The sequence below is a fragment of the Curvibacter sp. GW821-FHT01G03 genome (genome assembly GCF_059422285.1).
In genome coordinates this window covers 112397-170067 of sequence record NZ_JBWKWP010000001.1, presented here as the reverse complement: position 1 = coordinate 170067, position 57671 = coordinate 112397, and the positions used below count along the sequence as shown (strand labels likewise).

At 66.8% G+C, this 57671-nt stretch carries 48 protein-coding genes (2 of these 48 running past the window's edge); 11 read left to right on the top strand and 37 right to left on the bottom strand.

The window, feature by feature from the left end; all coding sequences use genetic code 11:
* From AC07VS_RS00765 to AC07VS_RS00700, 14 genes are all read right to left on the bottom strand, one after another.
* Nucleotides 1-544 carry the 5' portion of a transposase gene (locus AC07VS_RS00765; RefSeq protein ID WP_494749965.1) on the bottom strand. The gene continues 170 nt to the left of window position 1, outside the view, so 544 of the gene's 714 nt are visible here — the first part of the coding sequence; it begins with the start codon at nt 542-544; its stop codon lies beyond the left edge, outside the window.
* Nucleotides 545-563: 19 nt separating this feature from the next.
* The gene (locus AC07VS_RS00760; RefSeq protein WP_492347298.1) at nt 564-1466 is read right to left on the bottom strand and encodes a class I SAM-dependent methyltransferase; all 903 of its coding nucleotides are present in this window, start codon (nt 1464-1466) and stop codon (nt 564-566) included.
* On the bottom strand, nt 1463-2035 hold the full coding sequence (locus AC07VS_RS00755; RefSeq protein ID WP_494749964.1) for a DUF1415 domain-containing protein: 573 nt from the start codon (nt 2033-2035) through the stop codon (nt 1463-1465). The genes AC07VS_RS00760 and AC07VS_RS00755 overlap by 4 nt, the downstream gene beginning before the upstream one ends.
* Entirely contained in the window at nt 2032-2679 is a 648-nt protein-coding gene (locus AC07VS_RS00750; protein WP_494749963.1) for a hypothetical protein, read from the bottom strand. Before AC07VS_RS00750 ends, AC07VS_RS00755 begins: the two co-directional genes overlap by 4 nt.
* A gap of 70 nt (nt 2680-2749) precedes the next feature.
* Complete coding sequence (locus AC07VS_RS00745; RefSeq protein WP_494749962.1) at nt 2750-3946, bottom strand: MFS transporter; 1197 nt, start codon at nt 3944-3946, stop codon at nt 2750-2752.
* Complete coding sequence (locus tag AC07VS_RS00740; RefSeq protein ID WP_494749961.1) at nt 3943-5142, bottom strand: deoxyguanosinetriphosphate triphosphohydrolase; 1200 nt, start codon at nt 5140-5142, stop codon at nt 3943-3945. The genes AC07VS_RS00745 and AC07VS_RS00740 overlap by 4 nt, the downstream gene beginning before the upstream one ends.
* 3 nt (nt 5143-5145) lie before the next feature.
* Entirely contained in the window at nt 5146-6264 is a 1119-nt protein-coding gene (aroB, locus tag AC07VS_RS00735) for a 3-dehydroquinate synthase (RefSeq protein ID WP_494749960.1), read from the bottom strand.
* Nucleotides 6265-6384: 120 nt separating this feature from the next.
* Nucleotides 6385-6924: a shikimate kinase gene (locus AC07VS_RS00730; protein ID WP_492347304.1), complete on the bottom strand. Its 540-nt coding sequence runs from the start codon at nt 6922-6924 to the stop codon at nt 6385-6387.
* A gap of 114 nt (nt 6925-7038) precedes the next feature.
* Nucleotides 7039-9060, bottom strand: a complete 2022-nt coding sequence (locus tag AC07VS_RS00725) for an Ig-like domain-containing protein (RefSeq protein WP_494749959.1) — start codon at nt 9058-9060, stop codon at nt 7039-7041.
* Nucleotides 9061-9075: 15 nt separating this feature from the next.
* On the bottom strand, nt 9076-11235 hold the full coding sequence (locus AC07VS_RS00720) for a type IV pilus secretin PilQ (RefSeq protein ID WP_492347306.1): 2160 nt from the start codon (nt 11233-11235) through the stop codon (nt 9076-9078).
* Nucleotides 11232-11777, bottom strand: a complete 546-nt coding sequence (locus AC07VS_RS00715) for a pilus assembly protein PilP (RefSeq protein WP_494749958.1) — start codon at nt 11775-11777, stop codon at nt 11232-11234. Before AC07VS_RS00715 ends, AC07VS_RS00720 begins: the two co-directional genes overlap by 4 nt.
* Nucleotides 11774-12436, bottom strand: coding sequence for a type IV pilus inner membrane component PilO (locus tag AC07VS_RS00710; protein WP_492347308.1), 663 nt, complete (start codon nt 12434-12436; stop codon nt 11774-11776). The genes AC07VS_RS00715 and AC07VS_RS00710 overlap by 4 nt, the downstream gene beginning before the upstream one ends.
* Before the next feature lie 8 nt (nt 12437-12444).
* Nucleotides 12445-13044 (bottom strand): PilN domain-containing protein, encoded by a 600-nt coding sequence (locus AC07VS_RS00705; protein WP_494749957.1) that lies wholly within the window; start codon nt 13042-13044, stop codon nt 12445-12447.
* The gene (locus AC07VS_RS00700) at nt 13041-14120 is read right to left on the bottom strand and encodes a pilus assembly protein PilM (protein WP_494749956.1); all 1080 of its coding nucleotides are present in this window, start codon (nt 14118-14120) and stop codon (nt 13041-13043) included. Before AC07VS_RS00700 ends, AC07VS_RS00705 begins: the two co-directional genes overlap by 4 nt.
* A 241-nt stretch (nt 14121-14361) precedes the next feature.
* Between AC07VS_RS00700 and AC07VS_RS00695 the strand changes: the two genes are divergently transcribed.
* Nucleotides 14362-16770 carry a penicillin-binding protein 1A gene (locus tag AC07VS_RS00695; protein WP_494749955.1) on the top strand — a complete coding sequence of 803 codons (2409 nt, stop codon included), beginning with the start codon at nt 14362-14364 and terminating at the stop codon, nt 16768-16770.
* Nucleotides 16771-16833: 63 nt separating this feature from the next.
* Here AC07VS_RS00695 and cyaY read toward each other — a convergent pair whose 3' ends face one another.
* A complete protein-coding gene (gene cyaY / locus AC07VS_RS00690; protein WP_492347312.1) occupies nt 16834-17166 on the bottom strand; it encodes an iron donor protein CyaY in 333 nt (110 codons plus the stop codon).
* A 12-nt stretch (nt 17167-17178) separates the two neighbouring features.
* On the opposite strand from cyaY, the gene lptM reads away from it, so the two are divergent.
* From lptM to AC07VS_RS00675, 3 genes are all read left to right on the top strand, one after another.
* Complete coding sequence (gene lptM / locus AC07VS_RS00685) at nt 17179-17412, top strand: LPS translocon maturation chaperone LptM (RefSeq protein ID WP_494749954.1); 234 nt, start codon at nt 17179-17181, stop codon at nt 17410-17412.
* Nucleotides 17409-18695 (top strand): diaminopimelate decarboxylase, encoded by a 1287-nt coding sequence (gene lysA, locus AC07VS_RS00680; protein ID WP_494749953.1) that lies wholly within the window; start codon nt 17409-17411, stop codon nt 18693-18695. The genes lptM and lysA overlap by 4 nt, the downstream gene beginning before the upstream one ends.
* A gap of 98 nt (nt 18696-18793) precedes the next feature.
* Nucleotides 18794-19621, top strand: coding sequence for an oxygen-binding di-iron domain-containing protein (locus tag AC07VS_RS00675; RefSeq protein ID WP_027478407.1), 828 nt, complete (start codon nt 18794-18796; stop codon nt 19619-19621).
* Here the strand turns inward: AC07VS_RS00675 and msrQ are convergent, their stop codons facing one another.
* From msrQ to AC07VS_RS00650, 5 genes are all read right to left on the bottom strand, one after another.
* Entirely contained in the window at nt 19622-20248 is a 627-nt protein-coding gene (gene msrQ / locus AC07VS_RS00670) for a protein-methionine-sulfoxide reductase heme-binding subunit MsrQ (RefSeq protein WP_494750091.1), read from the bottom strand.
* 86 nt (nt 20249-20334) lie between these two features.
* On the bottom strand, nt 20335-21339 hold the full coding sequence (gene msrP, locus AC07VS_RS00665; protein WP_494749952.1) for a protein-methionine-sulfoxide reductase catalytic subunit MsrP: 1005 nt from the start codon (nt 21337-21339) through the stop codon (nt 20335-20337).
* Between the two features lie 76 nt (nt 21340-21415).
* Nucleotides 21416-22762: a c-type cytochrome biogenesis protein CcsB gene (ccsB, locus tag AC07VS_RS00660; RefSeq protein WP_492347316.1), complete on the bottom strand. Its 1347-nt coding sequence runs from the start codon at nt 22760-22762 to the stop codon at nt 21416-21418.
* 17 nt (nt 22763-22779) lie between these two features.
* The gene (locus tag AC07VS_RS00655; protein ID WP_492347317.1) at nt 22780-24978 is read right to left on the bottom strand and encodes a cytochrome c biogenesis protein ResB; all 2199 of its coding nucleotides are present in this window, start codon (nt 24976-24978) and stop codon (nt 22780-22782) included.
* A gap of 106 nt (nt 24979-25084) precedes the next feature.
* Nucleotides 25085-25714, bottom strand: a complete 630-nt coding sequence (locus AC07VS_RS00650) for a c-type cytochrome (RefSeq protein ID WP_492347318.1) — start codon at nt 25712-25714, stop codon at nt 25085-25087.
* A 74-nt stretch (nt 25715-25788) separates the two neighbouring features.
* Between AC07VS_RS00650 and yihA the strand changes: the two genes are divergently transcribed.
* Nucleotides 25789-26544, top strand: a complete 756-nt coding sequence (gene yihA / locus AC07VS_RS00645) for a ribosome biogenesis GTP-binding protein YihA/YsxC (protein ID WP_492347319.1) — start codon at nt 25789-25791, stop codon at nt 26542-26544.
* A 48-nt stretch (nt 26545-26592) separates the two neighbouring features.
* The gene (locus tag AC07VS_RS00640; RefSeq protein WP_494656604.1) at nt 26593-27510 is read left to right on the top strand and encodes an alpha/beta fold hydrolase; all 918 of its coding nucleotides are present in this window, start codon (nt 26593-26595) and stop codon (nt 27508-27510) included.
* On the opposite strand, the gene AC07VS_RS00635 is transcribed toward AC07VS_RS00640, so the two are convergent.
* Nucleotides 27501-28370, bottom strand: coding sequence for an LpxL/LpxP family acyltransferase (locus tag AC07VS_RS00635; RefSeq protein WP_492347321.1), 870 nt, complete (start codon nt 28368-28370; stop codon nt 27501-27503). The two genes, AC07VS_RS00640 and AC07VS_RS00635, sit on opposite strands and share 10 nt — an antisense overlap.
* 2 nt (nt 28371-28372) lie before the next feature.
* On the bottom strand, nt 28373-29203 hold the full coding sequence (locus AC07VS_RS00630; RefSeq protein ID WP_492347322.1) for a lysophospholipid acyltransferase family protein: 831 nt from the start codon (nt 29201-29203) through the stop codon (nt 28373-28375).
* Between the two features lie 138 nt (nt 29204-29341).
* On the opposite strand from AC07VS_RS00630, the gene metK reads away from it, so the two are divergent.
* Nucleotides 29342-30523 carry a methionine adenosyltransferase gene (metK, locus tag AC07VS_RS00625; protein ID WP_019576176.1) on the top strand — a complete coding sequence of 394 codons (1182 nt, stop codon included), beginning with the start codon at nt 29342-29344 and terminating at the stop codon, nt 30521-30523.
* 626 nt (nt 30524-31149) lie between these two features.
* Nucleotides 31150-32781: a glycosyltransferase family 39 protein gene (locus AC07VS_RS00620; RefSeq protein ID WP_494656603.1), complete on the top strand. Its 1632-nt coding sequence runs from the start codon at nt 31150-31152 to the stop codon at nt 32779-32781.
* Here the strand turns inward: AC07VS_RS00620 and asd are convergent.
* Nucleotides 32757-33668, bottom strand: a complete 912-nt coding sequence (asd, locus tag AC07VS_RS00615; RefSeq protein ID WP_494656602.1) for an archaetidylserine decarboxylase — start codon at nt 33666-33668, stop codon at nt 32757-32759. The genes AC07VS_RS00620 and asd overlap by 25 nt on opposite strands.
* Before the next feature lie 72 nt (nt 33669-33740).
* On the opposite strand from asd, the gene AC07VS_RS00610 reads away from it, so the two are divergent.
* The gene (locus AC07VS_RS00610; protein WP_494749951.1) at nt 33741-35393 is read left to right on the top strand and encodes an aminotransferase class III-fold pyridoxal phosphate-dependent enzyme; all 1653 of its coding nucleotides are present in this window, start codon (nt 33741-33743) and stop codon (nt 35391-35393) included.
* Nucleotides 35394-35426: 33 nt separating this feature from the next.
* Here AC07VS_RS00610 and AC07VS_RS00605 read toward each other — a convergent pair whose 3' ends face one another.
* Entirely contained in the window at nt 35427-36038 is a 612-nt protein-coding gene (locus AC07VS_RS00605) for a hypothetical protein (protein WP_492347326.1), read from the bottom strand.
* Between the two features lie 173 nt (nt 36039-36211).
* Here AC07VS_RS00605 and AC07VS_RS00600 point away from each other — a divergent pair, with 173 nt between their 5' ends.
* Complete coding sequence (locus tag AC07VS_RS00600; RefSeq protein ID WP_492347327.1) at nt 36212-37465, top strand: glycosyltransferase family 4 protein; 1254 nt, start codon at nt 36212-36214, stop codon at nt 37463-37465.
* A 29-nt stretch (nt 37466-37494) separates the two neighbouring features.
* Here the strand turns inward: AC07VS_RS00600 and lplT are convergent, their stop codons facing one another.
* Nucleotides 37495-38745 carry a lysophospholipid transporter LplT gene (gene lplT / locus AC07VS_RS00595; RefSeq protein WP_494749950.1) on the bottom strand — a complete coding sequence of 417 codons (1251 nt, stop codon included), beginning with the start codon at nt 38743-38745 and terminating at the stop codon, nt 37495-37497.
* A 286-nt stretch (nt 38746-39031) separates the two neighbouring features.
* Between lplT and AC07VS_RS00590 the strand changes: the two genes are divergently transcribed.
* Nucleotides 39032-41344, top strand: coding sequence for a putative bifunctional diguanylate cyclase/phosphodiesterase (locus tag AC07VS_RS00590; protein ID WP_492347329.1), 2313 nt, complete (start codon nt 39032-39034; stop codon nt 41342-41344).
* A gap of 6 nt (nt 41345-41350) precedes the next feature.
* Here AC07VS_RS00590 and recD read toward each other — a convergent pair whose 3' ends face one another.
* From recD to madL, 12 genes are all read right to left on the bottom strand, one after another.
* Entirely contained in the window at nt 41351-43189 is a 1839-nt protein-coding gene (gene recD / locus AC07VS_RS00585) for an exodeoxyribonuclease V subunit alpha (RefSeq protein WP_494749949.1), read from the bottom strand.
* The gene (gene recB / locus AC07VS_RS00580) at nt 43186-46812 is read right to left on the bottom strand and encodes an exodeoxyribonuclease V subunit beta (RefSeq protein ID WP_494749948.1); all 3627 of its coding nucleotides are present in this window, start codon (nt 46810-46812) and stop codon (nt 43186-43188) included. The genes recD and recB overlap by 4 nt, the downstream gene beginning before the upstream one ends.
* Nucleotides 46809-50267 carry an exodeoxyribonuclease V subunit gamma gene (recC, locus tag AC07VS_RS00575; protein WP_494749947.1) on the bottom strand — a complete coding sequence of 1153 codons (3459 nt, stop codon included), beginning with the start codon at nt 50265-50267 and terminating at the stop codon, nt 46809-46811. The genes recB and recC overlap by 4 nt, the downstream gene beginning before the upstream one ends.
* A gap of 105 nt (nt 50268-50372) precedes the next feature.
* Nucleotides 50373-51284: an ACP S-malonyltransferase gene (locus tag AC07VS_RS00570; RefSeq protein ID WP_494749946.1), complete on the bottom strand. Its 912-nt coding sequence runs from the start codon at nt 51282-51284 to the stop codon at nt 50373-50375.
* Nucleotides 51281-52204: a triphosphoribosyl-dephospho-CoA synthase MdcB gene (mdcB, locus tag AC07VS_RS00565; RefSeq protein ID WP_494749945.1), complete on the bottom strand. Its 924-nt coding sequence runs from the start codon at nt 52202-52204 to the stop codon at nt 51281-51283. Before mdcB ends, AC07VS_RS00570 begins: the two co-directional genes overlap by 4 nt.
* A 4-nt stretch (nt 52205-52208) precedes the next feature.
* Nucleotides 52209-52889 carry a malonate decarboxylase holo-[acyl-carrier-protein] synthase gene (mdcG, locus tag AC07VS_RS00560; RefSeq protein WP_494749944.1) on the bottom strand — a complete coding sequence of 227 codons (681 nt, stop codon included), beginning with the start codon at nt 52887-52889 and terminating at the stop codon, nt 52209-52211.
* A 19-nt stretch (nt 52890-52908) separates the two neighbouring features.
* The gene (mdcE, locus tag AC07VS_RS00555; RefSeq protein ID WP_494656594.1) at nt 52909-53607 is read right to left on the bottom strand and encodes a biotin-independent malonate decarboxylase subunit gamma; all 699 of its coding nucleotides are present in this window, start codon (nt 53605-53607) and stop codon (nt 52909-52911) included.
* Nucleotides 53604-54512 carry a biotin-independent malonate decarboxylase subunit beta gene (locus AC07VS_RS00550; protein ID WP_494656593.1) on the bottom strand — a complete coding sequence of 303 codons (909 nt, stop codon included), beginning with the start codon at nt 54510-54512 and terminating at the stop codon, nt 53604-53606. The genes mdcE and AC07VS_RS00550 overlap by 4 nt, the downstream gene beginning before the upstream one ends.
* The gene (gene mdcC / locus AC07VS_RS00545; protein ID WP_494656592.1) at nt 54509-54865 is read right to left on the bottom strand and encodes a malonate decarboxylase acyl carrier protein; all 357 of its coding nucleotides are present in this window, start codon (nt 54863-54865) and stop codon (nt 54509-54511) included. Before mdcC ends, AC07VS_RS00550 begins: the two co-directional genes overlap by 4 nt.
* Before the next feature lie 31 nt (nt 54866-54896).
* Nucleotides 54897-56567 carry a malonate decarboxylase subunit alpha gene (gene mdcA, locus AC07VS_RS00540; protein ID WP_492347339.1) on the bottom strand — a complete coding sequence of 557 codons (1671 nt, stop codon included), beginning with the start codon at nt 56565-56567 and terminating at the stop codon, nt 54897-54899.
* Between the two features lie 9 nt (nt 56568-56576).
* Nucleotides 56577-57341 (bottom strand): malonate transporter subunit MadM, encoded by a 765-nt coding sequence (madM, locus tag AC07VS_RS00535; RefSeq protein ID WP_492347340.1) that lies wholly within the window; start codon nt 57339-57341, stop codon nt 56577-56579.
* Nucleotides 57342-57345: 4 nt separating this feature from the next.
* Nucleotides 57346-57671, bottom strand: the 3' portion of a protein-coding gene (gene madL, locus AC07VS_RS00530; RefSeq protein WP_494749943.1) for a malonate transporter subunit MadL. It continues 88 nt past the right edge of the window; 326 of the gene's 414 nt are visible here — the last part of the coding sequence; its start codon lies beyond the right edge, outside the window; its stop codon occupies nt 57346-57348.

The window sequence follows — 57671 nt, the reverse complement described above, 5'->3', positions numbered from 1 at the left end:
CCCCCTCGGCGACCTTGGCGGCGTAGGCCGCTTCTCGCGCGAAGGGCGTGTTGCCCAATTGCCAGTAAACCGGGTGGGCCACCAGGCGGCGATCGGACTGCCGCCCAATGTGGTGCGGGTGGCTGGACCATTCGTAGGCCTGGGGCTCGGCCACCAGCCCTTCGCGCACCGGCATGGTGTCCATGCCCACCATGCAGGGGATCAGGTAGCGCTCGGGCTGCAGCACGGTGGACCGGTAGCGACCCTCCCAAAGGGTGCCGCTGCGGCCGTGGCGCAGGTTGAACTGACGGGTGTATTTGCGCCCCACCGCCTGCATGAAGCGCGACAGGCTGTCGGCCGTGGTCGGGGTGAGCAGCAACTGCACGCTCTGCGGCAACAGCACCCAGGCATGCAAAGCCACCCCACACTCGGCGGCATAGGCGCTGAGGGCCTCCAGCCACTCCCGCCGATCCACATCGTCGACAAACACCGCCTGTCCGTTGTTGCCGCGCAGCAGCACGTGATGGGGCAGGCCCGGGATGGACAGGCGAGGCAGACGGGCCATGGAGGGACGCTTGCGACCCTCAGGCCGGCAAGGGGTAGCGGCTGTCTTGCAAGGACTGCAGGCCGAACTCGGCCAGCAAGGCCTGCAGGCGCTCGGCGGCGCTGCGCTTCTTCTGGCCGGTGTAGCGGGCCAGGATCAGCTCGTTCTTCATGCTGTGCTCCCAGCCCACCAGTTCGGTGACCGTGACTTGGTAGCCACAGGCTTCCAGGTACAGGCAGCGCAACACATTGGTGATCTGGCTGCCCATTTCTCGGGTGTGCAGGGGATGGCGCCACAGTTCAGCCAGCGGGGTGCGCGACAGCGTCAAGGCCTTGCTCTCGCGCAGGCAACTGGCCACCTCGGCCTGGCAACAGGGCACCAGAACCATGAAACGGGCCTTCTTTTGCAAGCCGAAGGCAATGGCGTCGTCGGTGGCCGTGTCGCAGGCATGCAGGGCCGTGACCACATCGATCTGCTCAGGCAGGCGCTGGTCGGTGGTGGCCTCGGCCACCGTGGTATTGACGAAAGCCATGCGATCAAAACCCAGGCGCTGCGCCAGGGCCTGCGAACGCTGCACCAACTCGGCACGGGTTTCCACACCATAGATGTGCCCTCGCCCCAGCGCCTTGAAGTACAGGTCGTAGATGATGAAGCCCAGGTAGGACTTTCCGGCACCGTGGTCGGCCAGCGAAGGGCCCTGCTCGGATGGCGGCAACTCCTGGAGCAGCTTCTCGATGAATTGGAACAGGTGGTAGACCTGCTTGAGCTTGCGGCGCGAATCCTGGTTGAGGCGCCCCTCGCGGGTGAGGATGTGCAGCTCCTTGAGCAGCTCGATTGACTGCCCTGGCTTGAGTTCGGCCGCCAACGCGGCATCGGCGTCCACCGCTTGTTTGCCGCCCTTTTTCGGGCGGGAGGTGTGAGCGCTTGCGGTTTTCTGGGTCATGGGGTGTTCGGGCTCGCGCCCACATTCAGGGCGGCCCAGCCGTCATGGCCGAGTTTTTCCAGGGTTTCAATGTTGCGTTCGTAAATCATCTCTGCCTCGGGGAAAACAGCCACCGCCCGATCAATGCTGGATTCACGCAGCAGGTGCAGCGTGGGGTAAGGGCCGCGATTGGTGCAGTTGCTGATGTCATCGACCTGGGTGCCCGCAAACTGGAATTGTGGATGGAAGCTGGCCACCTGCAAGATGCCATCCAGTTCCAGTGACGCCAGCACGTCGTCGGCCTGGGCGCAGAAATCATTGAAATCCAAAAAATCGGCCAGTGCATCGGGCATGACCAGCAAGGTGGTGTCGCGCTGCTCGGGATCAGACTCGGCCAAAGCCTGCAACTCCGTGGCCAGCGTGGCCAGCAAGGCCTCCGCATCGGCATTGAAGTCGACCACGTAGTGCACCTGGTTTTTCACGTGCACCGACTTGGCAAAAGGGCACAGGTTCAGGCCGATGACGGCCTGCTCCAGCCAGCGCCGGGTGTCCGCCACCACCTGATCATGGCGGGTTTCAAGGGAATTCATAAAAAGGCTCCAGCCTGGCCGACGATGAGGCGGGCCAGTTCGTCCAGGAGGACACTGTTGATGCGCTGCACCGGGTGGCGCACCTGCGCCACCTCGAAGCCGCGCAGGTTGGCGGTGCGGAAATGGATCTCGCCCGCCTCGTGATCGGCCGTGGCGCGCACGCTGCCAAAGGCCTGGGTCTGGTAGTCAAAACGAAGCGCCAACAGGCTGCTCTTCTCGGGATGGCGCACCTCATGACGTTCGTGCCGCACCTGCCCCACCGACAGTCGACTCGTGACGCGCTCCAGATCCGGCGGAAAGTTGACGCTGACCGAGGTGGCCAGGGGCTTGCCCTCGCGCGGGTTGATGACCCAGCCCAGGGCCACGTGGTCATAGACCTCGCGGTTCATCCAGAACTTCTTGCGCGCATCAGAGCGAAAATCCACCAGACACATCTCAGGCCAGGCCTGGCGGTTGTCCAGCGACAGCGTGGGGCCCGGCGGCACGATCACATTGAGTTGCCGCGCCAATTCGTTGAAATAGCGCCAGACGGTCTCGCAGGCCTGCTCGGTCTGCGCAATGCGGCCGGCCAGGTCCTGCTGCTGGGTGCTGCGCTGGCTTTGCAGGGCATGGGCCTGGGATTTGAGCTGATCGAGAAAACTCACCGGTTCACCGTGATGGGGCAGAGCCGCCCATTTTAGGGGGCCCGCCCGCCCGCAGGTGGCAAACCCGAGTTCAGCGCCGTGGCTGCAGACGGCTCAGCCCGTGGGCGAGTGCGATGCCCGCCAAGGAACACAGCCCGGTGATCACCCAGGTCCATTGCCAGCCGCCCACCCGGGCGGCCAACAGCCCCACCAGCGGCGGCGAAAGGAACTGCCCCAGCGAAGAGCATTGCTGCATCCAGCCCACGGTGGTAGAGATCGTGTCTTCATCGGGTGCATGGCGCACCGCTTGCGCAAACAAGGTGCCGGGAATGAGGCCACCCACCATGGAAAAGAACAGCACGGCCCCCATGCGCACCGGCAGCCCCACAGGCCAGACATCCTGAAACGCCAGCCAGGCGCCCAACCCCATCACCGCGTAACCACCGCTGAGCAGACGCGACGGCGCTACGCCCCGGGCCTGCAAGGGCCCTGACGCCAGGTTACCGAGCATGTTGACCGCCGCCAGACCTGCTGTGACCCAGGCCACCGCCGCCAGCGACCACCCGGCCTGCTGCACGATGGAAGGCAGAAAACCGATCACTGCCAGCCATTGGCCCGAATACACCGCGAAAGCCCCCGCCACCAGCCAGGGGCCGGTGCCCGTCCAGGTGCGGCGAAGGCGCGCGGCCAGCGCCGCCCCTTGCAGACCGACGCCCCCCGCCGGGTCTGGCGGGACCACCGCCGCCACCCACAAGGCCATCGCACCGGTGCAGGCGGAGGCGAGCCACCACCAGGATGCCCAGCCCCAGGCGGGGATCAGCGCCGGCCCCAGCAGCAGGGCCACGCTGGTGGCCAGGGGCATGTAAGTCCCCCACACCCCCAGCATCAGCGGCATGCGTGATGGCAGCACCAGCCGCCGCACCAAGGCAGCAGCCGGCATGGTCGCCATCAGAAAACCCAGACCCTCCAGGGCGCGCAAGGCCAGCAAGGCCTCAAAGCCCGAGCCCGCCGGCCCTCCAGCGCTGGACAGCGTGAGCAGCCACAGGCCGGTGAGCATGCAGCGCCGCAAACCCCAGCCGTCAGCCAGAACGCCCATCACGGCCCCCAGCAGCATGCCCGCCCCCTGGACGGTGGACAGCAACCAGCCCGCCTGGGCCAGGGAAAGGCCGAGCGATTCACGCAGCGTCGGCAATGCAGGGGCCAACTTGGCGACGTGCAGGGCCGCCGCCACCCCAGCCAAGATGACCACCCCCGCAGGCCCGGGCAAGCGAGGCCAGGGCGCTTTCATGAAAGCAGGCGCTGGCCGGTCAGCCGTTCGTGCTCGCGCAGGGCAAATCGGTCGGTCATGCCGGCAATGAAATCCGCCACGGCCCGCGGCACATCAGGGCGGCGGGCAAAGCGTTCGCGCATCTCAGCCGGGCGGGCCAGGTAGAGATCGAAAAGTTCATGGACCACCTGGCGGGCGCGGCCCGTGGTCTCCATCACATTGGGATGGCGGTACAGGTTCTTGAACAGAAACTGCTTGAGCTGGGTGGATTCGGCCCGCATGCCGGGCGTGAAGCCCAACAAGGGCGGGAGGTGCCGGACCTCGTCAACACTGCCTGGTCCGCTTTGGGCCAAGGCCGCGCGGGTGGCGTCGATCACGTCATACACCTGCTGGCTCAACATGCGTCGGATCGACTCATAGAGCAGGCGCCGGCCCGCCCCCGGTTCAGCCAGGGCCGGAAACTCGTCCAACGTTTGCAGCCGAAAGCGCTCAAACAAGGGCACCGCCTGCAATTGATCCAGCGTGATCAGGCCCGAGCGCACGCCGTCGTCGATGTCGTGGGCGTTGTAAGCGATTTCATCGGCGAGATTGCACAACTGCGCCTCCAGACTGGGCTGGGTTCGCTCCAGAAAGCGCTGCCCCACCCCACCGGGTTCGCGTTGTTCGAGCTTGCGCGCATGGGCGGCAGAACAGTGCTTGAGAATGCCCTCACGGGTTTCAAAGCTCAGGTTCAGGCCGTTGTAGCGTGGGTACCGCTCCTCCAGCTCATCCACCACGCGCAGGCTCTGCAGGTTGTGCTCAAAGCCTGCATCGGCGTCCGGCTGCCTGTGGGCGCGCACACACTCGTCCAGCGCATCCTGGCCGGCGTGGCCAAAGGGGGTGTGCCCCAGGTCATGGGCCAGGGCAATGGCCTCCACCAGGTCTTCGTTCAGGCCCAGCGAACGCGCCACCGAGCGGCCCAACTGTGCCACCTCCAGCGAGTGCGTCATGCGGGTGCGAAACAGGTCGCCTTCATGATTCAGAAACACCTGGGTCTTGTAGACCAGGCGGCGAAACGCCGTGGAGTGGACGATGCGGTCGCGGTCGCGCTGAAACTCGGAGCGCGTGGGGGCCGGCACCTCGGGGTACAGGCGCCCCCGGCTCTGGCTGGGGTGGCAGGCAAACGGTGCCAGGGCCTGCTCCCCAGGCGCTGGCAGGCTCAGGGGCAGCGCCGACATGGCTCAGGCCACCCCGCAACTGGCGTCAATCACCTCACGCACCAGCGTGTCGGGCGCGCCGCGCACCGTGGCCCGGCCCGGGCCGTCGATCAGCACGAACTTGATCTCGCCGGCTTCGGCCTTCTTGTCGACCCGCATCAGGGACAGGTAACGGCCGGCGTTGTCGGCGGCATCGAGCACCGGTGCCACCACCGGCAGACCGGCCGCGGCAATCAAGGCGGTCAGGCGGGCCACCCAGGCCTCATCCACCAGGCCCAGGCGCTGCGACAGCCGCGCAGCCATGACCATGCCGCAGCCCACGGCCTCGCCATGCAGCCATTCACCATAGCCCAGACCGGCCTCGATGGCATGGCCAAAGGTGTGACCGAAGTTGAGGATGGCGCGCAGGCCCGACTCTCGCTCGTCGACGCCCACGACATGGGCCTTGATCTCACAACTGCGACGCACGGCATGGGCCAGCAAATCGACCTCGCGACGGCGCAGGCCTGGCATGTGGGTTTCGATCCAGTCCAGGAACGCGGTGTCGGCAATCGGGCCGTATTTGATGATCTCAGCCAGACCGGCGCTGAGCTCCCGCTCAGGCAGGGTGGCCAGGGTGCCAAGGTCACAAATCACCCGCTGCGGCTGATAGAACGCCCCGATCATGTTCTTGCCCTGCGGGTGGTTGATGGCGGTCTTGCCACCCACCGATGAATCGACCTGCGCAAGCAAGGTGGTCGGCACCTGAACAAAGGGCACACCGCGCATGTAGGCGGCAGCAGCAAAGCCGGTCATGTCGCCCACCACGCCGCCGCCCAAGGCATAGACCACGGTTTTGCGGTCACAGCCGTGGCCCAGCAGGGCGTCGAAGATCAGGTTCAGGGTTTCCCAGGTCTTGAAGGCCTCGCCATCGGGCAACACCACCTCATGCAGATGGGCATGGCGCCCCGCCAGGGCCTGCTTCAAGGGGGCCAGGTACAGCGGTGCCACGGTGGTGTTGGTGACAATCAGTGCCGCGCTGCTGGCCGGCAAGCCTTCATAGGCAGCGGACTGGCCCAGCAAGCCGGAGCCGATCAGGATGTCGTAGCTGCGATCGCCCAGTTCAATCGAAATGCGGGCGGCAGGTGCGGGCTGAGACGTCATCGGAATCCATCCAGAAATAATCGGTGAGAAAGCAACAATCAAGCGTTGGGGAAGGCGCGTCCAGCCTGCAAGCTGCAGCTTCAGCGCCCGCGCAGGCGCTGGGTCCAGCGCCGCCGACCCTCAGAGTTTAGGCGCTGAGGCCGAAACCCCGGGGGTCGCGAGGTCGAGCTGCATCGAAATCATGTTGACCAAGGCCGCCACGCTGGGTCGGCCGGTCTCGACCACAAAGCCGGCGGCTTCGCGGTAAAGCGGGTCGCGCTCGGCATACAACTCCTTGAGCTTGCGCAAGGGATCAGCCACCTGCAGCAGCGGCCGGGTGGTGTCGTGGCGCAGGCGCCGGTAGATGTCTTCCGGGCTGGCCCGCAGGTAGATCACACAAGGGGCGGCGCGCAGCAACTCGCGATTGGCCGGGCGCAGCACGATGCCGCCACCGGTGGACACCACGCCATGTTCATGCGCAATGCATTCAGCCAGCGCCTGCTGCTCGCGCTCACGAAAGGCCGCCTCGCCCTGAGCTTCAAAGTATTCGCGGATCGAACAACCCAGCCGAGCCTCCAGCAAATGATCCGTGTCGAAAAAGGACACCCCCAGCCGCCGCGCCAGTTGGCGCCCGACAGTTGATTTGCCGGAGCCCGGCATGCCGATCAGGACACAAAGCATGAGTTTCGAGGTGGACCTGGGCCTGCATCAGGGCAAGCCGCAAAAATGAAAACGCCTGGCAACCGAGGTTGCCAGGCGGTTGGATGCGCTGAGTTTAGTGGTTTGGGACCAACATCAGAACTTGTAAGTAGCGCTGGTAACCGATCCCGCGGGTGTGGTCACCGTGAAAGTGAGCGAGCAAGAGGTGGCAGGATCAGAGAACGACACCACCACACTGACCGGAGAAATCGAATCCGGCGTTTTGGTTCTGGACATGAAGACCTTCGGCGTCGTCGTCACGGTGGAGGGGCAGGATATCGAATTTGAAAGCACGCTATTGCTGGGCATGGCGTTGTTCAAATCATCCGAGACCAAAATTGTGATGCCGGACGCAGAAGCATTGGAGGCTGTCAATGTGGCATAGGAACTAGCCCAGTTCATCGTCACGCCCAAACGAACTCGAATAGAGCTTGTCCATGCGTTGTCGCAGGTGTTTGGAATCATGTACGGAATCACAGTGGAATTGGTCACCGCGCAGGCGACCGTTCCAATGGTTCCTCCCGCAATAGGTTGGTCTGCCGTCGCGCTGTAGGCCGAGGCCTTGGCGTCCTTGGGCAGGTATGCCTGACCTTCGTCATAGAACGGCTCCCCAAGGTCGTATTGATTGTTGCCATTCACATCGACGAAGTCTTCCTCGCCATCAAGGTAGGCCAGTACCGTGAACCAGCCATTGGCGGGACGAGCGGCTGCGGATGTCCAAACCGCAGTGCACTGTGATGCGCTGTTGACAATCGCAACAGTACAGGTGCCGGAAATCTGGCCATGAGAGGCGATCAAATTCACCACCGTGCCGGCAGGAATCGGGTTACCCATTCGATCAGACAAAAGCACGGTTATCGTGGCCTGAACTCCCTGAATGATCGAGGAGCCACCGGGAGAAGCCTCCACACTGAGAGGCAAGGAAGCAATCGACGAGCGCAATTGCGTTGGCCGACCATTGGTCACGGCCAAACCCACCGATGTTGCAGTGAGGCTGGTGTTGGATGCGGAAGTCGCTGTGACCAACACGGGGGTCGGCAAAGTGCCTGATGCAATGTTCACCGATACCAACCCATTTTGGTCCGTCGTCAACGTCTGAACACCCGTCGTGCTGACCCCATTGACAATGAAGGTCACGCCAGCACTGATGGATTGGGCATTCAAGCTCAAATTGACTGACTGGCCCGACACCCCCACGCCCTGGCCATTGGCCAGCTTAAAGACCACCGTCGACAGCTTGGTGCCTGTGCTCGCATTGGTGACCACGATCGAGGTGGGTGTCGCCGACACGAACGAGAGTGAAGCAGCCACGCTGGTGGAGGTGACCTGGTAGGACACACCAGGCGAAGAGTAAGACGTGCCGTTCACCGATGCAGAGGCCTGGACACTGCCCGCCCCGGTCAAGGTCAGCGGCACGATCTGTACCGTGGCCACACCATTGGCATCAGTCAGCGCGCTGGTCGGTGAAATGGTGGCCAAGGTACTGTCCGTGGTGAAGGACACCACGAGATTGGAAATGGGTGCACTGGTCGCGTCCAGCACCGTTACCTTGGCCTTGTAGCTGGAACCCGTCAGAAATGTGCGGGGCGTTGACAACGCCACGCCCGAAGAATCCGTCAGAGCCAAAGACAAGGTTGGCGTTCCCGTCGCCGCCGATGGGGTGACCTGGTAGGAGGCAGCCGTGCCAGTGATGGTGGTCGCTGTCGTGGCGCCTGACGCGGTGTAAGACATCGAAGCCCCCACCGAACCAGCCCCGGCCACGGACAGAGGCGTCATCTTCACACTGGCCACACCTGTCGAATCCGTCAGCGCGGTAGGCGCAGCCAGGGTCACCAGGGTGCTGTCAGTGGTAAAGGTGATCACCTGATTGGCAATCGGGTTGCCCGAAGCGTCGAGTGCCTTGGCCTGAGCCAGGTAGAACAGCCCAGCCTTGAGTGTGTGCGGTGTGGCCAGAGCCGCGCCCGACGAATCCGCGAGCGTGACCACCAGGGTGGCCTTGGTCGTTGAACCCGACGACCCGCTGCTAGAGGTGCCCGCACTGCCGCCGCCGCCACCGCAAGCGGCCAGCAAGAACGCTGCCAGCAGCACGAATAGATATTTCACATATTTCACAAACATACCTCCATCCCCGAATCAACGGTTGGTCGCACGATCCGACACCATCTTCGGGGTGATGAACACCAGCATTTCCTGCTTGTTGACCGACTTGGTCTTGGTCTTGAAAAGATTGCCCATCACCGGGATGTCCCCGAGGACGGGCACCTTGGCCTCACTGTCTGACTCCGTCAGTTCAAAAATCCCGCCAATGACCACGGTGCCGCCATTCTCGACCAGCACCTGGGTCTTGATGTGCTTGGTGTTGATGGCAATACCCTGAGCCGTCGTTTCGCCCTTGCTGTCCTTGTTGATGTCCAGCTCGAGAATGATGTTGCCTTCGGGCGTGATCTGAGGGGTCACTTCGAGCTTCAGGTTGGCCTTGCGGAAGGCCACCGAAGTGGCACCGCTGGACGTGGCCTGTTGATAGGGGAATTCCGTACCTTGCTCGATCAGCGCCTTGGTCTGGTCCGCCGTGATGACGCGCGGGCTGGACACCACCTTGCCCTTGCCGTCCGCCTCCAGGGCCGAGATTTCCAGGTTCAGGAAGCGGTTGGCGGCCGAGTTGAAGATCGACAAGGCAAACGAAGAGGCCGTGTAGCCTCCCTGCCCGGTGGCCGGCAAGTTCACAAAACTGGTGTTGGTCGTGGTCATGACGTTTGAACTTTCCGTGGTGGTGGACGACACCGCGTCATAGGACCCCCCGACGGCCACCCGATTGCCGTTGCCGATCGAATACCCCGCATCGCCACCGCGCACGCCGCGCAAGTCACTGCCGCCCAGGCGCACGCCCAGGGAGCGACCGAAGGTATCCGACGCCTCGACGATGCGTGCCTCAATCAGGACCTGCCGCACCGGGATGTCGAGCTTGGTCAGCAACTCCTGCACCTCATTGAGCTTCTTGGCGGTGTCGGTCACAAACAGTTGGTTGGTACGAGGCTCGGCAATCACACTGCCGCGCTCGGACAGAAAACGAGTCACCCCCCCCACAGCGCCGCTTCCCACCCCCACCCCGACAGCCGCACCCCGCAATTGCAAGACCATGTCGGTGGCTCGGGCGTAGTTGAGCTGGAACGACTGTGTGCGAAGCGGCTCCAGCCGTTCGATGGCCTGCAAGGCCTCCAGGTCTTTCTTGGTGCGGGCATCCAGCTCATCGCGCGGGGCGATCCAAAGCACGTTGCCAGCCTTGCGCATGCCCAGGCCCTTGGAGTCCATGATGATCTGCAAGGCTTGGTCCCAGGGCACATCCTTGAGACGCAGGGTGAGGTTGCCCGAGACGGTGTCGGAAGTGACGATGTTGAAGTTGGTGAAGTCCGCAATCACCTGCAGCAGCGACCGGACATCGATGCTCTGGAAGTTCAGAGACAGCTTCTCGCCCGAATAGGTCGGCCCCTGCAGCAGCTTGCTGGTGTCGACCTTCTTGAGACGCACCTCGACCACGAACTGATCGTCGCTCTGATAGGCCGAATGCTCCCAGTCACCCTTGGGCTCGATCAGCACACGCACACGGTCACCCACCTGGGTGGAGGTGATCAACTGGACTGGCGTGCCGAAGTCTGACACGTCAATGCGCCGACGCAGGCCTTCCGGCAGCGAGGACTTCTGGAACTCGACCACCAGGCTCTGGCCTTGCACCTTGAGGTCCACACCCGTCTGGTTGTTCGGCAGACTGACGACCACGCGACCGGCACTGTCGTTGCCACGGCGGAAGTCAATGTCCTTGAGTGGCAACACATCGTCGTTGTGCGACTCGGCAAAGGACGACGAGACCGTGGTGCCGGTGTTGGCACTGGCCACCACCGGCTCGAAGGTCACCAAAACCGACTTGCCCACCACCTGGGTGCTGTAGGCCTGGTAGCGCTTCAGATTCAACACCATGCGGGTGCGATCAGAGGCCTGGATCACATTGACGGACTTGACGTTGCCCTGCGTGAACTCGACCACGTTTTTCTGCAATGCACTCCCGACCACGGGCAGGTCGAGTGCGACGCGGGCCGGCGACTGGATGCCAAACCCGTTCAGCCGGAAATTCACGGCTTCAGAGAAATCGAAGCGGACCACTTCGGCACCAGAATGGGACGAGACCGAGATGGCTTTCAGTGTCTGAGTCTCCTGGGCCCTCAGACCGCTGACCGAAACCATCAGGCCCAGCGAGAAAATCAGCCGCAGCGCCAACTTTATAAAGTGATTCATTTTCATTTTCCCCGCTCCTGCAATTGCAGAGAGGCCGGTCGCTCGATCCAATCACCCGAGGAGTCCTGGACCACCTCGCGCAATTGGACTTCGGTCTCGGTGATTTTCATGATTCGGCCAAAATTCTGCCCCAGATAATTGCCGACCTTGACCTGGTACAAGAGGTTGTCGATGCGCAGCAGCGCCACGGGAACACCCCCTTTTTGCATGCTGCCCACCATGGCCATCGAATCCAGCGGCATCATTTCCAGCGCCTCTTTGCGCCTGGCCATTTCCGGCGCAATGATGGCCATATTGCCCGGCGAAGCGGACTCACGCTTCAACGCCTGGGTGAGTTTCTGGACATTGAAGGGGTCCATGGCATCTGCCCCCTGGTATTCCTGGGGAATGAACTTCTTCGGCTCGGAAATCGGCACCACCTTGGGCCGACTCTGGGCCCTCTGCTCAGCCATCCAGGTGCTGATCTCCGACTCGTTGGAGCTGCACGCCGCCAAGGTCGCCGTGGCCACCACAAGCAAAGGCCAGAGGGATTGCAGTGACCTGTTCATTTGCCCCCCTTGGCTTGGCGCTGGCTCGCCACTTCATCCGGATCAAGGTATCGGAAGGTCCGGGCCGTGGCATCCATCACCAGCGCCCCATCCTTGCCCGGGCTCAGTGTCAGATTGTTCAGGGTCACAATGCGGGACAGATGGGCCACATCGGAAGCGAAAAACCCGATGTCGTGGTATTTGCCGGTGACACGGATCGAGATCGGCAACTCGGCGTAATACTCTTTCACCGCCATCTGACCGGGGCGAAACAGTTCGAACTGCAGACTGCGCCCCAAACCAGCCTGATTGATGTCCGACAGCAAGGCCGACATTTCCGCCTTGCCTGGCAATTGCTTTTCCAATTGATTCACATATTGCAGAACCTGCTCGCGCTGCTTTTTCAGTGCGTCCAAATTCACCGCCTTGGTCAGCTTGGCACTGAAATCCGTCTTGAGCTTCTCTTCGGTCAGCACTTCCTGTTCCAGCTCAGCCTGGAAATCGGTGAGCCAGGCGAACCAGGCCACGATGACCACCGCAGCAGCGGCGCACACAAAGGTCAGATAGCGCGGAAACGCCGGCCAGGCCGAGGGGTCTTTGGGATCGAGATCGGAAAATTGGGATTTGGCCTGCTCGAACAGAGCCGGCAAGTCAATTGAGAATTTGGTGTTGATCGCCATCGTGAGACTCACTTCTTCGCAGCTGCTTCAGCAGCCTTCTCGACTTCCGAGGCGCGCAGCAATTGGAATCTCATGCCGAAATTGGCCACCCGACGTTGATCCCGAGCGCTCAGGTTCACGGTACCAGCCTGAATTTCAAGCAATTCAGGGCGGGCAAACCATGGCGAGCCCGAAGTGAAGTTCTTCAGCACTTCAGACACGCGCTGATTGGACTGGGCCACCCCTTGAATCAGAATGGTCTGCCCCTCTTGCCGCATGCTGGTCACATACACCCCGTCAGGCAATTGTTTGACCAACTCATTCATGAGGTAGGTCTGCGCATTGCGATCGGACTGCAGGTCTTCCACCGCTTTCTGACGCGCCTTCAGTGCAGCAATCTCGGCCTCGATGTTCGAGATCTCCTTGATCTGCACTTCAAGGGACTTGATCTCGGCCTTCAGGGTCTCGTTGCGCTCGCGCTGGTCGGTCAGGCTGGACTGGTACACCAAGTACACCAAAGCCACAACCAGGGCCCCGAGCATCATGGACCCCACCACGGCCACTTTGAAGGCCTCTTTGCGCTTGAGGCGAGCCTCTTCGCGATGGGGTAGCAGGTTGATCAGGATCATGTCAGAAACCTCCGCATGGCCAAGCCACACGCGGTGAGGTAGGCGGGCGCCTCACGAGCCATCTTTTTCATCCGCACCGAGTCCTGAACCTGCATGCCTTCGAAAGGATTCACCACACTGCAGGCAAACGAGGTCTGTTGCGTGACCGCCTCAGCCAGGCCCGGCAGGGCCGCGGAACCGCCGGCCAGCATGATGTGATCCACGCGGTTGAACGGTGTGCTCGTGAAGAAGAACTGAAGCGCCCGACCGATTTCCTGTGCCACGCTCTCGACAAATGGCCGCAGCACCGAAGAGGCGTAATCGTCAGGCAACTCACCAGAGCGCTTCTTCGATTCCGCCTCCTCAGGGGAAAAGCCATATTGGCGCACGATCAACTGGGTCAACTGGGCACCGCCAAAAGCCTGATCACGCTCGTAGAGAACCTCGCCATCCTTGAGCACCTGCAGGCTGGTGGTCATCGAGCCCACCTCGAACAGGGCCACCATGAGCCCGGCGCCGTGGCCGGGCAACTGCTCGATCAAGCGCCCTGCAGCAAGGCGGGAGGCAAAAGACTCGACATCCAGCACCATCGGCTTGAGTCCAGCGGCCTCGGCCAGGCCCTGGCGATCCTGCACCTTTTCCTTGCGCGAAGCCGCAATCAAGACGTCCACGTCGCCCTGCGAGCTGAGGCTGGGGCCGATGACACAGAAATCGAGGCTGACCTCCTCAAGCGAGAAGGGGATGTATTGATTGGCTTCGGATTCGACCTGGACTTCCAGCTCCTGATCCGAAAGGCCGCCTGGAAGAACAATGCGCTTGGTGATGACGGCCGAAGCGGGCAGCGCCATGGCCACATTCTTGGTGCGACTGCCGCAACGCTTGACCAGGCGTTTGACGGCATCAGCCACTTCATCGAACTTCTCGATGTTGCCGTCGATGATCCAGCCTTTCTCCAGCGGCTCCATCATGCAGCGCTCGAGAACATACCCTCCGGACTTTTCGCGACCCAGCTCGACCAGCTTGACGCTGGACGAACTGATATCAATGCCGAGCAGGGGCGCCACCTGCCGGCCAAACAATGATCCTAAAGAGATCAAGATGGTCCCCCGTAACACGCCCGGACGGACGCTTCTACTTCACACTTTGCTTGAATGCTATCAGCAAGGGTGTTGTCAGACCAAGGAATTCCACCCGGCAGCGTTCACCTCTCGTTGTCAAAAGCAGACGATTTGTGACTATTTTGCAATAAGTTACGGAACTCGCCGAGGTGGCAAGTCAAGGCAAGCCCTCCTGCGGATGCCCAATTTCTATAATTCGCAATTCACTTTGCATTCAACCATGGCACGCTCCACCCCCAAGAACCCTCAGGAGTCCCCTCGCACCAGCTCGCCAGGGAGAACTCACTGGGCGGTGCGGGCGCTGCTGTGGCTGGCCGGGCTGGCCCTGGCCGGTTTGCTGAGCGTGCTGATGCTGGTGGCCGTGGCACTGGCAGTGGCCTACCCCAACCTGCCCGACATCACCGACCTGTCCGACTACCAGCCCAAGCTCCCCTTGCGGGTCTACTCGGCTGACGGCGCGCTGCTTGGCGAGTTTGGCGAGGAACGCCGCAACCTGACGCCTATCAAGGACATCCCCAAGGTCATGAAAGACGCCGTGCTGGCGGTTGAAGACGCCCGTTTCTACCAGCACGGTGGCGTCGACTACATCGGCATGTTCCGCGCCGGACTGGCCAACCTGGGGCGCGTCAAAAGCCAGGGGGCCTCGACCATCACGATGCAAGTGGCGCGCAACGTCTACCTGTCCTCCGAGAAGACCTTCACCCGCAAGATCTACGAGATTCTGCTGACCTTCAAGCTTGAGCACATGCTGAGCAAGGACCAGATCCTCGAGATCTACATGAACCAGATCTTTCTGGGCAACCGTGCCTACGGCTTCTCGGCAGCGGCCGACACCTATTTCGGCAAGCCCCTGAAGGACATTTCAGTGGCCGAGGCCGCCATGCTGGCCGGACTGCCCAAGGCCCCTTCGGCCTACAACCCGATCAGCAACCCCAAGCGGGCCCGCATCCGCCAGCAATACATCATTGATCGCATGGAGGAAAACGGCTTCATCACCAAGGCCCAGGCCGATGAGGCCCGCAACGAGTCCTTGCGCATCAAATTCGGCCCCGACAGCTCACGCATCCATGCCGAATACGTGGCCGAAACGGTGCGCCAGCTGGTGCTCACCCAATACGGATCCGAGGCCTACACCCGGGGCCTGAACGTCTACACCTCGATCAATGCCGCAGACCAGGACACGGCCTACCGCGCGCTGCGCAAGGGCATCATGGACTACGAACGCCGCCAGGTGTACCGAGGCCCCGAGCGTTTCATCAACTTGCCCACCAACCCCAGGGAGCAGGACGAGGCCATCGATGACGCCTTCTCCGACCACCCCGACAACGGCGACGTGATGGCCGCGGTGGTGCTGGAAGCCGGCCCCAAGAAGATCATCGCCGTGCGCCCCAATGGCGACAGCGTCGAGATCACCGGCGACGGCCTGAAACCAGCCCAATCCGGCCTTTCCGACAAGGCGCCGCCCAACATCCGACTGCGTCGCGGCGCGGTGATCCGCGTCGTGAAAACCCCCAAAGACAGCTGGGAGATCACCCAGTTGCCCGAGGTGGAGGGCGCTTTTGTCGCGGTGGACCCCCGCAGCGGAGCCATCAAGGCCCTGGTCGGCGGCTTCGACTTCGACAAGAACAAGTTCAACCACGTGACCCAGGCCTGGCGCCAGCCCGGCTCCAGCTTCAAGCCCTTCATCTACTCGGCCGCACTCGAAAAAGGCTTCGGCCCGGCCACCGTGGTCAACGATGCGCCCCTGTTCTTTGATGCCGGCACCACCGGTGGGCAACCTTGGGAGCCGAAGAATTACGACGGCACCTTCGAAGGCCCCATGACCTTGCGTCGCGGCCTGGCCAAGTCCAAGAACATGATTTCGATCCGGGTGCTGCAATCGATCGGCGCGCGCTACGCCCAGGACTGGATCACCCACTTCGGCTTCGAAGCCGAAAAGCACCCCCCCTACCTGACCATGGCGCTCGGCGCAGGCTCGGTCACACCCATGCAGATGGTGATGGCTTACTCGGTGTTCGCCAATGGTGGCTACCGGCTCAACCCCTGGGTGATCGATCACATCACCGACCAGAAAGGCAAGCTGCTGGTCCAGAGCAAGGCCCCCGCTCTGGACGAAAACCCCCGCGCCATCTCGCCGCGCAATGCCTTCATGATGGACAGCCTGCTGCAGGAAGTGGCCCGCTCAGGCACGGCCGCCAAGGCCCAGGCCGCGCTCAAGCGGCCTGATATTTATGGCAAGACCGGCACCACCAACGACTCCATGGACGCCTGGTTTGCGGGGTTTCAACCCACGCTGGCGGCCGTGACCTGGATTGGCTATGACACCCCGCGCAAGCTGGGTGACCGCGAAACCGGGGGGGGCCTGAGTCTGCCCGTGTGGATCACCTTCATGGAGCGCGCACTCAAGGGCGTGCCGGTGTCCGAGCCCAGTGCCCCGGAGGGCGTGGTCAATGTCGGCGGTGAATGGTATTTTGAGGAATTTGCCCGCGGCAACAGCGTGAGCACCCTGGGACTGGACGACAAGGGCGGCAGCGCCGGGGTGGCCCCCCCTGCAGCGGCCACCAGCGGAGCCCATGCGCCCGCCCCCGCAGACGAGCGCTCGCGCATCCTGGATCTTTTCCGGAACTGAGGCCCTCTTCCGCGGAGCTGGAACCGCCCCTTTCCGGGCGTTCCGGGCGGTTCCCGAGCGACGTCAGGGCGCAGCAAACAGCAGGCTCAGGCCCGACTGGACGGTGGCGTCCTGGGTCAGTTGCTCAAAGAATGAGCTCGCGCCCTTGGTGTCGCGCCACTGTCCATCCAGCCAACGGTAGTGATAGCCCCCGCTGCGCGTGGCCAGCCACACCTCGTGCAAGGGCTTTTGCAGGTTGATCACGATCTGGCTCCGGTTGGGGAAGGCCAGGGTGATCATGCCGCCGCTGCGCTGGGCGTCGATATCGGCATCGGTGTCGTCATTGAGGGCGTCACAGCGCAGTTCCACCGCCTTGAGCAGGGTTTCGGCACGGTCCATGAATTCAAGGTCGGTCATTACAATTCGCTGATGTTGAGTCGAATCCAAATTCTAGTCAGGCTGATTGCCCTTGTCGCTGCGGGTGCCTTGTTCGGCTGCGGCCAACGCGGGCCGCTGTACCTGCCGCAAGACCCGGCCGCAGCCCAGCGTGCCACCTTGCCTCAGGTGCTGACCCCCGACTCGTTGCGGTCCCAGACGGATCGCAAGCCGTCCGACGACGCCCCTCCAGCCACCCCCCTCACGCCTTCCACCACCACACCATGACCCAAGCCCCGTTGCCCGGCCAGCCCCATATCTCTTATCGCGACCAGGTCCTGACCATCGAAGGCGTGGCCAGCCCCGAGCTCGCTCAACGCTTCGGCACCCCGCTGTTCGTCTACTCCAAGGCCTCCATGCTGGCCGCACTGGCCGCCTACCAGCGCGGTTTTGCCGGCCGCAAGGCCCAGATCTGCTACGCCATGAAGGCCAACTCTTCACTGGCCATCCTGCAGGTCTTCGCCCAGGCCGGGTGCGGCTTCGACATCGTCTCGGGCGGCGAACTGGCCCGCGTGCAGGCCGCCGGCGCCGATGTGTCCAAGGTGATCTTCTCGGGCGTCGGCAAAACCCGCGCCGAAATGCGCCAGGCCCTGCAGGCCGGCATCGGCTGCTTCAACGTCGAAAGCGAAGCCGAACTCGAGGTGCTGAATGCGGTGGCACTCGAACTCGGTACCACGGCCCCGGTCAGCATCCGCGTCAACCCCAACGTCGATGCCAAGACCCACCCCTACATCTCCACCGGCCTGAAGGGCAACAAGTTCGGCGTGGCACACGACGGGGCCCTGGCCACCTACCAGCGTGCTGCCAGCCTGCCCGGCCTGAAGGTGGTCGGCATCGACTGCCACATTGGCTCGCAAATCACCCAGGTCGACCCCTATCTGGATGCCATGGACCGCGTGCTCGATCTGGTCGAAGCGATCGAACAGGCTGGCATCCCCATCCACCACATCGACTTCGGTGGCGGCCTGGGCATCAACTACAACGGTGACACGCCCCCCGAAGCCGACGCCTTGTGGGCGCAGTTGCTGGCCAAGCTCGATGCACGTGGCTTTGGCCAGCGCCAACTGATGATCGAGCCCGGCCGATCGCTGGTGGGCAATGCCGGCCTGTGCCTGACCGAAGTGCTCTACCTGAAGCCCGGCGAGCAGAAGAACTTCTGCATCGTTGACGCAGCCATGAACGATCTGCCCCGTCCGGCCATGTATGAGGCCTACCACGCCATCGTGCCAGCGCAGGCCGACAGCAGCCGCCCCACCACCCCCTACGACGTGGTCGGCCCGGTGTGCGAAAGCGGCGACTGGCTGGGCCGGGACCGCGCATTGGCGGTCGACCAGGGCGACCTGCTGGCCGTGCTGTCAACCGGGGCTTACTGCATGAGCATGTCGAGCAACTACAACAGCCGCGGCCGCCTGGCCGAAGTGCTGGTGGACGGCCAGCAGGCCCATCTGATCCGCCGCCGCGAGACCGCAGCAGACACGTTTGCCCTGGAAAACCTGCTCCCCAACGGCTGATTGGTGCGGATCAACGGCATTGATGTGCATCAAGTCACAGAAATGCCATTTCCGTACAGTGCAGGCTCCGGCCGTGTCGATGGCCGCAGGGAGTAAGCATGCCTTTGGAACTTTACCGCGACGCTGATCACGCCTGCCTGATGTTCACCGACCTCATCGAGGAAGGCGGCCAGGCGGTGCAGGCGAACCAGTTCCTGATCGTGGACGACGGCACGGGCGCCATCATCGACCCGGGTGGCAACCTCGCCTTCAATGAGCTGTTCCTGGGCATGTCCAAGCATTTTCCGCCCAGCAAGCTCAGCTACCTGCTGGCCTCGCACGCTGACCCTGACATCATCGCCTCGCTGGACCGCTGGATGACCTCCACCCGCGCCAAGCTGGTGATCTCACGCATCTGGGAGCGTTTCGCCCCCCACTTTGCCAAGGTCGGCAAGACCGAAGACCGCGTGATCGGCGTGCCCGATGGCGGCGGCAAGCTGCGCATCGGGCGTCATGAGATGTGGCTGCTGCCCGCGCACTTCATGCATTCCGAGGGCAATTTCCAGTTCTACGATCCGGTCAGCCGCATCCTGTTCACTGGCGATCTGGGCGTGTCACTGACCACCGGCCAGCAGGCCCAGAAGTTCGTCACCGACCTGACGGACCACATCCCGCTGATGGAGGGGTTTCACCGCCGCTACATGGTCTCCAACAAGATCCTGCGACTGTGGGTTCGCATGGCGCGCCAACTCGACATCAGCATGCTGGTGCCCCAGCATGGCGCCCCCATCGTGGGCCAGGTGGCCATCAACCAGTTCTTTGACTGGCTGGAAAACCTGATGTGCGGCATCGACCTGTTTGACGACCGCGCCTACCAGTTGCCCACGCTGCAGATCGACCCGCTGCGGGGCGCCCAGCCGGCCCTGCGCGCGGTCGGTGGCCATTGATCAGGCGCGGGACTCGCCAGCGCCTCTGCGCCTCTTGCGCCAGGCCTGCTGCAGGCGCCAGCCCAGCAGTACCGAGATCACCGCCGCGTAGACCGCCACCTCGGCAAAGTTGTGCTTGCCGGCCCGCATCCAGAAGAAATGCAGCAGGCCCAGCAGCACCACGGCGTACACCGCTCGGTGCAGCGCCTGCCAACGCCGCCCCCCCATCGCCTTGATGGCTGCATTGAACGAACTCAAAGCCAGGGGCAACATCAGCACGCAAGCCGTGAAACCCACCAGAATGAAGGGTCGCTTGAGGATGTCTCGCCCGATGTCACCCCACTCCAGCCCCATGTCGAATAGGCTGTAGCAAGCCAGGTGCACCAAGGCATAAGAAAAGGCGAACAGGCCCAGCAAACGTCTAAAACGGGCCAAGGCCGGCAGCCGCCCGATCACCCGCAGGGGTGTCACCGCCAACACCCCGCACAACAGGCGAAGGGTCCAGTCACCCGTGGTACGGATCAGGGCCTCAGCCGGATTGGCCCCCAGGCCCTCGGTGACCGTCAGCCCCACCAGCCAGGCCAGGGGAAGCAACAGCAACACCCAGGCCACGGGCTTGGCCCAGGGTGAGAGCAAGGCCGCCGACAGGCGTGATCGCACACCGACTGGCCCGGCCGTGCGGCCAATGGAAGGCGAAGAAGCAGAAGAAGCAGAACGCATTGGGGGGCTGGCGCTCAGTAGAACTTCTTCAGGTCCATGCCGGCATACAGGGATGCCACCTGGGCCTCGTAGCCATTGAACTTCAGGGTTTTGCGCTTTTTGGCGAACAAGCCGTCCTCGCCGATGCGGCGCTCGGTGGCCTGACTCCAGCGCGGGTGATCCACCTCGGGATTCACATTGGAATAAAAGCCGTACTCGTTGGCCGCCGCCTTGTTCCAGGCGGTGCCCGGCTCCTTGTCGGTGAAGCGGATGCGCACCAGGCTCTTGGCGCTTTTGAAGCCATATTTCCAGGGCACCACCAGGCGCACCGGGGCTCCGTTCTGCTTGGGCAGCACCTCACCATACATGCCGAACGACAGCAGGGTCAGCGGGTGCATGGCCTCGTCCATGCGCAAGCCCTCGACATAGGGCCAGTCGAGGATGCGCGAGCCCACGAAAGGCATGGTCTTGGGGTCGGCCAAGGTGTGGAATTCCACGTACTTGGCACTGCCCAGGGGCTCCACGCGGCGAATCAACTCGGCCAGCGAATAGCCCACCCACGGAATCACCATCGACCAGCCTTCCACGCAGCGCAGGCGGTAGATGCGCTCTTCCTGGGCGCTGAGCTTGATCAGGTCTTCCAGGTTGATCGGCCCGGGCTTCTTCACCAGACCGTCGATCTCGACCCGCCAGGGCGAGGTCACCAGGGTGTGCGCGTTGCGCGCCGGGTCGGCCTTGTCGGTGCCGAACTCGTAGTAGTTGTTGTAGCCGCTGGCGTCCTTGTAATCGGTCACCTTGTCCATCGTCAGGGCACCTGCCACAGCCGACTTGCCGGCCGCCAGCGCCGGCAGCTTGCCCGGACGGGCATAGGGTGCCGCCTGGGCCAAGGCGTCACGGGCGGCCCAACTGCCCAACGCCGTGCCGGCCCCGGTCAGGGCCAACTGCCGCAGCCACTGGCGGCGACCGGCATACACGGAAGCGGGGGTGATTTCGCTGGCGACCGGGTGTTGGAAACCGTCGTCGCGCGTCTGGATCAGCATGGAAGCTCCTTGAAGTTATGCGTTGGTCGGAGTACGACCCGCATTCTTTCAAGGATTCGCGAAATTCACCGAAAGTTCACAATGTCCCGTAACTGTGTAGGCCACTGAGGAACATGTTGACACCCAGGAAGGCGAAGGTGGTCACCACCAGCCCGCCCAAGGCCCACCAGGCGGACAGCGTGCCGCGCAGCCCCTTCATGAGCCGCATGTGCAGCCAGGCCGCATAGTTCAGCCAGACGATCAAGGCCCAGGTCTCCTTGGGGTCCCAGCTCCAGTACCCGCCCCAGGCTTCGGCCGCCCACAAGGCCCCCAGCACGGTGGCGATGGTGAAGAACGCGAAACCCACGGCAATCGCCTTGTACATCACGTCATCCAGCACTTCCAGCGGCGGCAGGCGGCGCGCAATTCGCTCGCGGGCCAGCAATATGCCCGCCACCACCAGGGCCGAGATCGCAAAGTACACCACCCAATAGCTGCCCCCAGCCTCGTTGGTGCTGCGACGGAACACCATGGGCTCGAAGCACAGCACGATCCCCAGCAACCACAGCGGGGTGAGCTTGTACCAGCGCTTTTCGCCCGCCTGCTGCTTGATCAGGTAGGCGAAAGCCACCATGGCCGAGAGCGCAAACGTGCCATAGCCAATGAAGTTGGCCGGTACATGGAGCTTCATCCACCAGCTTTTCAGGGCCGGCACCAGGGGTTGGATCTCGTGCGCCTCGCGCACCACCGTGTACCACAGCAGAAAACCCACGGCCGCGCTCACCACCAGCATCACGAAAGCGCCCAGGGCACGGGTCTTGTACTGCGCCTCGAAATAGAGGTAGAACACCGTGGTGATCCAGCAAAACAGCACGAACACCTCGTACAGGTTGCTGACCGGGATGTGCCCGATGTCGGCCCCCAGCAGGTAGCTCTCAAACCAGCGCACCATGGTGCCCGTCAGGGCCATCACCACCGAGGCCCAGGCCAGGCGCGAGCCCGTCAGCTCCATGGTGGCCCCGTGCTGGCCACCGATCAGCCCCAGCCAATAGAAGATGGTGCTCATGAACACCAGCATGCTCATCCACAGGATGGCCGACTGGCTTGACAGGAAATACTTGAGCCAGAACACCGTGTCCGCCCGCGCCAGCGTGGGCGCCTCACCCGAAGCGTGGTAGGACGAGATGGCCAGCAGGCTGAGGCCTGCCACGCCCACCATCAAAACCGCCAGCGGGCGCCAGAACCAGCCCAGCCAGATCGCAGCCGGCACGGCGGCGATCAGGATGCCGGTTTCATAGACGTCCATGGCCTGCCCATACAGGGACAGGGTGGCGCCCCCGGCGGCCAGCACCAAGGCGGCAAACAGCCAATCCAGCCAGGACCGGCGTGAAAAAAACCCTTCGCTGAGGGTGATGCTCGTCGTCGGACGGGTCGCGGTGTTCATGGGGTCGACTCCGGTGTTCAGTTCGGGGCCACAGGGCCGTCGGCCGCGTCGGGGGACGCGGGCGCCAGGCTCAGCAGCTTGATTTTCAGGTGCTCGAATTCGCGGTCGCCATCCATGGTCTTGCGATTGCTGGACAGGGCCATCGTGGCTCGGGTGCCGGTGGACTCGGGGCGGACCCAGATCCAGACGCGGCGTTCGCGCACGTACAGCATGGCAAAGACACCCAGGATCAGCAAGGCACACCCCAGATAGACCACCGTCTTGCCAGGGGCACGCGCCACCTGGAACACGCTGGCCTGCACCTGGGTGAAGTCCTTCAGCACAAAGGTCAGCGGCACCGGATAGGCCTGCACATCGCTGAGCGACAACACGGCCTGAGTCATGAAGGCCTGGGTCTTGGCTTCATTGGGCCAGGGCTTCAGCCCGGCCTGCTCGCGGCTCAGTTGCTCCAGTTGGAACAGCACCCCGTTCAGGATCCGGATCAGCACCTCGCCCGCACGCGGGCGCTCGGCCTCAGGCACATTGGCCTCGATGAAATCGGCCACCGCCTGCAATCCACCGGTGGGGCGATCCGAGCCTTTGGCCGCCGCCGGATTGCCGGCGAACAGGTCCAGCGCCCGCCCGGCCGAGGCCTGCAACTGGCGCGCCAACTCCGGTTTGCTGGAATCAATGGCCAAGGCCACGTAGCGGGCCACAGCCTGTTCGCGCAGCTTGGGCTGGCCAAGGGCCTTGCGAAGGCGCAGAAAACTGTCCATGCCGCCCTGATCGTCCACAGGCACCCGCAGGTAGCGGAACGGTTCGGCCGGTGTTTCACGCATGCCCAGCAACATCACCGGCGCCCCGCCGTCCTCCATGTCCACCGGCAGCATGTAGTTGTGGAACTCTCGGGCCTGGCCGGCCGCATCGCGCAGCTTGTAGGTGATGCTGGGGCCCACGTTGCGCAACTCCTTCTTGGTCATCACCTTGTTGGCCGCCCCCAGACGGGCCTCGACCGAGTCGCGCAGATCGACCTTGCGCACATCCACGCCCGACCCCGAGGGTCCGCCCTGGCCGGCGAAATTTTCCACGTTGATCACACGCAGCGCACTGAACTCCAGGTTGAACTTTTCTCCGGTGTGGCTGCGGGTCAGACCGGTGCTGCCACCAATCACCCCGTCGACCTCGAAACGGGCACCATCCGAATCGAGCGGCAAGGCTTGCAAGCGCACCTTGGAGCCGCCATCGTCAAAGCTGGACTGGTAGATCTCGACACCGTGGTAGTTGACGGGGTGGTTCACCTCCACCCGCGCTTCGGTCAGCGCGCCGGTGGCCTTGTCGTGGATCACGATCTCGCTGGCAAACAGCTTGGGCATGCCGGTGGAGTAGTGCTCGACAACGAACTTCTTGAGCTCCACCGCAAACGGCAACTCCTGCAGCAACACACCGTCGGACTGATTGAGGATGGCCGTGCTCGACTGCGTGCCCTCGGCCACCATCAGGTTGCCGCGGAAGGTGGGGTTGTTCTCGCTCAGCCGGTGGCGGGCCGGCACATCGGCAATCAAGCCGGCACCAGCGTAAGGCACCTTGCCGTTGAACCACATCTGTGCACGCACCATCAGGTCGCCGTCCAGCAAACCGCCCAGGCAGATCAGCACGATGGCCGAATGGGCGGCGATGTAACCCAGCTTGTTGGCGGCCCCCGCCTTGGCCGCCACCATCCAGCCCGTACCCGGGCCGGCAGCGGTGTCACGTTGCTGAAGCCGAACTTTCCAGCCGCCCTGCACCAAGCCCTCGCCCAGGCGCCGGGCCACCCCCTCGGGGGCTTCGGAGAAGTCAGCCTCGGCATGCTGCCCGAAGGCGCGCAGGCTCTGTTCGCGGATGTTTTCCTTGAAAGTCTTCAGGTCGACCAGGATCTTGGGCGTGTTGCGGGCAATGCACAGCGAGGTGCTGACCACCAGGAAGCCCAGGATCAACAAAAACCACCAGGCGCTGTAAACCGAATAAAGGTGCAGTTCCCCAAACAATTGGGCCCAGAAGGGGCCGAACTGGTTCACATAGTTGACCGCCGGCTGGTTCTGTTGCAACACGGTGCCAATCACCGACGCGATGCAGATGACGGTCAGCAGCGAGATGGCAAAGCGCATCGACGACAGCAGGTCCACCAGCACCTTGAGGCGCTCGGGGCTGCCGCGCTGGGGCTGTGCCTGCGGGCCGGGTTCAGCAAGGGGAAGAGACATGGTGTCGCCAGGGCCTGATACAAACAAAAAGGGCGGGCCGCAGATGAGGCCCGCCCTGCTGAGGGAGAGAAAATGGCCTGAAGTTCAAAGAACTTCAGGCCGAAGATCAGTGCAGGCCAGCAATGTAGTCGGCCACGGCCTTGATTTCACGGTCGTTGAGCTTGGCAGCCACACCCGTCATCTGCATGCTGTTCTTGCGCACACCGTCGCGGAAGGCGGTCAACTGGGCCGCGGTGTACTCGGCCTGCTGGCCTGCCAGTCGCGGGTACTGGGCCGGGATGCCGGCACCGTTCGGGCTGTGGCAGCCTGCGCAGGCAGCGATCTGACGATCGGCAATGCCACCGCGGTAGATGCGCTCACCCAGGGTGACCAGGTCTTTTTCCTTGGCGAAGCCCGGCTTGGCCTTGTTCTTGGCAACCCAGGCGGCGATGTTCTTCATGTCGTCTTCGCTGAGCGCGGCGGCCATGCCGCTCATGACGGCGTTGGCACGCTGACCCGACTTGAATTCACGCAGCTGCTTGACCAGGTAGTCAGGGTGCTGCTGTGCCAGCTTGGGGTAGGCCGGGGTGCCCGAATTGCCGTCAGCTCCGTGGCAGGCGGCGCAGGTGGCGAAGCTCGCCTCGCCTTTGACCAGGTCAGGCTTGGCCGCCGCAGCGGGTTTTTCTTCAGCAGCAAAGGCCGAAAAAGCGGAGGCGGCCAGCACGGCGGCGCTGAGCAAGGTAGCGATCAACTTCATATCGTGGCTCAATGATGTTAGGGGCGCAAAACCACTCGATTCTACAATGAGGCTTCAGGAATACTTCCACATTGATGACAAACCGCTCCACATCCGCCCCGGCCAGCGCCGTCCGTCGCCCTGCGCCGCCCCCCTCCACCGAGGCCAAGGCGGCCCTGGGCTGGATGCACACGGCTCGCTTTCTGACCACCGCTGCCCAACTGCACCACCTGCCCCCCCTGCAGGTGCCTGAAATCGCTTTCGTGGGCCGCTCCAATGCGGGCAAGTCCACCTGCATCAACACCTTGACGCAGCAAAAGCAACTGGCCTTCGCCTCCAAGAAGCCCGGACGCACCCAGCACATCAACCTGTTCTCGCTGGGCCGCCAGGGTGAAACCGATGCCGTGCTGGCCGACTTGCCGGGCTACGGCTACGCCGCGGTGCCCAAGGACGACAAGATCCGCTGGCAGCGTGTGATGGCCAATTACCTGGTCAGCCGTGAGAACCTCGCCGGCATCGTGATGATGTGCGACCCGCGCCTGGGCCTGACCGAGCTGGACGAAACCCTGCTTGAAGTCATCCGCCCGCGCGTCGAAGAAGGCCTCAAATTTCTGGTGCTGCTGACCAAGGCCGACAAGCTGACCCGCGCCGAGGGCGCCAAGGCGCTGTCGATTGCGCGACTGAACGCTGGCGGCGGCGATGTGAAACTCTTCTCTGCGCTGAAGCGCATCGGCATCGAAGACACCGCGCACCTGCTGTGGCAGTGGACCCATCCACCCGTGGCAGCCGCCGACCTTCCGGATGCCACACCCCCTGCCGAGACCGCGCCCGCCGAGCCCGAAGTCGACTGAGCGCCGGGCCAGGTCTGGGGGCCCTCACTGCCCCAGGAGCCCTTGCCCATGATCGACACTTTTGAACATGTCCTGCCGCACGGCATCACCCTGAGCTGCCGGGCCGCCGGCCCAGCCGGGGCACCCGTGCTGCTGTTCCTGCACGGTTTCCCCGAAGCCGCTTTTGTCTGGGACCCGCTGCTGCTGCATTTCTCACGCCCCGAAAACGGAGGCTGGCGCTGCGTGGCCCCCAACCTGCGTGGCTACGAACAGTCCAGCCGTCCACCCGAGATCGAGGCCTACAAGGCCCGGCTGCTGGTGCAGGACCTGAAGGCGCTGATCGCCCTGGAATCCCCGCAGGCGCCGCTCGGCGCCCTGGTTGCCCACGACTGGGGCGGCGCCGTGGCCTGGAGCCTGGCCAACCAGCACCCTGAGCTGATGCAGCGCCTGGTGATCATCAACTCGCCCCATCCCGGCGCGTTTGTGCGCGAGCTTCGCCACAACCCGGCCCAGCTGGCAGCCAGCGCCTACATGAACTTTCTGATCCAACCGGACGCCGAGACGTACCTGGCCGAGGACGACTTCGCGCGCCTGTGGGGCTTCTTCCAGCGCTTCGGCGGCCAGGGAGAGCCCGCTTGGTTGAGTGAAAGCGTCAAAAATCAGTACCGTGCGGTGTGGCGCACCAGCCTGCGCGGGGGCTGCAACTATTACCGGGCCTCGCCGCTGCGCCCCGGTGACGCCACACACCCCGGGGCGGCCACGCTGGACCTGCCCGACAGCATGCTGCAGGTGAATTGCCCCACCCAGGTGCTGTGGGGTCTGGGCGACCATGCCCTGCTGCCCGGCCTGCTCGATGGCCTGGAGCAGTGGGTGCCTCGGCTGCAGGTGTGCCGGCATGACGGCGCCAGTCACTGGATCGTGCACGAAGACCCGATCTGGGTCATGCAGCAGATCCAGGATTTTCTGGGCCAGGCGGTTCAGCGGTAGACCGGGGGCTCACCCGGCGGGCGGGTCTTGAAGCGCTTGTGAACCCAGTAATACTGGTCGGGCATGGTGTCGATCCAGCCCTGCAGGCGCTGGTTCATCAGCGCCGTGTCGGCCTCGACATCGTCGGTCGGAAAGTTCTGCCAGGCCGGCATCACCTCCACCTCGTAGCCCGTGGCGGTGATGCGTGACACCACCGGCACCACCTTGGCCCGCCCCAGCCGGGCAAAGCGCGACAGGCTGGGCACCGTGGCCGCCAGGTGCCCGTAGAAGGGCACGAAGATCGACTCCTCGGGGCCGAAATTCATGTCGGGCAGCAGGTACAGGGCGCCCCCCTTGCGCAGCGTGTTGATGATGGGCTTGACGCCGTCAAAGCGGCTCAGCATGGTCACCTCGCCAAAGCGCGAACGCCCAGCCTTCATCCAGGCGTCCACCGCCGGGCTGGGCTGGGGCGTGAAGATCGAGGTGAACACCCGGTCCACGTTCATGGACAGCGCCATGCCACCGGCCTCCAGACCAAAGAAGTGGGGCGAAAAAATGATCGTCGGCGTATCGCCCTCGAACTCCTGCCAAGGGCCCACCAAGCGGATGCGGCGCGCCAGCACCTCTCGCGGGGCATGCCAAAGCCAGCCCCGGTCCAGCCAGGACTGGGCAAAGTGGATGAAAGCCCGCCGCGTCCAGGCCTTGCGCTGGGGCACCGACGCGTCCGGGAAACACAATTTGAGGTTCACCGCCACCACATGGCGCCGCGGCACGGCCAGCACATAAAGCACCCAGCCCAAACCCACCCCCAGGCCACGCACCCAGGACAGGGGCAGGTAGGCCATCAGCCGCATGAACGCAATTCCGAACCGACTCCACATGCTCAAAACTCTCCGCGCGGCTGCTTGTAGCGCGCATAACCCCAAAGGTACTGGGCCGGGCAAGCCCGGATCATCTGCTCCATCTCGGCGTTGATCTGGGTGACGGCCTGAGTCATGTCCTCGGCCAGGGGCGACGTCATCTCACGCACATGGATGCGCACCCCCCGCCCCCACGACAGGCGCTCGCTCCAGGCCAGCAGCACGGTGGCCCCGGTCTGCTGAACCAGGCGCACGGCCAGCGTCATCGTGTAGGCCGGTTGACCGAAAAACGGTGCCCACACCCCCATGCCCTCGGGTGGCACCTGGTCGGGCAGCAGCCCCACCGCACGCCCCTGGCGCAGCGCCTTGATCAACTGGCGCACCCCGGCCAGGGTCGTCGGCACGGCCTGCAGGCCCGGACGCTCGCGCACCGAGGCCATGGTGCGTGCCAGCCAGGCCTGGCGGGCGGGGCGGTACAGGATGGTCATCGGCCCAAAGCGCCCGGCATAGTCGCGTGCCAGGGCCTGGGGCGACAACTCGAAGCAACCCATGTGAGGGGTGAGGAACACCACCCCGCGCCCCGCAGCCAGCGCCCGCTCGATGCAGCCGTGGTCCGCCCACACCGAAGGCAGAGGCCGCCCCAGCCAGAGCCGCGGCAGCTCGGCCACCATGCGCCCGCCATGGCCCACAGCAGCGATCAGATCGCGCAGGCTCACGCCCGCCAGGTCGGCGTTGGCCAGAAAACGGCGGCGGTAGGACGGCGAGGCCAGAAAGGCCAGCCAACCCAGCAGCCAACCCATGACCTGGAGCAACCCCAGGGGAAACAGGGCAAAGACCCTGAACAACGAGAGCATGAGGTGGGTAGAATAAACGGGTCGCTGAGTTAAATGAGCAACTTGCAGGGCGACGTTAAACACAACTGCTAAAGCGTTCGCCAAAGCTCCCGAGTCCGAGGCAACGCCCCCAGAACTTGAAACGTGGAGTTTATTCAAATGGCGAACGATTTTCTTTTTACTTCCGAGTCCGTCTCTGAAGGCCACCCCGACAAGGTGGCTGACCAGATCTCCGACGCGATCCTCGATGCCATCTTCAAGCAAGACCCGCGCAGCCGCGTGGCGGCCGAAACCCTGACCAACACCGGTCTGGTCGTGCTGGCGGGCGAAATCACCACCAACGCGCACGTCGACTACATCCAGGTGGCCCGCGACACCATCAAGCGCATCGGCTACGACAACACCGAGTACGGCATCGACTACAAAGGCTGCGCCGTGCTGGTGGCCTACGACAAGCAGAGCAACGACATCGCCCAGGGCGTGGACCAGGCCAGCGACGACCACCTGAACACCGGTGCCGGCGACCAGGGCCTGATGTTCGGCTACGCCTGCGATGAAACGCCCGAGCTGATGCCCGCGCCGATCTACTACGCCCACCGCCTGGTCGAGCGCCAGGCCCAACTTCGCAAGGACGGCCGCCTGCCTTTCCTGCGCCCCGACGCCAAGAGCCAGGTCACGATGCGCTACGTGGACGGCAAGCCGCACAGCATCGACACCGTGGTGCTGTCGACCCAGCACAGCCCCGACCAGAGCGAAACCGCCAAGAAGATGAAGGCCAGCTTCACCGAAGCCATCATCGAAGAAATCATCAAGCCCGTGCTGCCCAAGGAATGGCTGCAGGACACCAAGTACCTGATCAACCCCACTGGCCGCTTTGTGATTGGCGGCCCGCAAGGTGACTGCGGCCTGACTGGCCGCAAGATCATCGTCGACACCTACGGCGGCGCCTGCCCGCACGGCGGTGGCGCCTTCTCGGGCAAGGACCCGACCAAGGTCGACCGCTCGGCTGCCTACGCCGCCCGCTATGTGGCCAAGAACATCGTCGCCGCCGGCCTGGCCCGCCAGTGCCAGATCCAGGTCGCCTACGCCATCGGCGTGGCCCGCCCCATGAACGTGACCGTGTACACCGAAGGCACCGGCGTCATCCCCGACGACCAGATCGCCCGCCTGGTGCAAGAGCACTTCGACCTGCGCCCCAAGGGCATCATCCAGATGCTCGACCTGCTGCGCCCCATCTACGAAAAAACCGCCGCCTACGGCCACTTCGGCCGAGAAGAACCCGAGTTCACCTGGGAGCGAACCGACAAGGCTGCAGCGCTGCGTGCAGCGGCTGGCCTGTAAGGCCAGCATTCGCCGCAGGCGAATCTGCAGCCTTGCGGCGAAGGCTCATGTCGGCTCTGCCGACGTGAAGGCGCGAAGCGCCGGGCCGAAGCCATAAAGCTGCAGCCGGGCTGTAAGCCCGCCGCGCTCAGGCGCGGTATCGGTTCTTGGGCGAAGTTCATATCGCGCCAGCGATGTGAACGCAGACCAAAAGCACTGGCTGCAGCGCTGCGTGCAGCCTTGCGGCGAAGGCTCATGTCAGCTCTGCTGACGTGAAGGCGCGAAGCGCCGGGCCGAAGCCATAAAGCTGCCGCCCTGCGGGCGGCAGCCGGGCTATCAACCCGCCGCGCGCCTGCGCGGCATCGGTTTTGGGGCACAGCCCCCACAGCGCCCAGCCGCTGTGAAGACCCTGAGCACCACAACAGCCCAATCCGGGGCCGCCCTTCATTCGTAACCCTACGTATCCCGCGGCAAGCCAACCGTGAGACAATTCCGGCCGCTTTGGCGCAGCTGCCGGCTGTTGCCGACCTGGCCAGAGCCGCGGGCCAGCTCCGGCTGGCCCCGAGCCCAACGCGCCCTCTGACCCGGCCTGCCGCAGCCGACGGTGCCAGCCCCCCAGACCGCCCCATCCAACCTGTTTTCCAGCCGTGCCAGCCGCCCCACTTTCAGCCCAGCCCAACGGCCAGCACAGCACGCGCCTGCTCATCGTCGCCTATTGCCTGGTGTGGGCCCTGGTGCATTGGTTCGCCTACCCGAACCTGGACCCCTACAACGACATGCTGGAGAACTTTGCCTGGGGGCAAACCTTCGAATGGGGCACGTTCAAGCACCCGCCTTTCTTTGTCTGGGCAGTTGAACTCTGGTTTGCGGCCATGCCGCGCAGCGCGCTGTCGTACAAGCTGCTGTCCTATGTGAACGTGGCCATCGGCCTGTGGGGGGTGGCGCAGTTGGCGCGCCTGCTGGGCTTGCGCCGCTTCGCACCCAGCGCCGTGCTGCTGCTGATGTGGACTCTGCCCTACACCACGCTGGCGGCCAAGTTCAACGCCAATGCCATTCTGCTGTCGGTCTGGCCCTGGACCGCCGTGGCCTGGCTGGCCAGCCTGCGCCAAAGTGGCCGCCCAGGCCTGACCGCCTCGGTGTGGCTGGGTTTTCTGGGCGCGGTGTGCATGCTCAGCAAGTACTACAGCGGCGTGTTCCTGTTCTCGCTGTTCGTCACCGCCCTGCTGCGGCGCGACATGCGCCGCTGGTTCTGCAGCCCGCGGCCCTACGTGGCCCTGCTCAGCCTGGCGGTGTTCCTGCTGCCCCATGCCTGGTGGCTCTGGCACCACGACTACCCCACCCTGCGCTACGCCGCCGACCAGGGTGGCGGCCACGTGGAGTGGCACTTCCTGCTGCATTTCGCCTTCACCCCGCTGCTGTTCGTGCTGCTGGCCTGGGTGCCCTGTGTGCTGGTGTTTGCCTGGCAGGCCAGCCCGGCGGGCCCCGGGCGCTGGCGCCGCCTGCTGGGCCTGATCCCGCGCCTGGCCTGGCGCAGCTGGCTGCCCCTGCACTGGCAGGACACCGTCTTCTGGCTGGCCGCCCTGCCCGGTGCCGTGACCCTGCTGGCCGGTATGGCCGGCATGGCCGAGCTCTCCAGCCCCTGGGCCATCCCCATCATCTATGCCTTCCCGCTGCTGTGGCTGCGCAACCTGGAGCAGGCCACCCCTGGCCCCACCTCGGGACAGGCCCTGGACAACAGCCCCCCCAATACCCCCACCGCGCGCAGCCTGCAGGCCCTGCAGGGTTCGGCCTGGCCGGTGCTGATCGGTGTGGTGCTGGTCGGCGTGGTGCTGGCCGTGTCCCAGGCCCGCCAGGGCAAGCGCAGCTATTACGAAGCCAACGAGATCGCAGCCGAAGTCATGATGCAAGGCTGGCAGCAGCGCCACCCCGACCTGCCCCTGGGCTGGACCGGGGGCGAATGGGCCGAGAACGCCATGGTGGCCTTCTTTGTGTCCGATCAGGTGCGCGCCCTGCCCGGCATGCCCGATGAGTGGCCCACCACCCTGGCCCCCCACCCAGGCTGGGAGCATCAGGGCGGCCTGATGATCTGCCCGCGCGGCCCCCTCAAAAAGGCCCAGGTCTACGAGGCCAGCAATTGCGAGGTCGAAGTCCAGGAATGGCTGGAAAAGACCGGTCGCCCCATCCGCCCCCTGTGGGTGACGGCCGCCCGCTCAGGCTGGCGTTTCCCGCACCCGATGGCGTTTGCCTGGGTGGTCTACGACGTGCTGCCCACCCCCTGAGCCGCAGCAGGCAGCAGACTTTCAGGCAGCTGCATCAAGGGCTGTCCGGCCCGCACCCGCAGGCCCGTGGCCACCCCGTCGACCAGGCGAAAGCCCTTGGGGGCGAACACGATGATGGTCGAGCCATGCTGGAACCAGCCCAGCTCCTGCCCCTTGCCCACCGCCACATCGCAGGGCAGCTCATGCGGGCCGGGGTAGCGGCCATGCAGGAGCAGATCGAGCGCGTGCAGGCGCAGGCTGGCCACCAGGATGGCCGCCACCGGCACCAGGGCCAGCGGGTGGCCGCCGCGCTCCAGCCGCAAATGCAGGGCGGCGCGCTCATTGCGGCAGAACAGGCGCTCCACCCGTTGGAGTGCGATCGGGTTCACGTTCCAGGTATCGCCCGTCAGGTGGGTCACATGCTGCAGGCGGGCATCATGAGGGGCATGAAAGCGGTGGTACATGGCCGAGGTCAGGCGCAAAGTCACGTAGCAACCATCGCGAAAGACCTCGGCGCGCGCGGGGTCGCCGAACAAATCCTCCAGCCGGTACGGAAAGCCCTTGGCCTGCCACACCTGCAGCCCCGCCACCTCACCGCAGGCCCCCACGATGCCGTCACAAGGGCTGGCCAGCACCTCGGGGTCCGGGTCAAAAGGCCGGGCGCCCGACTTGAGTTCGCGGGTGAAGCAGTCGTGCAGGCTGTCAAAGTGCTGCTTGCGCGCCTCGCTCAGATCCAACTCGGTGAACAGGCGCCACACCGCGATCGAGGCATCGCGCACCACCGGCTGACGGATCTGGCTGAACCAGCCCATGAAGCGTGTCAACGCAATGCGCGGCACCCGGTTGGTGAGCAGGAAATTCAAATCCTCCTGCTGCAGCAGGCGGTCTCTCAAGGCTTTCAGTTTCATCAAGGTGTCAATCAGTCAAGTTACAGATGAGGCATCGCGCTTTCGCGATTGGAAAAATCCGGACCTCTTCAAATGGACGAAACACTGGCTTTCTGGGCATTGGGCGGTGCGGCCTTCGCCGCCACCCTGCCCCGGCTGATCCGCCGACTGGAACTGTCGCGGGCCAAACACCCCTCGCTCACCGGGCATTCGCGCATGGCCAAACGCGTGGCCTCGTGGCTGCCCGGCTACGCCTACGGCGAAGAGCGCTTTTTCAACTCTGATGGCGCACCGGCCGAGGTGGCCGCGCAACGGCGCCAGGCCTTGCAGCAGCTGGGCCACACACTGGTGGCGCGCTGCCCCCGCACGCTGGCCCTCACGGCCAGCGCCCGCGACGGCTTGCCCGATCTGCAGTTCACCGGTGCCTACCGGGTGCCCTTCCAGTACAGCCCGCTGCTGCGCCAGCACGTGCAGGTGGGCGCCTTCATGGAGGCTTCCGAAGGCGTGACCCTGACCGACCTGGATGGCAACAGCTACTACGACCTGACCGGCTCGTACGGCGTGAACGTGTTCGGTGTGGATGCCTACCGGCAGTGCATTGCCGAGGGCAGTCGCCGGTCCCAGGCCCTGGGCCCGGTGCTGGGCAGCCTGCACCCCGTGGTCGCCTCGAACGTGGCCCGCCTGCAACGCCTCTCGGGCCTGGACCAGGTGTCCTTTCACATGTCGGGCACCGAAGCCGTGATGCAAGCTGTGCGGCTGGCCCGCTACCACACGGGGCGCCGCCACCTGGTGCGCTTTTGCGGCGCCTACCACGGCTGGTGGGAAGATGTTCAACCGGGCCCCGGCAACCCCCTGCCCCCGCGCGAGACCTACACCCTGCGCGACATGCACGAGAACAGCCTGCAGGTGCTGCGCAAGCGGCGCGACATTGCCTGCGTGCTGGTCAACCCGCTGCAGGCCTTGCACCCCAACAAGGCCGCGCCGGGCGACTCTTCGCTGGTGGACAGCTCGCGCAGCGCGGCGTACGACCGTGCGGCCTACACCGAATGGCTGAAACAACTGCGCGAGGTCTGTACCGAGCGCGGCATCGTGCTGATCTTTGACGAGGTGTTCCTGGGCTTCCGTCTGGCCCCGGGCGGTGCCCAGGCGTACTTCGGCGTCAAGGCCGACATGGTCACCTACGGCAAGACCCTTGGCGGTGGCCTGCCCGTGGGGGTGGTCTGCGGCAAGCGCGAGCTGATGAAGCGCTACCGCGAAGACCGGCCGGCCGACCTGTGCTTTGCCCGCGGCACCTTCAACTCGCACCCCTATGTGATGGGCGCCATGGCGGCCTTCCTGTATTACCTGGAAACCCCGGAGGCCCAGCTCATGTATGTGGACCTGGACGCCACCCAGAACCGCCGCGCCACGCAGCTCAACCAACGCCTGCAGGCCATCGGGGCCCCGGTGCAGGTGGCCAACATGTCTTCGGTCTGGACCGTGAGCTACACCCGGCCCTCGCGCTACAACTGGATGCTGCAGTTCTACCTGCGTGAACAGGGGCTGGCCCTGAGCTGGGTCGGCACCGGGCGGCTGATCTTCAGCCTGAACTACACCGACGCCGATTTCGAAGAGGTGTGCCGCCGCTTTGTCGCCGCCTGCCAGGCCATGGAGGCCGGCGGCTGGTGGTGGCAGGATGCCGCGCAGACCAACAAGTCGATCAAGCGCAGCATCTTCAGGGAGATGCTGGCGCATCGTCGCGGCTGAGGCAAAACGGCAGATCACACTGAGGCGGCGGCCTCAGTGCTGCTTGCGGGCGTGGGCCATCGGGTCCAGCAGCTCGCCGCGCAGCAGGTACAGGGGCGCCTTGTGGTACAGGAACACGTCATGGAAGGGGTCGGTGATGATCTTGGTCATCCACACCAGGCCGGTCTGCACATCCTTCAGGAAAAACAGGTGCACGGTGCGGAAAACCAGGCCACCCACCCCCACCACCAGCCAGGCCCAGCCCACCTGATGCCAGAAGGCCGAAAACGAATCGGCCGGCGCGATCAGCCCGCCCAGGCCAGGGCTCAGCCACAGCACCAGGGGGGCCGCCACCCACAAGGCCATCAGCACCACCTTGCGGCGCAGGTTGTAGCCCACCTTGATCTCTTCCTTGTGCTCGTGCGTGGCCTGGTTCACTTCGTCATAGCCGCGCGGCTCGAAAAAGAAATGGCCCGACTGACGCGACACCATCGAAACGCCCCAGGCCAGCAAGGCGGCCAGGGCGGGGTCGCTGAACAGCAAGGCATAGGCCACCAGGAAACTCAGCGCGCTGATCAGGTGCAGGGTCTGGTTGATGCGGCTGTGGTGGTAGTAGCGGTGGTCGTCCCAGCGCTGTGTTTTCAAGGCACTCAGAAAATCTTTCACCTTCGATCCTTTGACGTGTGAGCAGGCCCGTTGGGCCGGTGGGTGGGTTCTTGTGACGGCCCGCAGACGGGCGCGTGACCGGATGGTGACCAGCGAATATGAAAGTCCGGTGACGCGCCTCCACAGCCCAGGGCTGTCACACAACGGTTGCAATCGGGGCCCACCATCAGCGCATGAACGCCCCGGCTGAACACCCCATCGTGGTGGACGAATTCCCTGCCCTGCGGCGCTCGCTGCGGGTGTCGATCGTCACCGAAACCTATCCGCCCGAAGTCAATGGGGTGGCCCGTACCCTGGCCTGCGTGGTCGAGGGGCTGCGCGAGCGCAACCACGAGATCCAGCTGATCCGCCCCAACCAGTCCAAGGCCGAGACCCGGGGCGAACAGGCCAGCGACGACGTGCTGTTTCACGAGGTGCTGATGCGCGGCCTGCCCATCCCGCGCTACCCGCACCTGCGCATGGGCCTGACCTCCAAGAAGACGCTGGTCAGCCTGTGGGCGCGCCGCCGGCCCGACGTGGTGCACATTGCCACCGAGGGCCCCATGGGCTGGTCGGCCCTGCAGGCGGCGGTGCAGCTCAAGCTGCCGGTGTGCTCCGACTTTCGCACCAACTTCCATGCCTACAGCAAGCACTACGGCATGGGCTGGCTGCACAAGCCCATCATGGCCTACCTGCGCAAGTTCCATAACCTCACGGCCTGCACCATGACCCCCGACGAGGGGCTGCGCCAGGAGCTGACCGACTATGGCTTTCGCAACGTCGAAGTGGTGTCGCGCGGCGTGGACACCCGCCTGTTCGACCCCGCACGACGCAGCCCAGCCCTGCGCCAGAGCTGGGGCGTCGGACCCGACGATCTGGTGGTGCTGCACGTGGGGCGCCTGGCACCTGAAAAGAACCTGGGCACCCTGACCATGGCCTTCGAGGCCCTGCGCCGGGTGCAGCCCCGTGCCCGCCTGGTGCTGGTGGGCGACGGCCCCTCGCGCAAGGAGCTGCAGGCCCGCTGCCCCGATGCAGTGTTCGCCGGCATGCGGCATGGCGACGACCTGGCCGCCCATTACGCCAGCGGCGACCTGTTTGTGTTCCCCAGCGTCACCGAAACCTTTGGCAACGTCACCCTCGAAGCGCTGGCCAGCGGCCTGCCGGTGCTGGCCTACGACTACGCCGCCGCCAGCCAACTGGTGCAGACCGGGCGCCACGGCGCACTGGCCCCTTTTGGCAACATGAGCGAATTCGTGCGCCTGGCCGCCCAGCTGGCCGCCGATCCGGCGGCCCTGCGCGAGATGGGGCTGCTGGCCCGCGAGGCCGCCTGCCAGGCCAGTTGGGAACGCATCATCAGCCGCATCGAAGGCCTCTACCACGCCTTGACCGAGGGGCGGCCCCTGGCCCAGCCGGGCACGGCCTCAGCCACCCCGCGCCTGGCGCTCTGAACACCTGACCGGACTGGCCCGGCCCGGCTTCAGCCAGCAGGCTGCGCCAAAGGGCGGCGTCGGCAGCGCCACCACAGCACCGCCATGCAAGCCGCGATCAGCAGACCGAACACCCCCATCAAGGGCACCACGGGCAACTCTAGCGCCAGCAGGCCGGCATAGCCCGCCAGCATCACCAGGATGCTGAGGTTCTCGTTGTAGCCCTGCACGGCAATCGAGCGCCCGGCCGTCAGCAACTGATGCCCGCGGTGCTGCAGCAGTGCGTTCATGGGCACCACCAGCACCCCCCCCACCAGCCCCACCAACGCCAGCAGGGGCAGGGCTACGGAAAAACGTTGCGTCAGCGAAACCGCCGCGATCAGCATCCCCAGCAGCACCCCGGCTGGCAGCACCCGCACCGCCTGGTGCAAAGCCACCCGGTGGCCCGCCACACCGGCGCCCAGCACCACCCCCACGGCCACCATGGCCTGCAGGTAGGCGGCCTGGTCCAGCGGCAGGCGCAGTGACTCCTGGGCCCAGCGCAGCACCGCGAACTGCAGCGTGGCGCCCACGCCCCAGAACAGCGTCGTCACCCCCAGCGACAGGCCGCCCTCGGCGTCGCGCCACAGCAGGCGGTTGCTGGCGGCAAAGTCGCGCAACAAGGCCAGGGGGTGAATCTCGCGCCGCGCATAGCGGGCGCCACTGTCGGGCACGCCCAGTTGCAGCGCGGCAGCCAGGCCATACACACAAAGCAGCAGCCCCAGCGAACCGGCCAGGGCCGAATCCAGCGGCAGGCCCAGCGCCAGCAAGGCCTCTCGGGCCTGCGTGGCCACCGCCGATGTGGCGACCAGGGCACTCACCAGAAAGCCCCCGGTGACCGCCCCCAGCAGCGCGGCGCAAACGATCGAGATCTCGATCCAGCTGTTGGCCACCACCAGTTGCCGCGCCGGCACCATCTCGGTCACCAGCCCATACTTGGCCGGGGCGTACCCTGCGGCCCCCAGGCCGACCACGGCATAGGCCAGCACCGGGTGAACCCCTACCAACAGGCCCAACACCCCCAGCACCTTGATGGCGTTCATCCAGGCCATCAGGCGGCCCTTGGGCATGGCGTCTGCCAGCGGGCCCGCCACCGGCGCCAGCACCACATACGACAGCGTGAAAGCGAACTTCAGCAAGGGGGCCCACCAGCCTGGCACGCCCTGCTCCTGCAGCAGGGCCATGGTGACGATCAGCAAGGCGTTGTCGGCCAGGGCGGAGCTGAACTGGGCCGCGATCAACAAAGAGAATCCGGTGGGCATGCGCGTGGGCCTGGACGGCCGTCCGGACGGCCTGATGGGATGAAGACGCCATTGGGACCGGAGGCGATGACGGCGCCATGACGCAGTCATGACGCCCGCATGAATCCGCCGTGACGCGGCGCCATGGCGCACCAATCTGGTTCCAAAAAATTCATTTGCACCAATCATGGGCAACCCAGCCCCAAAACGCACCACCTGAAGGCGCACCGATGCCCACACCTGGGGCGGTCGATCTGCGTCACGGCACGGATCCTGCTGTGCCCTGCCCTGCAGCAGTTCCATCCCCATGTCAGACCCGATCCAAAAGAGCGGCCGCCTTGCCCACCCGGTGATGCCGCCCCCCACCCTCTCGCGCCCCCTGGTTCGCCCCTCGGCGCGCGCCTTCGTGCGAATCCCGGCGACGCTGGAAGCCACCGCGGGCTTCGGGCAATGGGCCCATGCGGAAGGCTGGCTGAGCCTGTCGCCGCAGGCCGCCGAATTTCTCGACGCCAAGGGCTGTCTTGAGGGCCCACTCGATGACGGCCTGACCCATGTGGTGGTGGACGATCTGGTGCGCCTGCTGCCCCACCTCGTGGCGGGTGCCGCCCGCCCCTGGGTGCTGGACCTGCGCGTGATCAGCCGCACCCAGGGCCTGCGCTGGCTGCGCATGACGGCCCTGCCCCCCGACCCCGCCCAGCCCAACCTGCAGCAAGGCATCGTGCAGGACGTGACCGAACTCAAACATGCCCAGATGCGCGAGCGCCTGGGCTTTGAGTTGACCGAGTTCCTGGTCGGCTCGCACTCGCTGGGCAGTGCCATCCTCAACGTGATCCAGGGGGTGTGCAACAGCCTGGGCTGGGACTGGGGCGCCTACTGGGCCCTGGAGACCGACCCGGCCGGCCAGCCCCAGCTGGCCTGCCACCAGTTCTGGCACCCCAGCGAGCACGACATGAGCGACTTCAGCCAGGCCAGCCAGCGGCTGCGGCTGCGCCCGGGCGAAGGGCTGGTCGGCCGGGTGTGGCAAAGCGGCGAGCCCACCTGGATCGAGAACATGGGCACCAACCCCGACTTCGTGCGGCGCGCCAGTGCCCGCGCCAGCCACCTGCGTTCGGGCTACATCTTTCCGGTTACCTTTCAAAGTGGCGATGGGTCGGACCATCGCCCCGGGGTGCTGGAGTTCTACAGCAGCCTGGCGCGCCAGCCCGATGCCCAATTGCCCCAGCTCTCGGGCACCATCGGCGCCCTGCTCGCCCAGACCGCCCAGAAGCTGGAGCAACAGGCCACGGTACTGCACCTGTCCCAGGTCGATGGCCTGACCGGGCTGGCCAATCGGCGCCACTTCTACGAGGTGCTGGGTGCCACCTGCCGCCAGGCCGAGGCCCTGGGCCAGCATTTCGGCCTGATGTTCATCGACCTGGACCGCTTCAAACCCATCAACGACGCCTTCGGACACGATGCCGGCAACACCGTCTTGCGCGAATTCGCGCAGCGCCTGCAGGCGCTGGCGCCGGTTGGGGCCACGGCCGGCCGCCTGGGCGGCGATGAATTTGCCCTGCTGCTGCCCGGCGCCGACCTGCAGGCCTTTGCCGAGGCGGCAGAGCGGGTGCGCCAGGCCGCCCGGCGCCCCATGTTGCACGAGGGCGTGGAGCTGAGCCTGAGCGCCAGCGTAGGCATCAGCTTGTTCCCGGAGAACGGGCGCACGCCCCCCGAGCTGCTGCGCAGCGCCGACGCGGCCATGTACCGCATCAAGCAAAACGGGCGCGATGGCAGCGACTTTTTCTCGCAGACCAACCCGCATGCCCTGGCCGAACAGCAAAGCACGCTCATGCAACGCCTGAAGATGGCGCAGGACCTGCACCTGGCCCTGCAGCAGCAGGAGCTCTTTCTGCACCACCAGCCCATCTTCGACCAGGACAGCGGGCGCTTGCACGGCATTGAAGCCCTGGTGCGCTGGCGCCGCGCCGATGGGCAGTTGGTGCCGCCCGATGTGTTCATCCCTTTGGCCGAAGAGGCGCACCTGATCGTGCAGATCGGCCAATGGGTGGCCGCCCAGGCCTGCGCCGACCTGGCCACCCTCGAGGCCGCCGGGCTGAAAGGCCTGCGCGTGCACGTGAACATGGCCTCGCCCGAGTTCCACCGCAATGCCCTGCCCGAAGAGCTGCTGGCCCTCACGCGCCGCCATGGCCTGGCGCCCGCCCAGCTCTCGCTGGAGCTGACCGAGACCCTGGTGATGGAGCAACCGGCCCAGGTCACGGCCGTGATGGAGCGCTTGCGCGCCGCCGGCTTCGAGATCAGCCTGGACGACTTCGGCCAAGGCCATTCGGCGCTGTCGCTGCTCAAGCAACTGCCGCTGAGCACCCTGAAGGTCGACCGCAGCTTTGTGCGCGGCCTGGGCGAGCCCCCGAACGGACCGAGTGGCCAAGGCAGCGACGAAGCCATCGTGCGGACCATCCTGGACCTGGGCCGGCACCTGGGCCTGAGGGTGATCGTGGAGGGCGTGGAAACCGCCACCCAGCTCAAGCGGGTGCGTGCCTGTGGTGGCCAGTACGTGCAGGGCTACCTGCTGGCGCGGCCCATGCCGCTGGCTGAGCTGCTGCAGCGCTTCACCCCCCCTGCTTGAAAAGCACTACATCGCCAAGCCGCCGCTGCGCACGATCTGGCGCTCCACCGCCCGCATCAGCACCGGCACGGCCGGCACCGCCAGGGTCAGCCGGGTCTTGGCTCGGGTGATGCCGGTGTAGAGCAGCTCGCGTGTCAGCACGGCCACGGGCTGTTCGGGCAGCACCAGGCAGACATGCTCGAACTCCGAGCCCTGCGACTTGTGCACCGTCATGGCGAACACGCTCTCCACCGCGTCCAGGCGCGAGGGCTGCACCCAGTGCACGCCCCCTGCCCCGTCGGGGAAAGCCACCCGCAAACCCTTGGCATGGGGCAGGCACAGGCCGATGTCGCCGTTCATGAGCTTGAGTGCGTAATCGTTGCGGGTGGCCATCACCGGGCGGCCCGGGTACCAGCCCTCGGGTGGAAAGCCCAGCGCCAGCGCAATGCGCCGGTTCAGCGCCTGCACGCCCCAGGCCCCTTCGCGCACCGCGCACAGCACCTGGAAGCGGGCCAGCGCCGCCAACGCCTGCAAGGCCTGGGCATCGCTGCTGCCGCCCGGGCCGATGGGCGCCAGGGCGTCCAGCCAGGGCTGCCAGCCCTGGCGCCACAGCGGGGCCAAGGCCGGGTCGCCCCCCGGTCGCGGCTGCAGGCGCTGCACCGAGTCGCTGCTGCGCCCCGCCACCGGGGCCTGCTGCCAGAGCTGACGCACCGTGACGACATCGCCCGCATTCACGGCCCGCGCCCACTGCCCGATGGGGCTGTCGCCGGCAAAGCGGCGGCTGTGGCGCAGCATCACTGTCTGCTGGGCCAGCACGCCGCCATCGCCCTGCCAGGGCCCCAGGTCCACACCCGCCACCTCGGCCAGCCAGGCCACGGTGGCCGCGCTGTAGCGGCCCGCCTGGGCGCCGTGGCACAGCTGTCCCATCACCGCGCCGGCCTCGACCGAGGCCAACTGGTCCTTGTCACCCAACAGGATCACGCTGGCGTGCAGGGGCACGGCGCGCAGCAGGCGGGCCATCATCTCCAGGTCGATCATCGAGGCCTCGTCCACCACCACCAGGTCCAGCGCCAGCGCGGGCACCGGCGCCGCCGTGCCGCCGCCCGGGCGCACCTGCAGCAGCTTGTGCAATGTGGCGGCCTGGGCCGGGATGTCGGCGCGCAGCGCCTCGGGCAGCGAAGCGATGGCCGAGGCGATCGACTCGCCCAGGCGCGCCGCCGCCTTGCCCGTGGGCGCGGCCAGGGCCACACGCAAGGGCCGGCCATGCTGGGCCCGCGCATGCGACTGCAGCAAGGCCAGCAGGCGCACCACGGTGGTGGTCTTGCCGGTGCCGGGCCCGCCGGTGACCAGGGTCAGGCGCTGGCGCGCGGCCAGGGCGCAAGCCACCTTCTGCCAATCGGGCCCGGGCACCGCCGCATCGGGCGGGAACAGCTGGGCCAAGGCCTGGGCCAGGCCAACCGGGGCCTTGGGCGGCAGAGCCAGGCGCGCCTCGATGCTCTGGCGGATGGCCTGCTCGGCCTCCCAGTTGCGGCGCAGGTACAGGCGTTGGCCCTCACGCACCAAGGGGCTGCAAGGGCCGTGCACCCAGGGCAGGCTGTCGGCGGCCGCAACCCAGTCGGTCAGCTCGGCGGGCAGCGCCTGCAGGGCCTGCGCCTCCCAGCCCAGGGTGGGGCCAGGCTCACGTTGCAAGGCGGCCAGGTCCAGGCAGGCATGGCCGCGGCCGTATTGGTGGCTGACCAACGCGGCCAGCCAGGAATGGCGCGGGTCTTCGCTGGGCTGGGCCTGCTGCAAGAAGGCGGCCAGGGCCAGATCCAGCCGGTTCAAGGGGGTGGCCTGGGCCAGGCTGGCGAGGGGTGAGGTCGTCATGCAGGCAGCTCCGGCTGGCGGGGGCCGGGCGCGGGCGCCGCGAAGGCCTGGTCCAACGATTCGATGAGTTCGTGCGGCGGGCGCTCGAAGAACACGCCCTGACCGGGCTGGTCGATGCCCCGCGCAAACAGGTAGATCGCCCCGCCCAGGTGGCGCTGCGGGCTGTAGCCGGGCAGGCGCCACTTGAGCAGGCGGTGCAGCGCCAGCAGGTACAGGCTGTACTGCATGTCATAGCGGTGCGCGAGCACCGCCTGGGCCAGGGTGTGCGGGGCGTAGTCAGGCAGGCGGTTCGATTTGTAGTCGAGCACGTGGTAGCGGCCCTGGTGTTCGACCACCAGGTCCATGAAGCCGGTGAGCATGCCCTCGAGCTGGCGCGGCTGCAGGGCAGGCCGGGGCTGGCCCGGCAGCACGCGCTGGCGGATCAGGGCATCAAGCGCCTGCGCCGACAGCGAGCGCACCGGCAGGCTGAAGGCCATTTCGGCCCAGTACTGTGCTGGCGCCAGGGCCCCCAGCACCAGGGGCTGGGCGTTGCCGGGCCAATGCAGCTCGGCGCGGACCAGTTGCTGCACCCAGGGCGCCAGCGCGGCGGCCTGGGTCTCGTCGAGTTTGAGGGCCAGGGCCTGGCGGGCCAGCAGGGCAGCCCACTCACGCTCAAATTCAACCCCATCGCCCCCCTCTTCTGCAGACCTGGCGATCGGCCAGCCGCGCTGGGCCTGCCACTCCAGCAGGTCATGCAGCAAAGTGCCGTAGCGGCTGCCGGCCGGAAACTCATCCCAGGCGCCGGGCAGGCTGACCTGCCCGGTGTCGGTGGCCGCCAGTTCGGGGCTGAGCAGCGGCAGGCTGTCGGCCTGGGCGTCTTCCAGGCGGGTCTCTCGCTCCGACGGGGGCAGCGCCGACTCAGCGCCGAAGGGAATCAGCTCGCGGGTCAGGGCACTGAAGCTGGCCGTCCACCAGCCGCTGCGCAGGGCCCGACGGGCCTGAAGGGCGGGCTGGTGGGCAGGCTCGGCGGCCGCCGGGGTGTAGGCCTGATCGTCGGGCGCCGGGGCCGGCTGCACAGCAATGTCGGGGCACTGGGCCCAGGCCTGCAGGGCAGCGTCCAGGTCACCCGGGCCCTGGCGCCCCAACAGGCGCGACAGGGCACTGCGCAGCCGCGGGCTCTTGCCGTCCAGGTCGCCCTTCACCGGGGTCACCCCCAGCCACAGGGCCTGCTCGGCACGGGTCAGGGCCACATAGAGCAGGCGCACGTCCTCGGCCAGGCGCAGGGCATCGGCCGTTTCGTCGCCACTGCTGTCCTCGCGAAAGCCCGCCGCAAAAGGCAGGAACACCAGCGGGTACTGCAGGCCCTTGGACTTGTGCATGGTGACCACCTGCACCAGATGGGCATCGCTTTCGAGCCGGGTCTGGGCGGCCTCACCGCTGGCACGCGGATCGCGCAGTTGGGCCTCCAGGTGGCGGATCAGGGCGCCCTCGCCCTGCAGGCCCTGGCTGGCCTGCTGCAGCAGGTCGCCCAGGTGCAGCAGGTTGGTGAGGCGACGCTCGCCCTGCGGGCCTTCCGGTGAGGCCGCGGCCAAGCTTGGGTCCATGAGGCGGCGCGGCACCTGCAGCTCATGCAGGCAGCGGTGCAGCAGCGGCAGCACGCCCTGCTGCTGCCACACCTTCTGCCAGGCGTGCAGTTGGTCGATCAAGGCATCCCAGGCGTCTTCGTCACGCAGCAAGGCCTCCAGGGCGGGCCAGGACAGGCCCCACAGCCGGGTCAGCAAGGCGGCCTTGACCGCACTGACGGAGCGCGGCTGGGCCACGGCGCGCAGGATGCGCCACAGCTCGTGGGCCTCGGGGGTGGCATAGACGCTGTCGCGGTCAGACAGGTAGACGCTGCGCACCCCGCGGCGCGCCAGCTCGGCGCGGATGGCCTGGGCCTCGTGGCCATTGCGCACCAGCACCGCCATGTCGCCCGGCTGGGCCACGCCCTGCTGCAACAGGCGCACCATCTGGCTGGCAAACAGGGCGGCCATGTCGTTCAACAGGGCCGACTTGGTGGCCGGCTCGGCCCGCGACTGCCACCACACGGTGAGGGCCGGCTGGGCCTGCCCGGCGCACTGCAGCGGCTGCACCTTGGGGTTGCGGGCTTCCACGCGGTCGAAGGGCACCGCGCCAAAAGGGGCTTCCAGGCGCGAGAAGATGTGGTTGACCGCGGCCACCACGCCCCGGGTGGAGCGGAAATTGCCCGACAGGGTGTGGATGGCCTGGGCCTGGGCCCGGGCCTGCAGGTAGGTGGCCAGATCCGCCCCGCGGAAGCTGTAGATGGCCTGCTTGGGGTCGCCGATCATGACCAGGCCGGTGCCCAGGGTCTGGGCCTCGGGGCCCTGGTAGATGCGGGCCAGCGCGCCGTACTGCCAGGGGTCGGTGTCCTGGAACTCGTCCACCAGGGCCACCGGGAACTGCTGCCGGATGGCGGCCGCCAGGCGGCCATCGGGGGCCTGCAGCGCGTGGTAAAGGCGCTGCAGCAGGTCGGAGAAATCGAACTGCGCCTGCCGGGCCTTGGCCGCCTGGTAGGCGGCGCCGATCTCACGTGCCGCGTGGGCCAGCCAGTCGGGGCCGATGTCGGGCTCGGCCTGCAAGTGCAGGCACAAGGCCTCGATGTCGGCCAAGGCCGCGTGCGCCTCGGCCTGGGCCCAGCCTTTTTCGACCAGGCGGGGCAGCGCAAAGCGCTCCAGCACCTCGAGCTTGATACCCTCGCCCTGCACCCAGGCCGCCATCTGGGCCAGCCAGCCGGCCAGCCAGTCGGGGCGGTAATTCTTGAGCTGCTTGGCCGCCGCCGCATCGCCCACCGCCTGCACCAGCTCGGGCGTCCAGCCCGCGCGGGCCCGGGCCTCCAGGGGTTCGCGCCGGGCCTGCCACTGCGCCCAGCGGGCCACCAGGGCATCGGGCTCGGGGCCGGCATAGGGGGCCCCGCCGGGGGCGCGTTCGGCCAGGGCCCACAGCGGCTGCAGGCGCTCCAGCAGGGCCTGGGGCGTGCCCCCCAGCGGGGTGATGGCACCGATCTGCGCCAGCGCCAGCGGGTAGCACCAGCGCCGCCAATAGTCTTGTGCGGCCGCCAGGCGCAGGGCATCGCCGTCTTCCACCCGCTCCTGCTCGAACAGGCTGGCGCTGTCAAAGGCGTGCTGGCGCAGCATGCGGCTGCTCCAACCGTGGATGGTGAAGATGGCGGCGTCGTCCATCCACTGGGCCGCGATGTCGAGCCGGGCGGCACAGGCCGGCCACTCCGCCTCGGGCACCTGCTCGCGCAGGCTGAGCAGAAAGTCGTCGGCCTGGGCCCGCCCGGCTTCGGTGTCGGCAAAGCAGCGCGCGGCCTGGGCCAGGCGCTCGCGCACCCGGCCCCGCAGCTCGGCGGTGGCGGCGTCGGTGAAGGTCATCACCAGGATTTGCGGCGGGAACAGCGCCCGCTCGGCGCTCAGCCCGGCCTCGGTGTGGCCCAGCACCAGGCGCACGTACAGGGCGGCCACGGTCCAGGTCTTGCCGGTGCCGGCCGAGGCCTCGATCACCTGCAGGCCTTGCAGCGGCATGCTCAAGGGGTCCAGGCGCTGCAGCGCGGGGCCTGGGTTCAGATCGATGGGCGTGCTCATGCGGGGTCTCCCAGCGGGCCCAGGTGCAGGTGCCGGGCCAGTTCGCCGTACAAGGCCTCGGCCCAGTGCGGCAGTTCGGCCTGCAGCTCGGCATAGCCCTGGAAGCAGCGTTGCAGGTAGGGCGAGCGTGCGGCTTCGCCCTCGCGCTGGTAGTCGCCTTCGTAGGCGGCGCGGGCCAGCTCATGGGCCTGGGCCTCGTCCTTGCCCCGGCGCAGGGCCTGGTCATAGGCCCAGGCGCTGAGGCAGGCCACCGGCAGGGGCCGGGCCCAGGCGGCCCGGTAGACCTGCACCAGGCCGCTCAGGATGGCCAGCGCCTGCGCGGGCGCCAGCGGACGCAGCACGATCTGCCCGTCCAGGCCCAGCACGGTGCTGGTGAGCGCCAGGCCCTGGGCGCAGCCGGCCAGGTGGTTGACCCAGACCGCCGCCAGCACCTCGACCCGGGCGCCCTGCTCCTTGCCTTTGCCTTGCAGCACCGCGCCTGGGCGCTGCACCCGCTGCAGACAAGGGCCGGGCCAGAGGCCTTCGGCGGGCGCTGATGCGTCATCGGGGCCGAACAGGCCGCTGAGCTGGTCCTGCAGCCGCAGGCCGTCCACCAGCAGGTCGATGGCCTGCGCGGGCACGGGCTGGGGGTAGCGCTCGGCCCAGGGGGCCAGGCGCTCCTGCACCACGGCGACGCGGCCGTGCAATTCAAGCAGGTCGCGCTGCCCGAAGGCGGCCAGGGGCAGCAGGCCGCGCAGGGGCAGCTCGGCCAGCGCCTGCTCGGGGTCGACGGCCTCCAGCACCGACTGGCCGGCCAGGTATTTGTCCAGGCCATCGAGGGCAAAGGGCTCGGTGTCTTCGCCGGCCTCGTCGAGTTCGGCCAGCACCACGCCCAGGCGGGCCTTGAAAAACACCTCGACCGGCTGACGCAGCAACTGGCGCAGCGCGTGCAGGCTCAAGGGGTCAGGCAAGGGCACAGCGCAGGCTTCAGGCGGCAACGCGTGCTCGGCCACCGGCACGCCCGCATTCACCTGGTGGGCCTGGGCCCAGTCACTGTCATAGGTGCGAAAGCCCGAGCCGGCCCGGAAGTACGCCTCGGAAAACGGCTGCAAGGGCTGCTGCCGGGGCTCGCGCGCGGGCTGCCAGCCGCTGTGCAGGTGCTCGATCAACTGCGCCACCAGCACCGAAGGCGGTCGCTCGGCGTTGTCGGTGGCGCGGTGGCCCTGCCAGCTCAGGTAGAGGCGGTCGCGGGCCGACAGCAAGGCTTCCAGAAACAGGTAACGGTCGTCTTCACGCCGCGAGCGATCCCCGGCGCGCCAACTGCTGGCCATCAGGTCGAAGTCGCGCGGCGCCGTCTGGCGCGGGTAGTCGCCATCGTTCATGCCCAGCAGGCACACCACCCGGAAAGGGATCGAGCGCATGGGCATCAAGGTGCCGAACTGCACCCCACCGCCCAGAAAGCGCTGCTGCAAGCCCCCCTCCTGCAATTGCGACAACCAATGCTCGCGCGCCACCTCCAGCGGCAGCGGGCTGTCCAGGCCGGCCTGTTCGCAGGCCTGCAGCCAGGCCTCCAGCGGGGCCAGCAGGGCGTCGATCTGGCGGGATTCGGCCTCGTCGGCGGCCTCGAAGAAGCGCTCGACCACGCCGCGGAACACCTGCCCCCATTCGGCGGCGGGCCGCTCATGCGCCAGGGCCTCCAGGGTCTCGGTGATGGCGTCCACCCCATCGAGCAAGGCATCGGCCACCGCCGCGTCCAGCCCGCTGAGCGCGGGCTGGGCCAGGGTCTCGGCCCACACCTGCCCGCCGTCACCGCGGCCCTCGCCCAGCGCATAGCCCAGCAGAAGCCGGCGCAGGCCAAAGGCCCAGGTGTTGTGCCCGGCGCCCGCCACCCCGGGCGGCAGGCCAAAGCGGCGGCGATGCGGCTCGTCCAGGCCCCAGCGCACACCGGCCTGCTGCAGCCAGGTGTGCAGTTCGTCCACCTCGACCTCGCCCAGGCCAAAGCGCTGGCGCAAGGCCCGCACCTCGAACAGGCCCAGCCAGTCCGACAGGGTGACGCGCGACCGCGGCAGTGACAGCAGCGCCTGCAACGCCTGCACGATGGGCGACTGGCGCGGCGAGCGGTCGGCCACCGAGTAGGGGATGTGGCGCGGCTGACCGGGCGCAAAGCGGCCGAACACGGCCTGGATGTGGGGCGCGAAAACAGCGATGTCGGGCACCATGACCATCACGTCGCGCGGGCGCAAGGCCGGGTCGGCCTCGAACCAGGCCAGCAACTGGTCGTGCAGGACCTCGACCTCGCGCTGTGCCGAATGGCAGGTGACCAGGGTGATCGAGTGGTCGTCTGGCCGCAGCGCCCAGGGCTCGATCGGGGTCTGCAAGTTCAACATGCCCGACTGCAACTGGGCCAGCTGGGTGGGCTGGGCCAGGTCGTCGAGCGGATCGACAAAGGCCTCGACGCGCACCAGGCGGTGGCGATAGCCCTCGACGTTGTCGAACTCGTCGAGCATGTGCAGGTAGTCGCGCCCCTGCTTGCCCCACGAGGCCAGCAGCGGGTGCCCCGGACGGGCGGCCTGGGCCGCCTCCAGTTGGGCCGGCTTGACGCGCTGGCGCCGCCGCAGTTGCTGGCGCAGCTGGGCATGGCCCTCGACCAGATCACCCCAGTAATACTGGCTGGGGTTGTGCACCAGCATCAGCACCTGGCTCAGTTGGCCCAGCGCGGCCAGGGCTTCGACCGCCTGGTGCGGCAGCGACGAGATGCCGAACACCACGATGCGCTCGGGCAGGCCGGCCGGGCGCTCGCCGCCGCGGCTCAGTTGCTGCAGGCGCGCCATGAAACGCGCGTGCACCGCCGCGCGCGAGGCCTCGGCCAGCGCTTCGCCCACGTCGCGGCGCAGGTCGCGCCACAGCGCCGGCTGCCAGGCCTGGGCCGGGTCCAGCGGCAGATCGGGGCCCTGCGGCTGGGTCAGCACGTCGCGGCCCTGGGCCCAGGCGGCCAGCCAGTCGGCACGGTAGCTCTGGTAGCCGTCCAGCACATCGGCCAGTTGCAGGGCCAGTTGGTAAAGCTTGCGCCCGTCCGGGGCCTCGCTGAGGTAACGCTGCAGCGGCTGGTACACCGGGCGCTGCTCGATCAGCGCCGGCAGCAGGCGCATCAGGCGCCACACCAGGCTGGACTTGTCGAAGGGCATGTGGGTGGGCACCTGGTCGGCGCCCAGCACCTGGCGGTAAACCTGCCAAAGAAAGCCGCTGGGCAGCTCCATGCGGGTGGCGGCAAAAATGCCCAGGGCCGCGTCGTCGGCCAGCGACACCTCCAGCCAGTGCTTCATGCCGGCGCTCTGCACCAGCAGCACCTCGGGCGCCAGAGGCGCCAGCGGCTGGGTGCGCAGAAACTGCACCAGCAGATCGCGCAGGTCTTCCAGGCGGTTGCCGTGCAGCACCATGAAGCCAGGGGGGTGCGAAGGCCGGGTAGGGGTCGACATGAACAAAGACGGCGCAATGAAGAGAAAACCAGGGGCCGCCAGGGCACAAGGCCGCGGCGCCGGCAGTATGACACGCTGGGGCGGGCCGCCGTGCCAGCAGCGGCGTCAGGCACCCAACCACGCGGCAGCGCTTTGCGGCGAGCGGAAATCCTCCAGCGCCCGCACGGGTACGTCGGGGTGCTGGCGCGACCACATGGCGCTCAAGGCCCGGCCGGGGCCGATCTCGATCACGCGCTCGACCCGGCGCTCGGCGATGGCTTCCAGGCAGGCGGACCACAGCACCGGGTGGTCGATCTGCTGGCTCAAGGCGGGCCGCATCTGCTCGACCCGGCGCAAGGCTGTGCCCGTGGCATTGGCCGCGACCGGGCAGCGCAGGGCTTGCCAGGCGGTGCCGCCCAGGGTCTGGGCAAAAGCCCCGGCAGCGGCCCGCATGGCCGACGAATGCGAGGCGATGCGGATGGGCAGCGGCTTGCAGTGCCCGCCCGCCGCCGTCAGCAGCCCCTCGGCCTGCTGCAGCCGCGCCGTCTCGCCCGCCAGGATGAGGTGGTCCGGCGCGATGCGGATGGCCACCTCCAGGCCCTGCCCCGCCAGCTGCAGGGCGATGCGGTCCTGGTGCAGGCCCGACACCGACAACAGCCCACCCGACACGCTGCCGGCAGCAGCATCCATGGCCTGGGCCCGCTGAGCAGCCAGGTCGATCGCGGTGCGCGGATCGAAAGCCCCGGCACAGGCCACGGCCGCCAGCTCACCCACGCTGTAGCCGGCCACGATGGCCGGCCCCTCGGCCAGGTGAGTGGCCACGGCCGACCAGGCGGCCAGCGACACCCCGGTGACCAGCACCTGCGCAAAGCGGTTGCGCGACAGTTCTTCGGGCTGGCCCAGCCGGGCGCGCCAATCGGGGCCCAGGTGCTGCGCCAGGGCCCGCAAGGGCTCGGCGGCAGCGGGCTCGGCCGCCAGCCAGGGCAGCATGTCGGGGTGCTGGCTGCCCTGACCGGGGAACAGCACGGCGTAGCTCATACCAAGCCCGCCAGGCCCGCCAGCACGGCCCGGGGCACTGGCGCGGGCACCGGGCAGGAGGTGGTCACGGCCTGCAGCCAGCAGGCGGCGCCCAACAGGTCGGCGGCGCCGCCGGGCGAGAGGCGGCGCGCCACGAACTCGGCATGGAGGGCCCGCGCCCGCTCAGGCCAGTCGGCCCCCTGCGCCCCCCCTTGCGCCAGAAAGCGACGGGCCTGCTGGCGCGCAAAGTGCAAGCCCTCGAGGCCGCCGCGGTGGACCAGGTTGGTGTCGTCCAGCACCGCCAGGGTGGTGAACAAGGCCTGGACCCGGGCCCGGCGATCTGGCCAGCCCAGGCTCAACGCCTGGCGCAGCGCCGGCAGGCTGTGCTCGAACAACACCGGAAAGCCCAGCGCGGCCTCGTCGCCCGCGCTGCGCAGGCCGTGCTCGCGGGCGGCACGCTGGCCATTTGAGGCCGGGGGGCGCTGGCGCGCCTGGGCCGCGCGCTCACGCAAGGCTGTGCCCCAAGCCTGGCGCAGGGTGCTTCGCAGGCCTTCGCTGCTGAGGGGCAGGCCCCGGGCCACGCGCCAGCCCGCACTGGCACACAGCAGGCCCAGGCAGAACACCGCCCCACGGTGGGTGTTGACGCCGCCGGTGGCGCGCAGCATGCGGGCCTCGGCCTGCAGGCCCAGGGCTTGCAGTTCATCGAAGGCCGCGTGGCGGGCGCCGGCGCGCACCATGTGGGCAAAGTAGTGGCGCAAGGCAAACAGGCTGCGCACAAAATGACTGGCATCCATGTCATGGTGGCTGCCGTTGTCGCGCAGCGAGACCAGGCCGGGCTTGGGCTCAAGCACCAGCTCGGCGTAGAGGGCGCGCACGGCCTCGCGGGCCAGCCGGGCCGCGGCAGCGTCCAGCGATGGGTTTGAAGAATCGAGCAAGGACATGGCGTCAGGCCGGCAGGGCCTCGGCCCGCAGCTGCAGTGGGTCGAGCCCGATCAACGCAATGCCATCGAGCCGCTTGGCCAGCACCTGGGGTACCTGGCCATCGAGCAACTGGCCCAGCTCACGCCAGGCCACTGCCCAGCCGCTGGGGAACACCAGCTCGCCATCGATGCGGCAGGGCAGGCGCACCGTGGCCAGCAGGCGGACCACCGCCTCGGCGGCCGACAGGTCGGGCACCGCCAGGCGCAGGTCGAGGTCGGACGATTCGCGCAGGTAGCGCAGGCCCGTGAGGCTCTGCCAGCCAAAGGAGCCATAGACCTGCACCGCGCCCGCCGCGTGATCCAGGCAGCGGCCCAGCGCCTGATCCAGGGCCTGCGCCCGGCGTCGCCAGCGTTGCCGCAAGGCGGCCTCCGACAGGCTCGGAAACCGGCCGCTGTAGGCCAGTTGACGGACCGGCAAGCTGAAGGTGAGCCGGCGCCGCTCCCATTCGGCGGGCGCCGGCAGGCCCAGGGTGACCCCGTCCTGGGACAGCGGGCCGGTCTGCCGCCCCACCACCAGGGGCAGGCGCTGCGCATGCCAGTGTTGGACGACCGCCTGGGCGACCGGGTCGGGGCAGGCCTGGGCCTGCAGTGTGGACCAGCCCTCGGGCGTGGGCCAGACCAGGCTGTTGCGTTCGATTTGCAGCATGACCGACTCCTGCGTGGGGTCAGGCCTGCGCCACGCGGCGGGCGACCTCGGCGGCCAGCCGCCGGCCGCCGCGCTGCGCCCCATCGCGGGCGCGCTCATCCGTGGTCGGGGCCTGGACCAGCGCAGCGCGCAGCTGCGCCGCCAGATCACCGCGCCACAAGGCCTGCACGCCGCCCATGGCCACGTAGTTTTCGACCCCGGGGGCAAACACGGGGTTGGACTCGGCCAGCGCCGCCAGGCGCGACTCGTCGATCTTGGTCACCCGCGCCATGGCCGGCAGGCGCATGACGCGGATCTCGGCCTCGGGCAGGGCATAGCAGGCGTCGGCGATCAGGCCCGAGGTGATGAAGCCGCCCGACAGCGCCTGGTCGTACACCAGCCCGATCACGCGGTGACCGCGCTGGCGGGCCAGCTCGATGCACAGGCCCAGGTGGGCCATGTAGCGATTGATGCCCAGCAACTCGTCACGCCGGCGCAGGCGCTGGCCCTGGGTGTCGACCAACAGCAGGATGGGGCGGCCAGGGTGGTCGCGCACGGTGTCGAGCACCGCACGGGCCTGGGCCAGGGCCAGCTCGACGCCGATGGCAGCATGGTCGGTGGTTCCGACCACGGCCAGGGTCTGGCCGTCGAGCTCGGCGGTGCCGCGCAACAGCTCGCCTTCGCGGCGCACCTGGTGCTGCGCCCCGAACAGGCTTTGAAGCAGATCGGTCCAGATCATGGCTGGGCTCCTTCTTGGGCAAGGTGTTTGAGGGCGCGCAGCTCGGCCGCATCGAGGTTGACCACCGATGGCGCATCGGTGATGCCCAGGCGGCGCCAGATGTCCACCGCATCGGCGCAGTCACCGTGCTCGGCCAGGCGGGCGGCCAGCAAGGCGTGTTCTTGTTCCAGCGCCTCCAGCGTCACGGGGCGGGACTGGCCCAGCCGGTGCAGCGCAGCTTCGCGGAAGGCACCGATGTTGTCGTCCACCAGCTCATCGCAATCGCCGGTCAGGTAGCGGTGCTTGCCGCCGGTGGTGCGCCACACCCCGGCTCGGTCCTTGGCGTCGAACTCTTCCACGCCATGCGACGACTCGATGACCTCGGGGCCTGACATGGACAGGCGGGCGGCGTCGCTCATCAGCACGTGGTCGGCGCAGCGGGCCACCAGGCCCATGCCGCCAAAGCAACCATTGGCGCCCCCGATCAACATCAGCGTGGGGATGCCGGCTGAGCGCGTGGCCAGCAGGGCACGCATGACTTCGGACACGGCAATCAGGCCGGCATTGGCTTCGTGCAGGCGCACCCCGCCCGACTCGGCCAGCACCAGCACGGCAGCGGGTCGCTGGCGCAGCGCGCGCTGGAACAGGCCCACGAGCTTGGCGCCATGCACCTCGCCCACGCCGCCGCCCATGAACTCGCCCTCCTGGGCGGCCACCAGCACGGGCTGGCCGCCCAGCCGGCCTTCGCCCACGATCACGCCATCGTCAAACGACGAGGGCACGCCCAACTGACCCAGGTGGGGGCTCATGACGCGGGCCGAGGGGCCGAGGATCTCGGTGAAGCTGCCCGCATCCAGCAATTGCAGCACGCGCTCGCGGGCGGTGGATTCGGCGAAGCTCGCCTGCAGGGGGTTGGCAAGGCTCATGGCTGGGCGCTCCGCATCTGGGCCACGGCCTGGTCCAGCCGCAGGTTGACCACGGCAGGCGTGGCCCCCATGTCGTTGATGGAAATGCGCACGCCGCCCAGGGGGTGGCGGGCATGGAAGTCTTCGGCTACGGCACGCCAGATCGGGGCGAAGCCGCGAGCCGAGGTGCTGACCTCGAGGCGGCATTCGCCGGCAGCGCCGGGGGCCGCGCCGTCGCCGGCAGCCAGGGGCTCGATCAGCACTTCGAGGTTGCCCGAGCCGACCACGCCGACCAGCACGGGCGCAAAGCGGCCCGCGGGCTGCGTGCCGGTGAACGAAAAATGGAGGGCTTCAAGCCCGTGGGGAATGCTCATGGTGTTGACCTTGTTGGCAGTGGGATTCGCATTACCAGTTGCGGAAGCGCTTGGGTGGCTGGTAGAGGCCGCCCGAGGCCCGCACCAGGTCGCGCATGGAGCGCGCCGCCAGCAGGTTGCGCGTGGCATCGCGCTGGTCGATGCCCAGGTCCTGGGCGCGCCGGATCACGCCGCGGTCGCGCAGGTTCTCGACCATGCGGCGGTCCCGCCCCAGGCCGATGGGGGTGTAGCCCGCCACGCCGCGGATGGCCTGCTCGCGCTCCTCGTCGCTGCGGCACAGCAGCAGGTTGGCAATGCCCTCTTCGGTGAGGATGTGGGTCACATCGTCGCCATAGATCATCACGGGCGGGATCTCCATGCCGGCCTGCTCGGCCAGTTGCCAGGCGTCGAGCCGATCCACAAAGGCCGGCTGCATGTGTTCGCGAAAGGTTTCGACAATCTGCACCACCAGCTTCTGGCCGCGCGGCATGGCGGCCACGCCGCCCCGCCCCTGCCGGGCCTGGGCACCCGCCTTGAGCCAGGCCGGCGACACATGGCGTCGGCCCCGCGCATCGGCGCCCATGTTGGGGGCGCCGCCAAAGCCCGAGATGCGGCCCAGGGTGGCGGTGGAGCTGTGGCCGTTGAGGTCGATCTGCAGCGTGCTGCCGATGAACATGTCGCAGGCATAGTGGCCGGCCGCCTGGCTGAAGGCCCGGTTGCTGCGCATGCTGCCATCCGGCCCGGTGAAGAACACATCGGAGCGGGCGCGGATGTAGTCTTCCATGCCCAGTTCGGAACCAAACGAGTGCACGCTCTGGACCCAGCCGGCTTCGATGGCCGGGATCAGGGCCGGGTGGGGGTTGAGCGCCCAGTGGCTGCAGATCTTGCCCTTGAGGCCCAACGACTCGCCATAGGTGGGCAGCAGCAGCTCGATGGCCGCGGTGTCAAAACCGATGCCGTGGTTGAGGCGCTGCACGCCGTACTCGGCGTACAGGCCCTTGATGGCCATCATGGCCATCAGCACCTGGATCTCGCTGATCTGAGCCGGGTCGCGGGTGAACAGGGGCTCGATGAAATTGGGCTTGGGCGCCAGCACCACGTAGTCGACCCAGTCGCCCGGGATGTCCACCCGGGGCACGGCGTCCACCAGCTCATTGACCTGGGCGATGACGATGCCACGGCGAAAGGCGGTGGCTTCGACGATGGCGGGCGTGTCTTCGGTGTTGGGGCCGGTGTAGAGGTTGCCCTGGGCATCGGCCGACTGGGCGCAGACCAGCGAGACCCGTGGCGTGAGGTCGACAAAGTAGCGCGCAAACAGCTCCAGGTAGGTGTGGATGGCCCCGATGCGCAACTGGCCCGCCGACACCATCTTGGCCAGTCGCCCGGCCTGCTGCCCCGAAAAGGAGAAATCGAGCCGCGAAGCGATGCCGTTCTCGAACAGGTCCAGGTGCTCGGGCAGGGCCAGCACCGATTGCACCATGTGCAGGTCGTGCACCCGGGCCGGGTCGAGCTGGGTCAGCGCCCGGGCCAGAAAGTCGGCCTGCTTCTGGTTGTTGCCTTCCAGGCAGACCCGGTCACCGGGTTCGATGACCGCATGCAGCAGGGTGCCGATGGCGGGGGCCGCCACGGTCTTGCCCTGCAGTTGCGGGCCCAGCGCCTCGGCCGCTCGGGTCTGCCGCAACCGACGGTTGCTTTGTTGGGTGTTCCAGTGTTTGTGTTCCATGGCAAGGGCTCAGCCCACGAGGGCTTTGGTGGCAAAAAACAGCAGCGAGGGGCCGAGCAGACAGCCCAGGCCGGTGTGGAAGGTGGCCACCAGTGCGCCATAGGGCACCAGCTTGCGGTCGGTGGCGGCCAGCCCGGCGGACACGCCGCTGACCGTGCCGGCCAGGCCACCGAAGACCATGGCGGATCGCGGTGTCTTGAGGCGCAGAAAGCGCGCCGCCATGGGCGTGCCGACCATCACGAGGATGGCCTTCACCAGGCCGGTGGCAATGCTGAGGGCCATCACATCGGGACTGGCGCCGATGGCGGCCCCGGTGACCGGCCCCACGATGTAGGTGACGGCACCCGCACCGATGGTGGTCATGCTCACGGCATCCGAGTAACCGAAGCCCCAGGCAATGGCGGCCCCCACGATGAAGGGCAGCACGGTACCCAGCAGCAGGGCCACGACCCCGATCAGGCCGGCCTTGCGCGCCTCCAGCGGCTGCACCTCAAAGGCCGTGGCCACGATGGCGAAGTCGCGCAGCATGGCGCCGCCCATGAGGCCGATGCCGCCGAACAAGGACAGGTCGGCCAGCCCCTTGTGCCCACCGGTCTGGGTGCCGCCCCAGTAGGCCAGGCCCAGGCCGATGACGATGGCGATGGCCGAGCCGTGCACGCGGCCGAAAGTCAGGTGTTTGGAGATCTGCCCGGCCAGCAGAACGATCAGACCCACCACCGCAAAGGCGGTGACCAGGCCATTGTGAAGCGCGGCTTTTTCGAGAATGTCGAGCATGGTGTCACTCCTGGTCGGCCACAAGTGGGTTGTGCAACTGCGCCACCTCGGGCGACTCCGGGCCCTGTACCTCGGCCCGGTTGATCAGGGCGATCACCACCGCGCACACGGCCACCGCCGCGATCGCCGACAACACCGCCACGGGGCCTCCGCGCAAGGCCGAGACCATGTCCTGCTGCGCCGCCATGGCCACCACCACCGGGATGTACATGGCGCCCCAGTACTCCACGCCCAGTTCGGTCAGCTTGGGCAGCTTGTTGTGCTTGAGCATGTAAAGCCGGGCCGCCATCAGCAGCAGCATGGCGATGCCTACCCCGCCGACATTGGTCT

Excerpts from the sequence above, each read along its gene's own strand:
- madM (WP_492347340.1), bottom strand. The coding sequence starts at position 57,341 with ATGCTCGACATTCTCGAAAAAGCCGCGCTTCACAATGGCCTGGTCACC.
- recC (WP_494749947.1), bottom strand. The coding sequence starts at position 50,267 with ATGTCGACCCCTACCCGGCCTTCGCACCCCCCTGGCTTCATGGTGCTG.
- AC07VS_RS00650 (WP_492347318.1), bottom strand. The coding sequence starts at position 25,714 with ATGAAGTTGATCGCTACCTTGCTCAGCGCCGCCGTGCTGGCCGCCTCC.
- AC07VS_RS00635 (WP_492347321.1), bottom strand. The coding sequence starts at position 28,370 with ATGTGGAGTCGGTTCGGAATTGCGTTCATGCGGCTGATGGCCTACCTG.
- AC07VS_RS00760 (WP_492347298.1), bottom strand. The coding sequence starts at position 1,466 with ATGACCCAGAAAACCGCAAGCGCTCACACCTCCCGCCCGAAAAAGGGC.
- ccsB (WP_492347316.1), bottom strand. The coding sequence starts at position 22,762 with ATGAACACCGCGACCCGTCCGACGACGAGCATCACCCTCAGCGAAGGG.
- AC07VS_RS00705 (WP_494749957.1), bottom strand. The coding sequence starts at position 13,044 with ATGATCCTGATCAACCTGCTACCCCATCGCGAAGAGGCTCGCCTCAAG.
- cyaY (WP_492347312.1), bottom strand. The coding sequence starts at position 17,166 with ATGACCGACCTTGAATTCATGGACCGTGCCGAAACCCTGCTCAAGGCG.
- AC07VS_RS00675 (WP_027478407.1), top strand. The coding sequence starts at position 18,794 with ATGCCTTTGGAACTTTACCGCGACGCTGATCACGCCTGCCTGATGTTC.
- AC07VS_RS00725 (WP_494749959.1), bottom strand. The coding sequence starts at position 9,060 with ATGTTTGTGAAATATGTGAAATATCTATTCGTGCTGCTGGCAGCGTTC.
- mdcC (WP_494656592.1), bottom strand. The coding sequence starts at position 54,865 with ATGAGCATTCCCCACGGGCTTGAAGCCCTCCATTTTTCGTTCACCGGC.
- lysA (WP_494749953.1), top strand. The coding sequence starts at position 17,409 with ATGACCCAAGCCCCGTTGCCCGGCCAGCCCCATATCTCTTATCGCGAC.
- AC07VS_RS00570 (WP_494749946.1), bottom strand. The coding sequence starts at position 51,284 with ATGAGCTACGCCGTGCTGTTCCCCGGTCAGGGCAGCCAGCACCCCGAC.
- AC07VS_RS00630 (WP_492347322.1), bottom strand. The coding sequence starts at position 29,203 with ATGCTCTCGTTGTTCAGGGTCTTTGCCCTGTTTCCCCTGGGGTTGCTC.
- AC07VS_RS00590 (WP_492347329.1), top strand. The coding sequence starts at position 39,032 with ATGTCAGACCCGATCCAAAAGAGCGGCCGCCTTGCCCACCCGGTGATG.
- lplT (WP_494749950.1), bottom strand. The coding sequence starts at position 38,745 with ATGCCCACCGGATTCTCTTTGTTGATCGCGGCCCAGTTCAGCTCCGCC.
- AC07VS_RS00695 (WP_494749955.1), top strand. The coding sequence starts at position 14,362 with ATGGCACGCTCCACCCCCAAGAACCCTCAGGAGTCCCCTCGCACCAGC.
- recD (WP_494749949.1), bottom strand. The coding sequence starts at position 43,189 with ATGACGACCTCACCCCTCGCCAGCCTGGCCCAGGCCACCCCCTTGAAC.
- lptM (WP_494749954.1), top strand. The coding sequence starts at position 17,179 with ATGTTGAGTCGAATCCAAATTCTAGTCAGGCTGATTGCCCTTGTCGCT.
- msrP (WP_494749952.1), bottom strand. The coding sequence starts at position 21,339 with ATGCTGATCCAGACGCGCGACGACGGTTTCCAACACCCGGTCGCCAGC.
- mdcA (WP_492347339.1), bottom strand. The coding sequence starts at position 56,567 with ATGGAACACAAACACTGGAACACCCAACAAAGCAACCGTCGGTTGCGG.
- AC07VS_RS00550 (WP_494656593.1), bottom strand. The coding sequence starts at position 54,512 with ATGAGCCTTGCCAACCCCCTGCAGGCGAGCTTCGCCGAATCCACCGCC.
- AC07VS_RS00655 (WP_492347317.1), bottom strand. The coding sequence starts at position 24,978 with ATGTCTCTTCCCCTTGCTGAACCCGGCCCGCAGGCACAGCCCCAGCGC.
- AC07VS_RS00720 (WP_492347306.1), bottom strand. The coding sequence starts at position 11,235 with ATGAAAATGAATCACTTTATAAAGTTGGCGCTGCGGCTGATTTTCTCG.
- AC07VS_RS00710 (WP_492347308.1), bottom strand. The coding sequence starts at position 12,436 with ATGGCGATCAACACCAAATTCTCAATTGACTTGCCGGCTCTGTTCGAG.
- metK (WP_019576176.1), top strand. The coding sequence starts at position 29,342 with ATGGCGAACGATTTTCTTTTTACTTCCGAGTCCGTCTCTGAAGGCCAC.
- AC07VS_RS00730 (WP_492347304.1), bottom strand. The coding sequence starts at position 6,924 with ATGCTTTGTGTCCTGATCGGCATGCCGGGCTCCGGCAAATCAACTGTC.
- aroB (WP_494749960.1), bottom strand. The coding sequence starts at position 6,264 with ATGACGTCTCAGCCCGCACCTGCCGCCCGCATTTCGATTGAACTGGGC.
- AC07VS_RS00610 (WP_494749951.1), top strand. The coding sequence starts at position 33,741 with ATGGACGAAACACTGGCTTTCTGGGCATTGGGCGGTGCGGCCTTCGCC.
- AC07VS_RS00740 (WP_494749961.1), bottom strand. The coding sequence starts at position 5,142 with ATGTCGGCGCTGCCCCTGAGCCTGCCAGCGCCTGGGGAGCAGGCCCTG.
- recB (WP_494749948.1), bottom strand. The coding sequence starts at position 46,812 with ATGAGCACGCCCATCGATCTGAACCCAGGCCCCGCGCTGCAGCGCCTG.
- AC07VS_RS00755 (WP_494749964.1), bottom strand. The coding sequence starts at position 2,035 with ATGAATTCCCTTGAAACCCGCCATGATCAGGTGGTGGCGGACACCCGG.
- mdcB (WP_494749945.1), bottom strand. The coding sequence starts at position 52,204 with ATGTCCTTGCTCGATTCTTCAAACCCATCGCTGGACGCTGCCGCGGCC.
- mdcG (WP_494749944.1), bottom strand. The coding sequence starts at position 52,889 with ATGCTGCAAATCGAACGCAACAGCCTGGTCTGGCCCACGCCCGAGGGC.
- AC07VS_RS00745 (WP_494749962.1), bottom strand. The coding sequence starts at position 3,946 with ATGAAAGCGCCCTGGCCTCGCTTGCCCGGGCCTGCGGGGGTGGTCATC.
- AC07VS_RS00640 (WP_494656604.1), top strand. The coding sequence starts at position 26,593 with ATGATCGACACTTTTGAACATGTCCTGCCGCACGGCATCACCCTGAGC.
- mdcE (WP_494656594.1), bottom strand. The coding sequence starts at position 53,607 with ATGATCTGGACCGATCTGCTTCAAAGCCTGTTCGGGGCGCAGCACCAG.
- yihA (WP_492347319.1), top strand. The coding sequence starts at position 25,789 with ATGACAAACCGCTCCACATCCGCCCCGGCCAGCGCCGTCCGTCGCCCT.
- AC07VS_RS00715 (WP_494749958.1), bottom strand. The coding sequence starts at position 11,777 with ATGAACAGGTCACTGCAATCCCTCTGGCCTTTGCTTGTGGTGGCCACG.
- asd (WP_494656602.1), bottom strand. The coding sequence starts at position 33,668 with ATGAAACTGAAAGCCTTGAGAGACCGCCTGCTGCAGCAGGAGGATTTG.
- AC07VS_RS00600 (WP_492347327.1), top strand. The coding sequence starts at position 36,212 with ATGAACGCCCCGGCTGAACACCCCATCGTGGTGGACGAATTCCCTGCC.